Genomic DNA, 49,363 nt, shown 5'->3' with positions numbered 1-49,363 from the left:
GGCGGGGGGGGGGGGGGGGGGGGGGGGGGGCGGGGGGGGGGGGTCCCCGGGGGGGCCCCGGGGGGGGGCGGCCGCGGGGGCCACCCCCGGGGGGGGGGGGGGGGGCCCCCCCCCCCCCCCCCCCCCGCCCCCCTTCCCACCGGACTCGAAGGGACGTAGAGCCATGTCCGTATCCGGCTCCCCGCCGGCCGCCGGCCCGCTGGCCGTCGGCGCCTGGGGTGACGCGGCGGTCAAGTTCGGCAACAGCATCGGCGCGATCGCGGGCTTCCTCGGCATCCTGCTGGTGGTCTTCCTGGCGGCCGGCCGGGCCCGGGGCCGCCTGGCCCGACCGCTGGCCGTGCTGGTCTTCCTCGGCCCGGCCGTGCTGCTGCTGGTGGTCGGCCTGGTGGCGCCGCTGATCCGCACCGTCTACCTGAGCCTGCACAACGCGGACGGCAGCAAGTTCGTCGGCGGCGAGAACTTCGGCTGGGCCTTCACCACCGACTCGGTGCAGAAGGTGCTGGTCAACACCCTGCTGTGGCTGGTGGTCGCGCCGTTGGCGGCGACCGGCCTCGGCCTGGTGCTGGCGCTGCTGGTGGACCGGATGCGCGGCCAGGCCGTGTACAAGTCGCTGATCTTCATGCCGATGGCGATCTCGCTGGTCGGCGCCTCGATCATCTTCAAGTTCGTCTACGAGGCGCGCGGGAAGGACCAGCCGCAGATCGGCCTGCTCAGCCAACTCGCCCACGCGGTGGGCTGGTCGGACCCGCCGAACTGGCTGCTCAGCCAGCCGCTGAACACCTTCCTGCTGATGGCGGTGATGGTCTGGGTGCAGACCGGGTTCGCGATGGTGGTGCTGTCGGCGGCGATCAAGGCGATCCCGGACGAGGTGGTGGAGGCGGCCCGGCTGGACGGCGCGACCGGGGTGCGGCTGTTCTGGCACGTCACCGTGCCGATGATCCGCACCACGGTGATGGTCGTGCTGACCACCGTCATGATCATCACGCTGAAGGCCTTCGACATCGTCCGAACCATGACCGGCGGCAACTTCGGCACCCAGGTGCTGGCCAACGAGATGTACTCGCAGTCCTTCGTGCAGTTCGACGACGGGCGGGGCGGCGCCCTCGCGGTGCTGCTGTTCCTCGCGGTGCTGCCGCTGGTGGCCTACAACATCGTCCAGCTGCGGAGGGAGCGTGAGGTGCGGTGAGCGATCGAAGCGCGGTGGGCGGTCGTAGCGCGGTGGGCGGTCGTAGCGCGGCGGGCGGTCGAAGCGCGGTGAGTGACCGGAGCGCGGTGAGAGGCGGGGGGACCGGCCGTCACCGCAACCCGGTGCGGAAGTCCTTCAGCAGCCCGCTGGCCTCGGCGTTCGTGATCGCGATGACGGTGCTCTGGACGATCCCGACCCTCGGTCTGCTGGTGACCTCGCTGCGCCCCAAGCAGGACGTGACCACGGACGGCTGGTGGAACGCCCTGATCCACCCGGACTTCGGCCTCGGCAACTACCACTCGGTGCTGTTCGAGGGCGGCTCCGGCGGCTCCACCGGGCTGATGCCCTTCCTGGTGAACTCGCTGGCGATCAGCATCCCGGCCACCCTCTTCCCGCTGGTGCTCGCGGCGATGGCGGCGTACGCGCTGGCCTGGGTGCGGTTCCGGGGGAGCGACGCGGTGTTCTTCACGGTGTTCGCGCTCCAGGTGGTGCCGCTCCAGATGGCGCTGATCCCGCTGCTGCGGCTGTTCTCCAGCGGCGCGCACCTGGGCTCGCTGACGCTGATCCCGGCGGTGGACCTGAAGGGGAGCTACGCGCCGGTCTGGCTGGCGCACACCATGTTCGCGATGCCGCTGGCGGTGTTCCTGCTGCACAACTTCATCGCCCAGCTGCCGCGCGACCTGATGGAGGCGGCGGTGGTGGACGGCGCCTCGCACTTCAAGATCTTCCGCTCGATCGTGCTGCCGCTGTGCGCGCCGGCGCTGGCCTCCTTCGCGATCTTCCAGTTCCTGTGGGTCTGGAACGACCTGCTGGTCGCCCTCACCTTCGCCGGCGGCACGCCGGAGGTGGCGCCGATGACGGTCCGGCTGGCGCAGCTGTCCGGCTCGCTCGGCGGGCGCTGGGAGCTGCTCACGGCCGGGGCATTCCTGTCGATCATCGTGCCGCTGATCGTCTTCTTCAGCCTGCAGCGGTACTTCGTCCGGGGGCTGTTGGCCGGGTCGGTGAAGGGGTAGTACGGGCGGCTGCGGAGGGGGAGCACCCGCGGTCAGGTGATTCTGAACATGTTCAGAAGTAACTTTTGAACTTGTTCAGAATGGTCTACAGTCGGCAGCGGCGGAGGCGTTGACACGCCCGCCCGCGGACCGCCCGGAGGGCGGCCTCCGCATGCCCGTCGACCACCGAGGGGGACTCATGACAGGCCCGTCCACGCCTGCCCCGACCGATCCGCAGCCCGCGTCCGAGCCGCAGGCGTCGGGGGACCCGTACGCGCCGTACGCGTCTGCGGACCCGTACGCGCCGTACGCGTCTGCGGACCCGTACGCGCCGTACGCGTCGGCGGCCCCGCACGGGCCGTCCGCGTCGTCCGGCCGAGGCTCGTCGTCTGGCCGGGGTCCGTCGTCTGGCCGGGGTCCGTCGTCCGGTCCGTACCGGCCCGGCGGGCCGGACGGCTCGCCCGAAGCGTCCGGGCCGACGATCGGGGACCGGCTGCACGCCACCGACCCCGAGCGGCGGGCGGCGGCCACGCCCCGGATCCTGCTGTTCGCGCTGCTCACCGGCCTGCTGACGGCCTGGTTGCTGTACGACGGGGTGGGTGCCAACCTGCTGATCTGCGGCGTCGCCGCGGCCGTCGTCGCCGGTGTCGTCGCCCGCGCGGCCGGTCGCCGGATCAGGCCCTGGACGGTCGTCTGGAGCCTGCTGGCCCTCGCTCTGGCCGCCGTCCCGGCCTTCTGGGACGCGGGCTGGCCCGCGCTGCTGGCCTCCGGCTGCGCGCTGGGCCTGGCCTCGCTCGCCCTGCACGGCGGCCGCCGCTGGTCGGGGGTGCTGCTCGCGCTGCCCGCCGTGCTCTGGCAGCCGGTGCCGGGCGTGGGCTGGGTCTGGGGCGCCATGGAGGGGCGGCCGCTGCCCGGCCGCGGCCGGATCGTCCCGGTGCTCAAGGCGCTCGCCGTCGCCGCCGTCCTGCTGACCGTCTTCGGCCTGCTGTTCGCCAGCGCCGACGTCGCCATGGCGGACCTGCTGGCCGGCCTGAGCCCCAGCATCGACGTCCACCAGCTGCCCCTGCGCGGGCTGCTGTTCGCGCTCGGGACGCTCACCGCGCTGGGCTTCGCGCACATCGCGGCCGGCCCGCGCCGCTGGGACCGGCTGGTGGTCCGCCCGGGGCGGGAGCGTCGGCGGCTGGAGTGGGCACTGCCCCTGGTCGCGCTCAACCTGATGTTCGGCGCGTTCGCGGTGATCCAGGCGATGGTGGTGCTCGGCGGTGCCGACGCCGTACTGAGCAACACCGGCATGAGCCGCTCCGCGTACGCCCGTCAGGGCTTCTGGCAGCTGAGCGTGATCACCGTGCTGACCCTGGTCGTGGTGGCCGTCGCCAAGCGCTGGGCCCCGCGCACCACCCCGGCCGACCGTCGGCTGACGCGGATCCTGCTCGGGCTGCTCTGCCTGCTCGCGCTGGCGGTGGTCGCCTCGGCGCTCGGTCGGATGTGGTTCTACGTGGACGCCTCCGGGCTCACCCGGCTGCGGCTGTGGGTGCTGGTGGTCGAGATCTGGCTGGGCGTCGTCTTCCTGCTGCTGATCACCGCCGGGTTCACCCGCGGCGCCCGCTGGCTGCCGCGCGCCGTCGTCCTCAGCGGCATGCTCACCGTCGCGGTGTACGGGCTGATGGGGCCGGACGCGATCATCGCGGAGCAGAACGTGGCCCGGTACGAGCGCTCGCAGCAGATCGACCTGCGCAACGTCCGCGAACTGTCGGCGGACGCGGTGCCCGCCCTGGGCCGGCTGCCGAACCCCCAACGGATCTGTGCGCTCGAACTGATCCGAGCCGACCTGGCGAACGACCCCGGGCCCTGGTACGCGACCAGCCGCTCCGCCGCCCGGGCCCGCGAGATCCTGGCCGCACGGCCGTTGGTCGAAGGCGGGCGCGCGACCGCGAGTGCCTGCGAGCGGGCGGGACTGCACGTCGACCCGTATTTCTGACCGCTGGGCATGCGACGGGCCCGCCGGGAGCGTACGGCTCCCGGCGGGCCCGGGGTGGTGGTACCGGTGGCGGTTCCGGTGGTGGCTCAGTGCATCGCGACGCCGGCGTTGTCGCCGCTCGGCAGGTCACTGGCCTTCGCCTTGATCACGAAGACCGCGATCAGCAATGCGACCCCGGCGAGCGCCGCGCCGACGATGAAGCCGTGCGAAATCCCCTGGGCGAGCACCGAGTTGGCGGCGTCGGAACCCGACGGGAAGTCCTTCTTCTCGTGCAGGTAGGCAAGCTGGTCCGGTGAGGCCGTCTGCAGGAACTTGGGCAACTGCGCCTGGAACTCGGGCGCGGCGTAGTGCGCGAAAACCGTGGTCAGGATCGACAGCCCGAGCGAACCCCCGATCTGCTGCATGGAGTTGAGCAGACCGGAGGCGGCACCGGTCTCCTCGCCCGGCACGCCCGCGACCGAGAGCAGCATCACCGGGACGAAGATCAGGCCCATGCCGAAGCCGAAGATCACCGTGGGGGCGAGCACGCCGTCGACGTAGCCGCTGTCCTTGTGGATCTGGGTCAGCCAGGTGAGGCCGACGGTGACCAGCAGTGCGCCGCCCGCCATGAACGGCTTCGGGCCGTACTTGGCCTGGAGGCTGGACGCGACCTGTGCGGCGATGATGATCGACACGCTGATCGGCAGGAACGATACGCCTGCCTTGAGCGGGCTGTATCCGAGCGGTCCCTGTACGAACAGGACGACGTAGAAGAAGATGCCGAACATGGCCGCGGCCAGGCAGAGCATCATCACCAGGCCGCCGGTGCGGTTGCGGTTGGAGAACAGGTGCAGCGGGGTGATCGGCTGGTCGGTGCGCCGCTCGATCACGAAGAACGCGGCCAGCAGGATCGCGCCGCCGGCGAAGGAGCCGAGCGTCAGGCCGTCCGACCAGCCGTCCGAGGCGGCCCGGATGAAGCCGTAGACCAGGCCGACCAGGCCGAGCGTCGAGGCGAAGGCGCCCGGCAGGTCGAAGCGACCCGGGTGGCGCTCGGACTCGGCGATGTAGCGCGGCGCGGCGATCGCGATCAGGATGGCGATCGGCACGTTGACGAAGAACACCCAGCGCCAGTTCAGGTACTCGGTGAGCACGCCGCCGGCCAGCAGGCCGATCGCGGCACCCGAACCGGCCACCGCCGAGAAGACGCCGAACGCCTTGTTGCGTTCCGGTCCCTCCTCGAAGTTGGTGGCGATCAGGGCGAAGGCGGTCGGTGAACAGATCGCGCCACCGATGCCCTGGAGCGCGCGGGCGGCCAGCAGTAGCGTGCTGTCCTGGGCGAAGCCGCCCAGCAGCGAGGCCAGGCCGAACAACAGGGTGCCGAAGATGAACACCCGGCGGCGGCCGAGGATGTCGCCCGCCCGACCGCCGAGCAGCAGCAGTCCGCCGAAGGTCAGCGTGTAGGCGTTGATGACCCACGACAGGTCGGTGGTGGAGAAGTTCAGCGCGTCCTTGATGTGCGGCAGCGCGATGTTCACGATGGTCGCGTCGAGCACCACCATGAGCTGGGTGGCCGCGATGACGGCCAGGGTGATGCCCTTCCCCCGGTTCTGGCCGCCCTTCGGCGGTGAGTTCTTGCTGAGCGTGTCGGAGATAGCCACGAATGTGCCCCCTGATGGCTACGTGCTTGGGTGCTTGGCGCTCGGGTGCCTTGGGCGCTTTGGGTGCTTGGGTGCTTGGGTCTGACGCGGATCCGCTGGCCCGAACGTGCTGCTGCGCGATGGCGCAGCCTAGGAAGGAACGATGCCGTTCACTAATCTGGACGATATCCTGGTCTTGATAGTGAACGCAAGCGTTCCTTAAGGAGTGGCGATGGATCGGTTGATGCGGCGCCTGTCGGTGGACCGGGCGTCGGTGGTGCCTGGGGCGCCTGGGGCGTCGGTGGCGCCGGTGGTGTCCGACGTGCCTGCGGACTCGGCCGTGGCGGCGGACCCTGAGCCCTGCTGTCCGGTGCGGGCCGCCCGGGAGGCGCTGGCGCGACCGGTGCGGCGTCGGGGGAAGGAGTTGGAGAACGCGATCTTCGAGGCCGCGCTCGACCAGCTCACCTCCGGCGGTTACGCGCGACTGACGATGGAAGGCGTCGCCGTTGCGGCGCGGACCGGGAAGGCCGCGCTCTACCGGCGCTGGGCGTCCAAGGTCGAACTCGTCATCGACGCCCTGGACTCCACTCTCCCACGCCCTCACGGGGTCCCCGATCTCGGGTCCGCCCGGGCCGAGTTGCTGCAGCTCATCGAGCTGTTCACGGACGCGATCTGCTCCCGCGCGGGCGCCGCCCTGCACGCGCTGATGGCCGAGCTCTCCCAGCAACAGGCGGAGGTGTTCAAGGACTTCATCGTGCAGCGGGTGATCGGGCCGATCAAGGACGCCATCCTGGACATCCTCCGCCGCGGCGTCGACCGCGGCGATGTCCGGCCCGGCGCGGTCTCTCCGCTGGTCGCCGACGTCGTCCCGGCGATGCTGATGTTCCAGGTGAAGGTCTTCGACGGGGGACTGGCCCCCGGCTTCGCGGTCCGGCTGGTCGACGACGTTCTCGTCCCGATGATCCGGTAGCCGTAGCCGTAGCCGTAGCCGTAGCCGTAGCCGTAGCCGTAGCCGTAGCCGTGGGTGTTTGCGTGGGCGTGGTCGATGCCGCACCGGGCCCGGGGTGGTCGTGCCGGGCGGCGTCCGGCGGTGTCCGTGAGCGGGCTTAGGCTGGAGACTGCCCCACTGGAGCGGGCTGCCTTGCCCGAACCGGGCTGTCCTGCCCGACGGGGCTGCTTTGCCGAACGGAGTCCGTGATGCCCATCGTCCCGCCGACGCACTCCGTCGAACGCTCGCTGCGCCGGGCGGGCGCCAGGATCGTGGTCGGGCTGGACGAGGTGGGCCGCGGCGCCTGGGCCGGACCGGTCACCGTCGGCGCGGCCGTCACCGGCCTGCGCAGGGCGCCGGAGGGACTCACCGACTCCAAGCTGCTCACCGAGTTGCGCCGCGAGGCCCTCGCGCCCGTGCTCGCCGACTGGGTCACCGCGTACGCGCTCGGTCACGCCTCGCCGCAGGAGTGCGACGAACTCGGCATGACGGCAGCCCTGCGGCTGGCCGCCGTTCGCGCGCTGGAGGCGCTGCCGGTCGAGCCCGACGCGGTGATCCTGGACGGCAAGCACGACTACCTCGGCGGCCCCTGGCGGGTGCGCACGGTGATCAAGGGCGACCAGTCCTGCATCTGCGTCTCCGCCGCCTCGGTGCTCGCCAAGGTCCACCGCGACGGACTGATGGCCGAATTGGGCGAGCCCTGCCCGGAGTACGGCTTCGCGGACAACGCCGGATATCCCTCCCCGGTGCACCGCGCCGCGCTGGACGAGTTCGGCCCCACCGAGCACCACCGGCTCTCCTGGGCGTACTTGGACGCACTGCCGAAGTGGCGCCATCTGAAGCGCGGTCGGGACGTCGTGGGCGCGGGTGAGGGATCCGCCGACGAACAGTTGACGCTCGGTTTCTGACAGTCCGTCTGGAATTGCCCCGGGTGGGGCCGGGGATGCCCGGTGCCCAATGGGTGGGGTGCCCGTGCGCGTTCGACCGGCATTTGATAGATATCCGGGTATGCCTGTCTTCCCCGAGGAGCCGGAGATTCACGAGAGCCTCCCGGGCCCCGGCGTTCCCTTCCCCCGCGAGTCGGACGCACAAGCCCTCCACGCGCCTGCCACCGGCGGCGCACCCGCCACCGCATCCACCACCGCCGCCGCACCGCTCCCGGTGCCCGGCCCGCGTCCGGCGCCCGCGCGTCCGGCACCGCCGCGTGCCGAGCGCCCGGGCCCGCCGCGCCTGATCCCCAAGCCCGGTCCGGCACCGCGCCGCCCGGCCCCCGCCACGCCGCAGGTCGAGGTCCAGCGCATCGCCGCCGCCCCGGCCCAGGCGCTGGAGCACGCCGACGACGCGGTCGACCGCCTGTTGGACTCCGGCCGCAACCCGGGCGACATCCTGGTGCTGACCGTCGGTGAGGCGCACCCCTGGCAGCAGCACGAGCTCTCCTTCGGTGAGGAGCGCTACTGGGCGCAGCTCGCCGAGGGCGGGGACGTGTTCTACGCCGACGCCGCGCTGACCCGGCCGATCCGCCGCGAGGTGGTCGTCCTGGTGGTCAACGGCGGTTCGGCCGCCCGGGCCGCCGAGGCGTACACCCATGCGCTCGGCCGCGCGACCGCGCTGCTGGTGGTCTGCGGGGAGGCCGGCCCGGCTGCCGCGGCGGCGGTCGGAGCCGCACCGGGGCGTCCGGTCAAGGCCTGACCGGAGGTCCGGCTGTCGTCTTCACCCCGGGCCCGGCGCCGTACGGTGCCGGGCCCGGGGTCCGTCCGCAGTGCGCTGACCCGCTGCCCGTTCCCGTGCCGTGGCTGTGCCCGTGCCGGAATCCGATGCCCGTATCGGTCGTCCGGGGCCCATGCCGCTCGTCCGGGGTCGCTCAGCGCGTGCCGGTGCGGCGTCCCTGTTCCGCGGCCGTGACCCGCGCGGGGATCCACGGGGGCTCGGTCTGCTGGGAGCTCGACGGAGCGTCGACCCGCTTGGCCTGTTCGGCCGCCTGCTGCCGGGCACGCTGGCTGCGCGGGGCGTCGTCGAGCGCCGACCGCGGCGGCAGTTCCGTCACGGTGTGCACCGGGCCGTCCGCCCACGAACCCGCGTGCGGATTGCGCCCGTCCCGTCCGTCGCCGAGGATCTGCCAGCCCGCCGGGGTGAGCCCGATGTACGAGCCGCAGCGCAGCCCGTGCAGCCCGGCCGCGTCCCGCAGCGCCCACATCCAGGCGCCGTCCTGCTCCGTCCAGCCCGGCGCGCCGTCGCGGCAGCGCAGCAGCACGGCCGTCCGGGTCGGCGCGGGCCGCCGCAGGTCGTGCGGGGTGACCCGGCGCAGGTGCGCCAGCAGGGCGTTCCGGTGCTGCCAGCCGTCGGTATCGTGTGGCCAGGGCGTGAACGAGGCCGAGGCGGCGAGGTGGTGGAGCGCGTCCAGGACCGCCACCACGACCGTGCCCGGCTGGGGCAGGTGACGCTGGTGCAGTTCCAGGACGAACTCGCGCGGATCGCGCAGCAACGGGATCCCCGAGGCGGTCCAGGTCTCCAGGTCCAGCAGCCGTCTGGGCGCCGAACTCCCGGAGAGGGGATGTTGACCTCGGCCGATACCGTTGATCACGATCCTCCTTCCTGGCCCGTGGGCAGGCGGGTGCCTGGGTACGCCGAAGGGCGGATCCAGCGGACCGGGTTTCGGGTACCTCCCAATTCTCGGGGTAACGGGGCCAGAGCGGCAATGATGGAATGATGAACGCCACCCGATAGCCCATGTTCTGCCGGATATGTTCCCCGGCGACCCGAGTGCGCTTCAGGAGCGACCCGGCCTTGATCCACGCTGGGTGACGGGTATGGCGAACCGTCGTCGGCATGGTGGGCACTCCTTTCTCGGGTCGGGTCTCGGCTGTGATCGAAATCGCCCTGTCGGCTCCTTTCTGTTAGGCCATTCGAGTGAAGGCGGTCGTGTGCGCGGCAGCCGGTCGCCGCCCGCTCACCCCTGTACGGCCAGTACCAGCGGCAGCACCGCCCCGGCCCCCGCCCGGCGCAGCAGCCGGGCGGCCACGGTGACCGTCCACCCCGAGTCCACGAGATCGTCCACCAGCAGCACCGGCCCGCCGGCGGTCGCCACCGCCTGTTCCAGCTCGGGCGGCAGTACCAGGGCCCCGGCCAGCGAGTGGAGTCGCTGGGCGCTGTTGCTGCGGGCCCCGTGCGGGGGCCGCCCGCCGGCGTACTCGATCCGGCCGAGCAGCGGCAGCCGCCCGATCTCGGCGATCCGCGCGCCTAGGCTGCCGACCAGCTGGGGGCGGGTCGAGGAGGCCATGGTCACCACGCCGACCGGCCGGTCCAGCCGGGCGCCCTCCGTCGTCGCGGGACCGGCCCAGCCGCCCGGGCCGCGCGCCCAGTCGGCGAGCACCGCCACCAGCGCGTCCACCGCCTCGCCGGGCACCGGCACGTCCGGCGCCTGCTCGGCGAGCAGGGTGCGCAGCCGGTTGCCCCAGCCGATGTCGGACAGCCGGCCGAGCGCCCGGCCGGTCTCCGCCTGCTCGCCCGCCGGGATCCGGCCCTTCAACGGCACCCCGAGCGCGTCCATCCCGGTGGGCCAGAGCCGGCGCGGTTCGAAGCTCACGCCCGGGCGCCCGAGCGCGGCCCGGGCCGCGGCCAGCGTTCCGTCGGAGACCTCCGGGGTGTGCAGCGGCCCCGCGCAGTTGTCGCACCGCCCGCACGGCGCGGCCTGCTCGTCGTCCAGCTGGCGGCGCAGGAACTCCATCCGGCAGCCGGTGGCCGCGGCGTAGTCGCGCATCGCCCGCTGCTCGGCCTCCCGGGAGGCGGCGACCTTGGCGTAGCGGGCGGTGTCGTACTCCCAGCTCTGCCCGGTGGCCGTCCAGCCGCCCTTGACCCGGCGGACGGCGCCGTCCACGTCCAGCACCTTGAGCATGGTCTCCAGCCGGGCGCGGCGCAGGTCCACCCTGGGCTCCAGAGCGGCGGTGGAGAGCGGGCGGCCGGCCTCGGCGAGCGCTTCGATGGTGCGGCGCACCTGCTCCTCCGGCGGGAAGGCGAGCGAGGCGAAGTAGCGCCAGATCGCCTCGTCCTCGCGCCCGGGCAGCAGCAGCACCTCGGCCCGGTCCACACCGCGCCCGGCCCGGCCGACCTGCTGGTAGTAGGCGATCGGCGAACTGGGCGAGCCCAGGTGGACCACGAAGCCGAGGTCGGGCTTGTCGAAGCCCATGCCGAGTGCGGAGGTGGCGACCAGCGCCTTGACCCGGTTGGCCAGCAGGTCGGCCTCCGCGGTGCGGCGCTCGGCGTCCTCGGTGCGGCCGGAGTAGGAGGCCACCGGGAAGCCGCGCTCGCGCAGGAAGGCCGTCACCTCCTCGGCGGCGGCCACCGTCAGGGTGTAGACGATGCCCGAGCCGGGGAGCCGGTCGAGGTGGTCGGCCAGCCAGGCGAGCCGGTGCGCCGGATCGGGCAGGGCGAGCACGCCCAGGGTGAGGCTCTCCCGGTCGAGCGGACCGCGCAGCACCAGGGCGTGCTCGTCGGTGGTGCCGGTGCCGAGCTGCTCGGCGACGTCCGCGGTGACCCGGGCGTTGGCAGTGGCGGTGGTGGCGAGCACCGGGACGCCGGGCGGCAGGTCGGCGAGCATGGTGCGCAGCCGGCGGTAGTCGGGGCGGAAGTCGTGGCCCCAGTCGGAGATGCAGTGGGCCTCGTCGACCACCAGCAGGCCGGTGGAGGCGGCGAGCTTCGGCAGCACCTGGTCGCGGAAGTCCGGGTTGTTCAGCCGCTCGGGGCTGACCAGCAGGATGTCGACCTTGCCGGCGGCGACCTCGGACTGGATCTCGTCCCACTCCTCGGTGTTGGCCGAGTTGATGGTGCGGGCGTGGATGCCGGCCCGGGCCGCCGACTCGACCTGGTTGCGCATCAGGGCGAGCAGCGGGGAGACGATCACCGTCGGCCCGGCGCCGCGGGCGCGGAGCAGGGCGGTGGCGATGAAGTAGACCGCGGACTTCCCCCAGCCGGTGCGCTGGACGACCAGGGCGCGGCGGTGGTCGACCACGAGGGCCTCGATGGCCGTCCACTGGTCATCGCGCAGGCTGGCGGCGGGGCCGGCCAGCTCGCGCAGGACGGCCTCGGCCTGCGCCCGGACCTCGGTGCGGTCGGCGGTGGCGGTGGTGTGGATGTCGGGCTGCTTCATGGCGTCGATGTAACCCCATGCCGCCGACAAGGGGCGAATGCGGGCGGGGCGGTGCAGGGGAAGATGGAGTGTATTTCATCCGGAGATCAGCTGAACGGCTGCCGAAATCCACTCTCCAGAGCGAGTGTCGTGTGCTCCGAATGGGCGACGGAAAATTCGGAGGCCGAGTTATCCACAGGGAAAAAGAAAGTTCCGGGGTCGCTGTCGGATAGCGCGCACTCTTGCGGCCATGAACGCGATGAACAACGAACACGTCATCCTGTCCCTCGGCCCGGCTTCCGAGCAGCGGCCGGTCGTCATGCGCGGTCCGGCCGACATGGCCGAGCTGTTGCCCTACTTCCTGGGGTTCTATCCCGACGACAGCATCGTCGCGGTCGGCCTCCAGGGCCCCGACCTGCACCAGGGCGGGGTCATCCGGGCGGACCTCCCGGTCTCGCCCGCGGAGTGGCCCGCCGCGGCGGAGGAGACGGCCGCGCTGCTGGTCGCCCTCTCCGAGCGGCACGGCGGCCGGCCGCTCCAGGTGCTCATCTACCTCTGCCAGGATCCGGTCACGGCGCACGCACCGCCGCCGGTGGAGCGCCTGCGCCCGCTGGCCGACGGCCTGCGCGCGGCCTTCGGGCGCAGGGGAGTGGCGGTCAAGGAGTCGCTGTGCGTCTCGGACGACCGCTGGTGGTCCTTCCTCTGCCGCCGCGAGGGGTGCTGCGATCCGGCGGGCAATCCGGTGCGGCGCGGGCCCGACCCGGGGCCGGCGGCCGCCGCCGCGACGGTGGCCGGCCTGGTGCCGCGCGGCAGCCGGAAGGCGATCGTCGGTTCCCTGGCCCCGGCCGGCCCGCCGGAGGACGCACCGCAGCGCGAGGCGCTCGTGCGGGCCGAACCCCTCGCCGGGGCCGTCTCCCGGGAGCAGGGCCTCGAACTGCTGGAGCAGGCCTTCGCGGAGTTCGCGGCTGGCGCCAGGGAGCTCGACGAGGAGCGGACGGCCCGGCTGCTGTTCGCCCTGCGGGACCGCCTCACCCGGGACCGCGGCGTCGAGTACGTCCGGCCCGCCGAGCTCGCTCCCGCCGAGCGCCTCTGGCGCTTCCTCGCCCGGCGTGCCGTGCCGCCGTACGAGGGCTGCGCGGTGGCCCCGCTCACCCTGCTGGCCTGGGCGTCCTGGGTCGCCGGGGACACGGCCACCGCCCGGGTGGTGCTCGGCCACGTCCTGCGGCTCTCCCCGAACTACCTGCTGGCCGAGCTGCTGTACGAGTCGATGAACGACGGCATGACGCCCGGGCCGCTGCTGGCCGCCGTCGAGGCCCAGCGGCGACGGCGCGAGGAGCGCGCAGTCACTGCGCAGTCCGGGGCCGATCCGCAGGCCGGGCCCGAGCCGGAGTCCGGGCCCGTGACGGGCGGCGAGACGGGGCCGCCGGGGCCCGCCCAGGCCCCGGGCGGCGGGCGCCGACGGCGGCGGGGCGGTCGGCGTAAGGGCGGGTCCACGGCCGAGGTCGCGGCCGATCGCGGATCCGGCAGTCCCGGCAGTCCCGGCAGTCCCGGCGGTCCCTCCGGCCCCGGCGAGTCGGGGCCGGAGGGAAGCGGCCCCGGGGCGGTCGCCCTGCTCTCGGCGCCCGGGTGCGGTCCGGTGACCGGGGCAGGGCGCGCCCGGGGCGTGCGGCTGGGCCGGGCGGCGGCCTGCGCCTCGGCCGCCGTCCGCTCCGGCACCGGGCTCCACCGGTGCCGGGGCACCCGGCAGGCGGCGAGAGGAGCCCGCCGTGCCCACTGAGCCGCTCGCCGCCCCACCGGTCGGAAGGCTGCTACGCCTCGCCGTGCGCCATCTTGATCAGTCGGTCCAGCACCTTGCCGCCGCTCACCCGCAGGCCGTCGTGCTCCCACTCGTTGGTGATCCAGGTCCGCAGGCCGCGCACCGCGCGGGCGGTCTCCAGCGAGTCGGCGGTGTCCACGCACATGTCGTCGTGGTACACCGCCGCCACGACGGGCACGGTGTTGGCGGCCAGGCGCGCCGGGTCGTAGAGGTCGGGCCAGTCGGTGCGGGCGGCGAGCAGGTCCGCGGTCTCCTTCAGCGGGCGCAGCGCCCGGTCAGTGTCGAACATCCAGGGGTAGATCATCTCCCCGGTGAACAGCACCGGAGCGTCGGTCTCCAGCGCAGCGCGGGCGTCGAACTCCGGGAACTCCTTGCGGACCCGCTCGGCCGACCAGGCGGTGCCGCCCTGGTCCACCGAACGCTGGCCGTAGATCGACTCGTGCAGCACGGCGTACAGCGGGCCCTCGGCGAAGGAGAGCCGGGCCTGGACACCGGCCAGGAAGGTATCGGAGAGCTCGGCCCCGGCCGGGCCCTCCACCCAGGCCTCCTCCAGCAGGTAGTGCAGGGCGCCGGAGCCGCTGCCTCCGACGAACATCATCCCGAGCACCTGAAAGGCCTCGACGGTGAGCAGTCCGCCGTCCGGCAGGGAGGCGGGGGAGTCGGCGAGGTGGGCGACGATCCGCCGCACCGCCTCGACGTCCTGCGGGAAGCGGCGGTAGTGGTCCTCGTTCTTGCGGACGACGCGCGGGTAGGCGGCGCGGTAGACGTCGTCGGCCGAACTGCGGAGGCCGGCGAGGCCGCCGGTGATGAAGGCCTCGGTCAGGCCCTCGGGAGCGAACGAGAGGTAGGTGAGGGTGCAGAAGCCGCCGAAGCTCTGGCCGAGCACGCTCCAGCGCTTGTCGGCGCCGAGCAGCTGGTGGCGGATCAGCTCGGCGTCCCGGACGATCGAGTCGGCGCGGAAGTGGGCCAGGTAGTCCGCCTGCTCCTGCGGGCCGCCGCGACGGGCGAGGGTCTGCCGGGTCGCCGGCGTGGACCGCCCGGTGCCGCGCTGGTCGAGCAGCAGGACTCGGTAGTCGTCCAGGGCGCGGTCCAGCCAGGTGTCCCGGCCGAGCGGGCGGGCGGCCTTGCCGCCGGGCCCGCCCTGGAGGAAGAGCAGCCAGGGCAGGTCGTCCCGCTCGCGGCCGGAGGCCACCACCTCGCGGGCGTACACCTCGATCTGCTCGCCCTCAGGGGCGGCGTGGTCGAGCGGGACCTGGAAGACGTGGTCGGTCGTGACAATCCCGGGCAGTCGGCTGACGGTGGACATGCAACTCCTCGGTCTCTGCTGGTCACAGCGGTTGCGTCGCGGTTCGCGGGGTCACCGGGTACGGGCGCCGCGACCCCCGCACCGTATCCTGGCGCGGTCGAGCACCGGTTCGACCGCCCCGCCCGCCCGGCGCCGGAGCCAGGCCCAGGACGCGGCCGGTGCCAGGGGGCGTGACAGAGCCTTCCGCGACGGTCCGACGGAGGCGGCACGACCGCCCGGCGGGCCGGGCGTGACCAGCGGCGGCCGCGGCGGGCGTGACCTGGCGGCGGTGCGCGGCGTTCACCCTGGGGGCCCTGTGCCCGGACGGTGTCCGACCGCAGCCCGGTTCCGGGCGGCCGTCCGGCGGTGCGGACCCGGCCGAGCACGACCGCCGGCCTTCGGGTGCGGGCCGCGGGGCAGGGCGTCACGGGCGGGGCGTCACCGGCGGGCCGGGGCGCCGGACCTGACGAGGTGCCGGGCACGATGATGTGCCCGACGCGAAGGCGCGGCGCGCGGTACCGGCCCGGTACCGCACACCGCATGGCACGGCCCACCGCCGGGTACGGCCAGACACGGCACACCCGCCGACGGGGCGAGCCCCGCCGGCCAGGCACCATCAGCACGCGATCGAGCATGCTCGCGGCCCACCGGCCTGAACGGCCACCGGACCGCCGAGGGGAGGAGAGTCCGGTGACCGCCATGAGGCCACTACAGGCCCTGCCGGCCGAGAGCGTGGTCGGCGCGCCCAGACCGGTCGGCCGTCCCGACCAGGGACCGGCGACCGGGCCCGCAGGCGCACCCGTCGGCCCCGGACGGCCCATGATCCCGCCGCGCCCCCAGCCCCCCGCCGTCCACCACGCGCTGCTCTGCGTCAACGCCCCCGCGATGGCCGCCTCCGGCCCGGACGGCCAATTGCGCGGCCACGGCCTGCACGGCTTCTACCGCAACGGCGTCCGGGTGCTGGCCCGGATGGAACTGCGGCTGGGCGGCATGGAGCCGCTGCCGCTCCAGGGCACCCTGACCAGCGCCGCTCAGGCCCGCTTCCTCGGCGCCGTCCGCGTCCCCGGCGACCTCGACCCGGACCCGGCGCTCACCGTCGAGCGGCTGCGCCACGCGGACGGCGTGGAGACGGTCACCGTGCGCAACACCGGCGCCCGGCCCGCCCGGCTGCCGCTGGAGATCGCCCTCGGCACCGACCTCGGCCCGGTCGGCGAGATCGCCGCCGGACACCGCCCGCCCGACCTGCCCGGCCAGGTGCAGTCCGCCGGGCTGCGCTGGTCCGGCCCGGTGCACAGCGCAGTGGTCAGCGCCAAGCCCTCCCCGCACGCCGTCCTGGCCGGGGCCGGGGTGCTCCGCTGGGACTTGGAGGTCCAGCCCGGCGCCCGCTGGTCGGTCGAGCTGCGCGCCGAGCTCCAGAGTGCCCCCGGCGGCCCGCGCCCGCCCGCCGGGCGCGGCACCGGCGTCCCGCTGCCCTGGGCCGAACCGGAGATGCGCAGCGACGACCCGCGCGCCACCCTGCTGGTCGACCGCTCCCTGGACGCCCTCGGCGGGTTGCTGTTCGCCGACCCGGACCGCCCGACCGACCTCTACCCGGCCTCCGGTGCGCCCTGGCGCTTCGGTCTCGCCCCGGCCGACGCGCTCTGGGCCGCCCGGCTGACCCTCCCGCTGGGCACCCGGCTCGCGGCCGGCACCCTGCGCGCGCTGGCCCGCCGCCAGCAGCTCACCCCCGCCCCGGGGCGCACCGAGGGCCTGCTACCCGGCGCACTGCGGCACGGCGGTCCTGAACTGCCGCCCACCTGCACGGCCACCGAGGCCACCCTGCTGTTCGTCACCGTGCTGGCCGAGGCCTGGCGTTGGGGCCTGCCCAGGGCGGAGGTCGCCGAACTGCTCCCGGCCGCAGAGCGGGCGCTGGCCGCTCTGCGCGAGGGCCTGGCCGACGGCTTCGTCACCGATCTGAGCCGTCCGGCGCAGGACCGTGCCGCCCACCCGGTGGCCGCCCGCGCCGAGGTCCAGGCGCAGGCCCACCGCGCCGCGCTGCACGGCGCCGAACTCCTGGAGGCCTTCGCCAGGCCGGGCGCCGAGGAGTGGCGGAGCTGGGCCGCGGAGCTGCGCGGGCGCTTCCGCGAGCGGTTCTGGATCGACGACCTCTCCGGCGGCCGCCCCGCCGCCGGACTGGCTCCGGGCGGCCAGCCGCTCCCGGCCGTCGCCTCCTCCCTGGTGCACCTGCTCGACACCGGGCTCGCCGTCGACGGCGGCCGGCACGAGGGCCTGCTGGACCGCGAACAGACCCGGCTGTTCGCCCAGCGCCTGGTCGCGCCTGAACTGGACAGCGGCTGGGGCCTGCGGACGCTCAGCGCCAAGTCCCCCCGCTTCAACCCGCTGGGCCACCGCGGCGGCGCGGTGCGGATCCACGAGACGGCGCTGGCGATCGCCGGACTCGCCGAGGCCGGCCACGAGAACGAGGCCGGCACCCTGCTGGAGGGCCTGCTCGCGGCGTCCGCCCACTTCGAGGGACGGCTGCCGGAGATGTACGCCGGGGAGCAGCGCACCCCCGGCTGCCCACCCGTGCCGCACCCGGCCGCCTGCCGCCCGGCGGCGGTCTCCGCGGCCGGAGCCGTTCACGCGGTGTTCGCGCTCGCCGGAGTCCGGCCCGACGTCCCGGGCGGCCGCGTCCTGATCCGCCCGGCCAGCACCGCCCCGCTCGGCGAACTCGAACTGACCGGCCTGCGGGTGGCGGGCGAGCCCTTCTCGGTCCGGGTGAGCCGGATCGGGGTCGCGATGGTCGAGGAGGCGTCCGCGGAGCTGCAGCTGGTCGCCCGCTGACACCAGGCCCGGCTGCAGGCGCCCACGCTGCGCGCCGCCCGGCCCGCGGCCGCCCGTGCGCGAACCGTGCCGGGCGGCCACGGTCACCGGTGCTGAGCGCTCCGTGCACATGCCTGTGCTTATCGTCAGAGAGACGACTATGATCGTCGCCATGTCGCGCTACGATCCGTCGGCCTTCCCCCCGTTCGCTGTCACGGTTGACCTGGTGGTTCTGACGGTGCGCGACCACTCGCTCTGCGCCCTGCTGGTCAGACGGGGCGAGCCGCCCTACCAGGGGTACTGGGCACTGCCCGGCGGCTTCGTCCGCCCGGACGAGGGCCTGGCCGAGGCGGCCTCCCGCGAGCTGGCCGAGGAGACCGGCCTGCGCGCCCACTCCGCGCCCGGCCACGAGGCGGTCGGCCCAGGCGCGGCCGGTGCCCACCTGGAGCAGCTCGCCACCTACGGCCACCCGCAGCGCGACCCCCGAATGCGCGTGGTCAGCGTCGCCTACCTGGTGCTCGCCCCCGACCTGCCGACCCCCCGGGCCGGCGGCGACGCCAGCAGCGCCCGCTGGGCCCCGGTCAGCGAACTCCTCGGGGAGAGCCCGGCTGACGGAGTCCCGCTCGCCTTCGACCACGGTCTGATCCTCGCCGACGGCGTGGAACGCGCCCGCTCCAAGATCGAGTACTCCTCCCTCGCCACCGCCTTCTGCCCGACCGAGTTCACGGTGGGCGAGCTGCGCCGCGTCTACGAGGCCGTCTGGGGCGTCGCCCTCGATCCGCGCAACTTCCACCGCAAGGTCACCGGCACCCCCGGGTTCCTCCTCCCCTCCGGCGGCACGACCACCCGTCAGGGCGGTCGCCCGGCCCAGCTCTTCACCGCCGGCGGCGCGACCGTCCTCAATCCGCCCATGCTCCGCCCCGACTCCTGAGCGACTGGAGGCCCCGGGCCCTCCGTCGCGCCCGCACCCGGCTCCGCCCGGGGCGGCCGAACGGCCCCGGCCCGGGAGCCGACGCGCTGGCACCGGCGCACAGTGGCGTTGGACGCTTCGGTCACCGGACCGGAGGCCTTCGGACCCTGGGAGCCCCGTGGTGGCCACCAATGACAACTGCGCCAGGCAGCGGAACCTCATCGAGAGCCAGGTGGCGGACTTCAAGAGCCTCAGCACGACTGTCACCAGCACCGAGAGGCAGCTGGCCGCCCTGAAGGCCGAGCATGCAGAGCCGGCGACGATCGCCTCCGTGCAGGAGACGCTGAGCGCCGAGGAGGAACAACTGGCCGAGATCGCCGCCGCGGGCAAGGCCGCCGTCGAGGAGTTCCAGGGGGAGTGCGTCGGTCAGACCCTCCCGCCCGGTGCCTCGGAGTTCCTGCTGACCGGTCCGCCGACCCCGGACCGGAGCACCGACGGCCCGCGGAACACGCCCGCCCCGTGAATCGCAGGATCGGATTGTCCCCTGATCGGGTGAGGTGGACGGGCGGTGGGCCCGTGGCGGTTCGGTAATGCCCGGAATCGGCGGCGCTGACCCCTAATGTGCTGGCGTCGAGCAGGTCGGCCGAGGGCATGGGAGCAGCCAGCGATGATCCAGATCACCGGACTGACCAAGGTCCGCAGCAAGGGCGAACCGCCCGCCGTGCTCGATCTGACCTTCGATGCCCGGCCCGGCATGGTGACCGTGCTGCTCGGCGACGAGGGGGCCGGCAAGTCCACCGCGGTGCGGCTGATGCTCGAACTCGAACGCGGCCAGGGCATCACACTCTTCGACGGCCGACCCTACCGGCGGATCCGCCGCCCCGAGCGTGAGATCGGCGTGCTGCTGCCCGGGCTGGGGGAGGGCGCCGCGGCGGTGGCCGGAAACCCGGGACGCAAGGCGCGCGGCCACCTGCGGATGCTGGCCGCGGCCGTCGGCGTCCCCACACGGCGGGCCGACGAACTGCTGGAGCAGACCCGGCTGGCCACCGTCGCCGAGCAGCGGCTGCGCACCTTCTCGCCGGGCATGCACCGTCGGCTCTCGCTGGCCGCCGCGCTACTCGGCGATCCCGGCACACTCCTGCTGGACGCGCCCACCGAAGGCCTGTCCCCGCGCAACGTCGAGTGGTTCCACTCCTTCCTGCGCTCCTTCGCCGTCGCGGGCGGAACGGTGCTGGTGACCACCCGGACCCCGCAGGAGGCCGCGCAGCTCGCGGACCGGGTGGTCACCCTGGATCGCGGCCGCCTGGTGGCCGACCAGCCGGTCGCGGAGTTCTGCCGGACCAGGCTCAGCCTCGAAGTGGCCGTCCGGGGACCGCAGATGGCACGGCTGGCCGATCTGCTGGTCAGCCAGGGCGCCGAGGTGCGCCCGGACGGCGGCGCGGGTCTGGCGGTGGCGGGCATCGACCGGACCGAGATCGGCGAACTCGCCTACCGCAACGGGATCCTGCTGCACGAACTGGCCGACCGGGTGGTCGAGCAGCCGGTGCCCCGCGCCGCCCTGCCGGTCGCCTCCGGACGCTCCGGTCGCCTCCGCCTCCAGTCGGAATCGGGGAGGGCACACGAGGAGGCCCACGCGGCGACCTCCGGGGCCACGCCGCCCGCCCCGGAATCGAGTGCCACACCGGGCCACCAGCCCGCGCGCCCCGTACCCACCGTCCCCGTACCCACCGTCCCCGTACCCACCGTCCCCGAGCCCACCGTCCCGGAGCCCACCGTCCCCGAGCCCGTCTCGGAGGGCCGCCCCCGGGACGACGCGGCGGTCCGGTTCACCCGCGCGCTGCCCGTCGCCGCCGTGGCGGCCGCCCTGCCCGCCCTCGCCCGCCCCGCCCAGGCCGTCGAGCCGGTCCGCACTGAGCCGGTCCGCCCGGAGGCCGAGCCCCCGCGCCGCCGCGAGAGCGCCGCCGACCTGCTCACCGACGACACCGTCCGCCTCGGCCGGGTCACCACCGGCAAGGCCCCCGCCACCCCCGACGACCACCGGAGCGAGTGAACCGTGCGTTTCCTGGCCTACGAGCTGCGCCGCCTGCGCGGCCTGCGTTCCACCTGGCTACTGCTCGCCGCCGTCCTGCTCTGCGACGCCGTGGTGGCCGCCGTCCTGGCGAGCCAGGCCCCGGCGGGCCCACTGACCACCCCGGCCGGGGTGCGGCTGCTGACCGCAGCCGTCCCGCTGATCCCGCTGCCCTTCGCGGCGCTCGGAGCCGGAGTGCTGGGCGCGCTCTCGTACGGGCACGAGGTGCGCCACCCGGGGCTGGCGGCCTCGCAGGTGGCGTACTCGCGCCGGGTGCGGCTGCTGCTGGCCAAGCTGCTGGTGGTCGGCCCGGTGGCGGCGCTGCTGGCGCTGGCAACCCTGCTGCTCGACACGGTGGCCGTGCACCTCGCGCTGCCGGGCGGGGTGACGGTGGCGGCCTGGACGGATCCCGGCGCGTTGTCCGACCGGGTGTCCGAGGCGCTGGGCGCCGTCGGGCTGAGCGGGCCGGCCGACCTGCCGGGCGTGTTCGCCCCGCTGGCGCCGGTGGTGGGGCACGGGGCGCCGGCCGCACTGCTGGCCTTCGTCCTGCTGACCGTGGTGGCGGCCTGGACCGGCGTGCTGACCGCCTCGCTGACCCGCAGCGCCGCCGCCGGGGTGCTGCTGCTGTGCGCGCTGCCGCCGCTGCTAGAGTCCGGCGTCGCCCTGCTGCTGCGAGGGACCGGCCGGCCGTGGCCGGCCAGGGCCGCGGAGCTGCTGCCCTTCCAGTCCGGCATCGAGTGGGCCTACGGCTGGGTGTACGGCGGAGCGCGCGAGGCGGCGTCCGGGAGCGCGGCGCTGACGGACCCGGCGCTGCTGGGGGTGGTCGCGGCCCCTGCGGCGGCCCTGCTGCTCGCCGCCCTGCTCATCCAGGCCCGCCGCCGCTCGCTCTAGAGCCGCCTGGACCCGCCTGAACCCGCCCGGAGTCGCCGCAACTCGCGTCAGGGCCCGCCGCGTCTCGCGTCGGGCCCCTGTCATGCGGTCCAGCACCGCGCGCCGCCCCTAAGCACCAAGATCGACCAGCAGTGACCGTAATGAGCGGTTCTTCCTGATAAGAAGTCAATTATCCAGTCACGGTCGATCACCCTTTCGTGTGCTTTTCACGAGAATTCTCAAGCTGCGCCTGCCGATCGCCGACAAAGGAGGCGTGAGTACCCTTGCGCACCCCACCGTGACCCCCGCCCGTTCCACCGAAGGGCCCATCCACGGCCCCGGCGATCTGGACCGCTTCTCGTACGCCGACCGGCCGACCCCGCCGGCGCCCCGCTGGGAGGGCGCCGAGTCCGACATCGGCCGGGTCGGCCGCAAGACCACCAGCAGCCGAGGGCGCGGCCTGCACGGCCAGCTGGTCCAGCAGCTCGGCCAGATGATCGTCTCCGGCGACCTCGGCGCCGACCGTCCGCTGGTGCCCGAGGAGATCGGCCAGCGGTTCGAGGTCTCCCGGACCGTCGTCCGTGAGTCGCTGCGCGTGCTGGAGGCCAAGGGCCTGGTCAGCGCCCGCCCGAACGTCGGCACCCGGGTCCGCCCGGTCGGCGACTGGAACCTGCTGGACCCGGACATCATCGAGTGGCGTGCCTTCGGCCCCCAGCGGGACGAGCAGCGCCGGGAGCTGTTCGAGCTCCGCTGGGCGATCGAGCCGCTGGCCGCCCGCCTCGCCGCCGGTCACGGCCGGGAGGACGTCCAGCAGCGACTGGTCGAGCTGGTCGAGATCATGGGCCACGCCGCCGCCCAGGCTGACCTCTCCACCTACACCCGCGCCGACGCCGAGCTGCACGTTCTGGTCCTGCAGATGGCCGGCAACCGGATGCTGGAGCACCTGTCCGGGATCGTCTCCTGTGCGCTGCAGGTCTCGGGCGGTCCGGCGATCTCCTGCGAGCGGCCCTCCGAGTCCTCGGTCAGCCTGCACGCCCGGCTGGTGGACGCGCTGGGCGCCGGCGACGGCACCGCGGGTGAGGTCGCGATGCGGGCGCTGCTCACCGTCCACCCCGAGATCGAGCCCTCCGTCCCCGCGCCCCGGGAGCACTGAGCGGGCTGTTCTCGGCGAGCGGACGCGCCGGGCGCGGTCCGCTCCTCCAGGGCCCTCCGGCCGCACCGCGCGGCGCAGCCGGAGGGCTTCTGCGCAACAGCGACCGCCCGGTCGGCCGACGGGCGGCAGTGAGGCGGAGCGGCGAAGGCGGAGCACGCCACTTCGATAGGGTGTCCAGTCCATGACAATCAACTCGGCCGAGAGTGCGCGATGATGGATCCTGGCCCCGGGGCCGCGGGCGCCGAGCGGTGTGACCCGCGACACCAAGGCCATGCGTAACACTTGACGAGTAGCAGCGATGTGTCCTGAGCGGAAGCAGCTCCGGAATACTCCAACATGTCAGAATGCTGTGTTGGTCCGCGGCGCTGCTGCCGTCCTGCAAACCCAGTCCTCAAGCCCGAGTCGGTCGGAATCGACACCGCGCGTCAGGCGCGCGATCTCCTTCCCCGCCCGCTCGGGCGGCCGGTACGGGTTCGAGTCCACTCATCGTCCGAGAGGTTGTTCGTGTCGGCCAGCACATCCCGTTCGCTTCCCCCCGAGATCGCCGAGTCCGCGGCTCTGCTGGCGCTCATCGAGCGGGGCAAGGCCCAGGGGCAGATCGCCGGTGACGACGTGCGCCAGGCGTTCGAGGCGGACCAGATCCCGGTCACCAAGTGGAAGAACGTCATGCGCAGCCTCAACCAGGTGCTGATTGAGGAGGGGGTGGACCTCATGGTCAGCGCGGCCGAGCCGGCCGGCGCCAAGCGCAAGAGCGTTGCTGCCAAGAGCCCCACCAAGCGCACCGCCACCAAGGCTGTCACCACCCGGACCCCGGCCGCTCCGTCGGCCCCGACCAAGCCGCCCGTGCGGATCGCCCCCGGCGCCCCCGTCGCGGCTCCGGCCGTCGCGGCCGCCGCGGCGCCCGCCCCCACCGTGTCCGCCGAGATCACCGTCGAGGAGACGACCGGCGTCGTCACCGAGGTGAAGTCGGTCGCGGCGAAGAAGGCCGCCCCGGCCAAGAAGGCCGCGGCCAAGAAGACCGCCGCGCCCGCCAAGAAGACCGCCGCCAAGAAGACCACCGCCGCCAAGGCCGGCAAGGGTGGCGACGAGGAGCTGCTCGGCGAGGAGGAGCTGCTCGAGGACGTCGCCCTGCCCGGTGACAAGGCCGAGGCCGAGACCGGCCCGGAGGAGGAGTCGGAGGGCTTCGTCCTCTCCGACGACGACGAGGACGACGCGCCGGCCCAGCAGGTCGCCGTCGCCGGTGCCACCGCCGACCCGGTCAAGGACTACCTGAAGCAGATCGGCAAGGTCCCGCTGCTCAACGCCGAGCAGGAGGTCGAGCTCGCCAAGCGCATCGAGGCCGGTCTGTTCGCCGAGGACAAGCTCTCGGCCGCCGACAAGCTCGCCCCCAAGCTCAAGCGCGAGCTGGAGATCATCGCCGAGGACGGCCGCCGGGCCAAGAACCACCTGCTGGAGGCCAACCTCCGCCTGGTGGTCTCGCTGGCCAAGCGCTACACCGGCCGCGGCATGCTCTTCCTGGACCTGATCCAGGAGGGCAACCTCGGTCTGATCCGTGCGGTCGAGAAGTTCGACTACACCAAGGGCTACAAGTTCTCGACCTACGCGACCTGGTGGATCCGTCAGGCGATCACCCGCGCCATGGCCGACCAGGCCCGCACCATCCGCATCCCGGTGCACATGGTCGAGGTCATCAACAAGCTGGCCCGCGTCCAGCGCCAGATGCTCCAGGACCTGGGCCGCGAGCCCACCCCGGAGGAGCTGGCCAAGGAACTCGACATGACCCCCGAGAAGGTCATCGAGGTCCAGAAGTACGGCCGCGAGCCGATCTCGCTGCACACCCCGCTGGGCGAGGACGGCGACAGCGAGTTCGGTGACCTGATCGAGGACTCCGAGGCGGTCGTCCCGGCCGACGCGGTCTCCTTCACCCTGCTCCAGGAGCAGCTGCACTCCGTGCTGGACACCCTGTCCGAGCGTGAGGCCGGCGTGGTCTCGATGCGCTTCGGCCTGACGGACGGTCAGCCGAAGACGCTCGACGAGATCGGCAAGGTGTACGGGGTCACCCGTGAGCGCATCCGCCAGATCGAGTCGAAGACCATGTCGAAGCTGCGCCACCCGTCGCGCTCCCAGGTGCTGCGCGACTACCTGGACTGATCGACGGCAGTACCCGCGACGAAGGCCCGGAACCGTACGGTTCCGGGCCTTCGGGCCGTTCGGGGGCGGTGCGTCAGCGTCCGGGTGGCGCTTGTCGCTCGTCCGGGTGGCGGCGCACGGGGATCCGGTCGCGCCCTGTAGTTGGTCACCTACGCTGTGCCGGTTGCCTGCTGCCGAGCCTTGTGGAGTCACGGTGCTGACCGAACCGGACCGAGCCGACCTGCCGACCCCCGCCCCGTGCCGGGCCGCCGTTCCGCCCGCGGCCCCGGCCGCCGCCCGGACCGGCCGCCGCCGGCGGCGGGGCGCCTTGCTGGCGCTGCTCGCCGCCGTTCCCGTGCCGCTGGTCGCCCTCGGCACGGCTGCCCCGGCCGAGGCGCAGCGCCGGGTGGTCGGGGGTGACGCCGTGAGCACCGCCGACCACCCGTGGATCGTGGCGCTGGCCAGCCGCCAGCAGTTCGGCAGCGGACGCTCCGGCCAGTTCTGCGGCGGCGCGCTGGTCACCCCGACCAAGGTGGTGACGGCCGCGCACTGCTTCTACGACGAGGCCAAGGGCCGGGTGGACCGGCCGGGCCTCAAGGTGATCGTCGGACGGGACGACATGCGCGGCTCGGCCGGCCACGAGGTGGCCGTCCAGCAGATCTGGATCCACCCCGACTACAACTTCGCCGCGAACATGAACGACGTGGCGGTGCTCACCCTCGCCGAGTCCCAGGGCGCCCGGCCGGTGATCGAGCTGGTCGGCCAGGGCGAGAGCGGACCGTACGCGGCCGGGACCAGGGCGCGGGTCTACGGCTGGGGCGACACCAGCGGTCGGGGCGACTACTCGCCGGTGCTGCGCGGGGTGGACGTGTCGATCGTCCCGGACCAGACCTGCGCGCACGCCTACCCGGGCGGGCCGGACGGCAAGTTCGACGCCCGGGGCATGGTCTGCGCGGGCGAGGAGAAGGGCGGCAAGGACGCCTGCCAGGGCGACAGCGGCGGCCCGCTGATCGTGGCCGACCGACTGGCCGGACTGGTGTCCTGGGGGACGGGCTGCGCCGAGGCGGCCCACCCGGGGGTCTACACCCGGGTGTCCTCCGTCACGGACGCCGTGCGCTCGGCGCTCTGAATGTCGCTGAAGGTGATGGCGCGGTGACGTTCTGACGTCGTTTTGGTTTTCCGGTGGCTGCCGGCGCGGCCCGGGCGGGCGAGCGCGGAGAACCGTCCGGGGAACAGCGGAGCCGGGTGGTCGACCCCCGAAGGGATCGACCACCCGGCTCCCCGGTCGCGCGTCGTGCGCGGCCGGACACAGCTCGACGCCGGCTGGTTGGGGACGCTGTGATCAGCGCTCGTCGTCGGTGGCCGTCGCGGTGGTGCTGGTGGTGAGACGGCCGCTCTCGTCCTGTATCTCCACGGCGATCTTCTTGAGCTCGGGCTCGAACTTCCGGCCGTGGTGGGCACAGAAGAGCAGCTCTCCGCCGCTGGCGAGCACGACGCGCAGGTAGGCCTGGGCGCCGCAGCGGTCGCAGCGGTCAGCCGCGGTGAGCGGGCTCGCAGGTGTCAGAACAGTAGTCACGTCGCCTCTTCTCTAGCTCGACGAGCTGTCGTACCAGGGTCAACATCCAACCAGGCCGAAAACGTTCCCGCTCGTGGCTTTTCTTCTCTGAGGATTCTGCTGTGTTGATGAGGACGTGCCCCGGGGGCCGGTGGTTCATGCGTGCCGAATCCCGGGATCCGCCCATCGCTCGAACGTCCGATCGGGACCGGGTTCGAGGTCCGCGTAGCATAATCCTCTGCCGGGTTGGAGCATAAGCCCCGCCCCGGGCCCCGGTAGCCTGCATAACGGCAGTTCCGGAGCCTGTGCCGGACCCCACGATCCGCCAGGACCGGTGGTACCGGGAGGAGATGGCGCCCCCGGGGCCCACGCCCGGGTGCGGTCCTTGTTCGCGCAGCGCGTACAAGCTGCGCCGGGCCGGCCCGCCGTGCTGTGCACCCGTCGCAGGGGTGCGAGCACAGGGAGCGACGACTGTCGGTGCGGCGTGCTGCACTGGCGGATGGTCCGGATGCGTCCGGATGTGACCGATGAGACAGAACTTCACCGAGGAGAGTGCCGCGTGAGTGCCGAAACGACCGTGCCGTCCGCGCTGCTGGCCGGCGACGACGGTTCCAACTACACCGCGCGGCACCTGCTCGTCCTGGAGGGCCTGGAGGCCGTCCGCAAGCGCCCTGGCATGTACATCGGGTCCACCGACAGCCGCGGTCTGATGCACTGCCTGTGGGAGATCATCGACAACTCGGTCGACGAGGCGCTGGGCGGCTACTGCGACCGCATCGAGGTCCTGCTGCACCCGGACTCCTCGGTCGAGGTCCGCGACAACGGCCGCGGCATCCCGGTCGACGTCGAGCCCAAGACCGGGCTGTCCGGCGTCGAGGTGGTGATGACCAAGCTGCACGCGGGCGGCAAGTTCGGCGGCGGCTCGTACGCGGCCTCCGGCGGTCTGCACGGCGTCGGCGCCTCGGTCGTCAACGCGCTCTCCGCCCGACTGGACGTCGAGGTCGACCGCAGCGGCCACACCCACGCGATCAGCTTCCGCCGCGGGACCCCCGGCATCTTCACCGAGACCAGCCCGGACGCGCCCTTCGAACCCGCCAGCGGCATGACCAAGACCCGCAAGGTGCCCAAGACCCGCACCGGCACCCGGATCCGTTACTGGGCCGACCGGCAGATCTTCCTCAAGGACGCCAAGCTCTCCCTGGAGAACCTGCACAACCGTGCCCGGCAGACCGCCTTCCTCGTCCCCGGCCTGACCATCGTCGTGCGTGACGAGCGGCTCACCGAGAGCGAGCAGGTCGAGGAGTCGGTCTTCCACTACGACGGCGGCATCGCCGAGTTCTGCGAGTTCCTGGCCCCTGACAAGCCGGTCAGCGACGTGCTGCGGCTGCGCGGCGAGGGCACCTTCAAGGAGACCGTGCCGGTCCTGGACGACCTCGGCCACATGACCCCGACCGAAGTCACCCGCCACCTCGGCGTGGACATCGCGCTGCGCTGGGGCACCGGCTACGACACCACCCTGCGCTCCTTCGTCAACATCATCGCCACCCCCAAGGGCGGCACCCACGTCACCGGCTTCGAGCGCTCGCTGGCCAAGACCGTCAACGAGGTGCTGCGCTCCAGCAAGCTGCTGCGCGTCGCCGAGGACGACATCACCAAGGACGACGCCACCGAGGGCCTCACCGCCGTGGTCACCGTCCGGCTCGCCGAGCCGCAGTTCGAGGGCCAGACCAAGGAGGTGCTCGGCACCTCGGCGGCCAACCGGATCGTCGCGGCCGTCGTCGCCAAGGAGCTCAAGGCCTTCCTCACCTCGGCCAAGAAGGACCAGAAGCAGCAGGCCCGGGCCGTGCTGGACAAGGTCGTCGCCGCCGCCCGCACCCGGGTCGCCGCCCGGCAGCACAAGGAGGCCCAGCGCCGCAAGACCGCGCTGGAGACCAGCTCGCTGCCCGCCAAGCTGGCCGACTGCCGCAGCGACGACGTCGACCGCAGCGAACTGTTCATCGTCGAGGGGGACTCCGCGCTCGGCACCGCCAAGCTCGCCCGCAACTCCGAGTTCCAGGCGCTGCTGCCGATCCGCGGCAAGATCCTCAACGTCCAGAAGGCCTCGGTGAGCGACATGCTCAAGAACGCCGAGTGCGCCGCGATCATCCAGGTGATAGGGGCCGGCTCGGGCCGCACCTTCGACATCGACCAGGCCCGCTACGGCCGGGTGATCTTCATGGCCGACGCCGACGTCGACGGCTCGCACATCCGCACCCTGCTGCTGACCCTCTTCCACCGCTACATGCGGCCGATGGTCGAGCAGGGCCGGGTGTTCGCCGCCGTCCCGCCGCTGCACCGGATCGAGCTGACCAGCCCCAAGCGCGGCCAGGAGAAGTACCACTACACCTACTCCGACGCCGAACTGCGCTCCACCCTGCTGGAGTTCCAGCGCAAGGGGCAGCGCTGGAAGGAGCCGGTGCAGCGGTACAAGGGTCTGGGCGAGATGGACGCCGACCAGCTGGCCGAGACCACCATGGACCCGCGCCACCGCACCCTGCGCCGGATCAACCTGGGCGACCTGGAGCAGGCCGAGAAGATCTTCGACCTGCTGATGGGCAACGACGTCGCCCCGCGCAAGGAGTTCATCGTGGACTCGGCGGCCACCCTGGACCGCTCCCGCATCGACGCCTGACGCCGCCCGGCCGACCAGGGCCCTCCACCCGTGGGTGGAGGGCCCTCGCGCTGCCGGTTCCACCCGGGGTCCACCCCGGCGCCGATCAGCGGGGAGCACCGGATCCGTAGCGTCGGAGAGGTCAGCAAAAGCCTCTCCCCGGGACGGAGAACCTCCCATGACTGCCGTAGTCAACCTCCTCGTGATCGCCGCGGTGGTGGTCCTGGTGGTCCAGCGCCAGATGCGCGTCCAGCGCCTGGACACCGAGCGTCGCTTCTGGCTGCTGCCGCTGATCCTGGGCGTGCTCGCGCTGCGCGATCCGCAGATCATCGACCACCAGCACGCCGCGCTGTCGGCCACCCTGCTCGCCGTCGGGTTGGTCGCCGTGCTCGCGATGGGAACGATCTGGGGCTGGACCGTCCGGATCTGGCGGGCCGACGACGGCAAGGTCCTGGTCAAGGGCACCAAGGCCACCATGGCCGCCTGGGGCGGGATGCTCGCCATCCGGATCGGCCTGTACGCGATCGGCTCGGCCCTGGGCGTCCACCAGGCAGGCAGCTCGCTGATGCTCGGCATGGCGGTCCTGCTGCTGGTCCGCTCGCTCGTGGTCAACTGGAGGGCCCGGACGCTGGAGCCCGCGCAGGCGACCGCCGTACTGCACTGATCCACCGCCGTGAGCACCGAGGAGGCACCCTTGGCCGGGTGGTACTGGACCCGCTGGCCGTCCCGGGAGGGGATGGAGCGCGACGCCGAGAGCAGGCCGCGGCGGGTCCTCACCGTGCTGGGCCGCATCGTCCTGCTGGCCGTCGTCGGCTGGGGGACGTTCGCCGACGGCAGGTACACCGGCTGGGCAGTGGCGGCCGCGGCGGCCGGACTGGCGGCGACCGCCGCCCTCTGTGTGGCTTTCCTGCAGGCCAGCCGGCAACAGCGCCCGCCCGCCTCGTACCTGCTGGCCGCCGCCCTGGTCGGGGCGGCCTGGCTGGCGAACTGGGGGCGGGCCTACACGCTCGCAGACCTGGTCTGGGTGGGACTGGCCGTGATCGCGCTGGTCCGGCTGCCGCCCGCGCCCGCGCTGCTCGTCGGCACGGCCGCGCTGGGCTCGTACACCGCGGCCAGCTGGGCGAGTTGGCTCAGCATCCTCGCCACCATCGGCGGGGTCGCCCTGCTCGGCTTCCTGATGCGGCTGGACATCGAGGCGCGCGGCACTGCCCGTCGGCTGCTGGTCCAGGAACGCGCCGCCCGGGCCGCCGAGGCGGAGAGCGCGGCGCTCGCCGAACGGGCCAGGATCGCCCGGGAGATCCACGACGTGCTCGCCCACAGCCTCTCCGCGCAGCTGGTCCACCTGGAGGCGGCCCGGCTGATGCTGGACGCCGGGACGGACCGCGAGCAGATCCGCGAACGGGTCGTCGCCGCACGGCGGATGGCGCAGGACGGGCTCGCCGAGACCCGGCAGGCGCTGTCCGCGCTGCGCGGGGAGTTCACGCCGGTCGGGGTGTTCCTGGTGGAGCTGACCGAGCGGGAGCGGGCCCCGTTCACCGTCACCGGTACGCCCCGGCCGCTGGCCGCCGAGGCCGGCCTGGCGGTACGGCGTACGGCGCAGGAGGCGGTGACCAACGTGCGCAAGCACGCGCCGGGCGCCCGGTGTTCGGTCGAACTGCGGTACCTGGACGACGCGGTGGAGCTGGAGGTGCGCAACGGCCGGGCGTCGCGCGGCCAGTCCGCGGGCGAGACCGGTGGGCCGTCCTCCGGTGAGTCGTCCTCCCGCGAGCTGGCCGACAGCGGCAGCGGGTACGGTCTGCTGGGGATGCGCGAACGCGCGGAACTGCTCGGCGGCACCCTGCTGGCGGGCCCGGAGGACGGAGGGTGGCGGGTGTTGCTGCGGGTGCCGGCATGAGTGAGCGCAGCGAGGTGGGCGCATGAGCGCCGCGGTCACCAGGGTGCTGGTGGCGGACGACCAGACGGTGGTGCGCGAGGGCATCGTGATGCTGCTGGGGCTGCTGCCCGGCATCGAGGTGGTAGGCGCGGCGGCGGACGGCGAGGAGGCCGTCGCCCTGGTGGAGCGCCATCACCCGGACGTGGTGCTGATGGACCTGCGGATGCCGCGGGTGGACGGCGTCGAGGCGACCCGGCGGATCCGGGCCGCGCACCCGGAGACCGAGGTCGTGGTGCTCACCACCTACGCCGACGACGAATCGCTGTTCCCGGCGCTGCAGGCCGGGGCGCGCGGCTACCTCACCAAGGACGCCGGCGGCGAGGAGATCGCCAAGGCCATCGCGGACGTCCGCTCGGGCGCGGCCGGACTCTCCCCGCAGGTCCAACTCCGGCTGCTGGAAAGGCTTTCGGAGGCTTCCGCGAAGTCCGCACCGAATCCGGGCGCGCCCAGTGCGCCGACCGCGCCGGGCGCCGCCCGGGCCGGGGAGCTGCCGGACGGGCTGACCGTGCGGGAGGCCGAGGTGCTCGCGCTGATCGCCGAGGGGCTCTCCAACGCCGAGATCGCCCAGCGGCTGTTCGTCAGCCAGGCCACCGTGAAGACGCACATCAACAACCTGTTCGCCAAGACCGCGGTGCGGGATCGCGCGCAGGCGGTCGCGTACGCCTTCCGACACGGAATCACCGGTACGCAGCAGTAGTCGGATAAGCGTCCGTCAGATGATCGATCACCTCATTGAGTGAAGGTATCTGCGATGGTCAGGGACGGTGTCCGGCGGCCTCCATGATGGTTCGGGTCAGAACGCCCGGCCCGGCCCAGGAGCAGCAGTGCCACAGCAGCAGACCAGCAGTCCCGGACAGGGGCAGCGATTCGACTGGTGGGCCGCTCCGGCCGCCGACACCGCTTCCGAGCCGGCTGCCGCGCTCCGCCGAACGGCGGTACCGGCCCAGCCTGGACCCGCCCGGACGGCCGCCGCCCCCGAGCCGGTGGCCGCCCCGCTCGCCCCGCCCGTGGCGCGGCCGCTCGCCCCGCCCGTCGTACCGCCAGTACCGCCAGTGCCGCCGGTCGCCCCGGCCGTCGTGGCGCAGGAGCCGGCGGCGCCGGTGAGCACCACCGACCGCACCGAGGTCTACCGGAGTGTCCAGGCCAGCGCGGCATTCCGGGACATCCGGCGCAGCTACCGGAGGTTCGTCTTCCCGACCTGCGGCGCCTTCCTCGGCTGGTACCTGGTGTACGTCGCCGCCGAGGCCGTCGTGCCCGGCGTGATGCGCAGCCCGGTGGCCGGCCCGCTCAACGTGGCGTGGCTGCTCGGCCTGCTGCAGTTCGCCTCCACGTTCCTGCTCACCTGGCTCTACGCCCGCAACGCCCGGACCAAGCGCGACCGCGCCGCCCTGGGCCTGCGCTGGGACACCCAGGACCAGCTGCGATGACGGCCACCACCGGCGTGATGACCACCGCCACTCCGTCCCCCGTCGCCCCCACCGGCCAGCACCACGGCCTGGCGATCGTGCTGTTCGCCGTCATCGTCCTGGTCACCGTCGGCATCACCCTCTGGGTCGGCCGCCAGGGCAACGCCGCCGAGGACTTCTACGCCGGCGGGCGCGACTTCACCCCGCTGCAGAACGGCTTCGCCCTCTCCGGCGACTACCTCTCCGCCGCCTCCTTCCTCGGCGTCGCAGGGCTGATCGCCCTGTACGGCTACGACGGCGTGCTCTACAGCGTCGGCTTCCTGGTCGCCTGGCTGGTCGTGCTGATGCTGGTCGCCGAACTCGTCCGCAACGCCGGCCGGTACACCCTCGCCGACGTGCTCGCGCTGCGGTTGCGCCGCCGCCGGGTGCGGGCGGCGGCCGGCGGTGCCAGCGTCGTGGTCACCCTGCTCTACCTGGTCGCCCAGATGGTCGGCGCCGGTTCGCTGGTCGCCCTGCTGCTCGGCACCAACAGTTCCCAGGCCCGGACCTGGACCATCATCGCGGTCGGCGCACTGATGATCGTCTACGTCACGATCGGCGGGATGCGGGCCACCACCTGGATCCAGATCGTCAAGGCCTTCCTGCTGACCGCGGGTTCGGTGCTGCTCACCGTGCTGCTGGTGGTGCGATTCCACGGCGACCTCTTCGAGCTGATGCGCCAGGCCGCCCGGCACAGCGGCGCCGGGCACCGCTACCTCGAACCCGGGCTCAAGTACGGCGCCACCTTCACCAGTCGGCTGGACTTCTTCAGCCTGGGCCTGGCCCTGGTGCTCGGCACCGCCGGCTTGCCGCACATCCTTTCCCGCTTCTACACCGTGCCCACCGCCCGGGCCGCCCGCCGCTCCACGATGTGGGCGATCGGCCTGGTCGGCGGCTTCTACCTGATGGCCATCGCGCTCGGCCTGGGCGCCACCGCGCTGATCGGCTCGGCCGAGGTGCGGCACGCCAACTCGGCCGGGAACACCGCCGTTCCGCTGCTCGCCCTGGTGCTCGGCGGCGGCAACGGCAGCACCGGCGGGGTGGTGCTGTTCGCGCTGATCTCGGCGATCGCCTTCGCCACCATCCTCGCCGTGGTCGCCGGGCTGACCCTGGCCTCCTCGGCCGCCTTCGCCCACGACATCTGGGCCGGCGCCTGGCGCGGTGCCCCGCGCCGCCGCCGCGGGGGAGAGATCGCCGAGAAGCCCAGCGAGCAGCAGGAGGTGGTGGTCGCCCGCTTCGCCGCCGTCGGAATCGGCGCGGCGGCGATCGTGATCAGCCTCTACGCCCAGCAGTTGAACGTCGCCTTCCTGGTTGGCCTGGCCTTCGCGGTGGCCGCCTCCTCGAACCTGCCGGTGCTGCTCTACAGCCTGTTCTGGTCGCGGTTCACCGTCCGGGGCGCGGTCTGGTCGGTGTACGGCGGGCTGGTCCCGGCGATCGCGCTGGTGGTCTTCTCGCCGGTGGTCTCCGGCTCCAGGACGGCGCTGTTCCCCGGCGTCGACTTCCACTGGTTCCCGCTGGAGAACCCCGGCATCGTCTCCATCCCGCTCGGCTTCCTGGCCGGCTGGATCGGGACGCTCACCTCGCCCGAGCCCGCCGACGCGGACCGCTTCGCCGAGCTGGAGGTGCGCGCCCTCACCGGTGCGGGCGCGGCTTAGCAGTCGCGCCCTGGGAACCCCGGCGGGCTTGGGGCCGCCGGGGTTCCCCCATGTCTAGGCGTTCCTCGCGGCCAGCCCGTAGCGGTGCTCGGGGCGGCCGGTGTCGCCGTAGCGCAGGGTCAGTCGCAGCCGGCTGTCCCGTTCCAGCTGCTTGAGGTAGCGCTGGGCCGTCGAGCGGCTCAGCCCGGTGGCGTCGGCGACCTCCTGGGCGGACAGCGGGCGGCCCGCCCGCCGCAGCACGCCCAGCACCAGGTCGGTGGTGGGCGCCGAGTGACCCTTCGGCAGTGCCCCGGTGGGCGCGCAGGCGTTGCGCAGGGTCGCGAACAGCCGGTCCACCTCGTCCTGGCCGGCCTCCCGGGCGGGTGCGCCCAGCGCGTGCCGCAGCTGGGCGCACGAGACCAGCTTGTCCCGCGGCCCGGCGAAGGTGAAGGGCTTGACCAGGTACTGCAGCGCGCCGTGCTGCATCGCGGCGTGCACCGTGGAGACGTCCCGGGCGGCGGTCACCATCATCACGTCGCAGACCACCTGCCGTTCCCGCAGCCGGCGCACCAGGGCCAGGCCGGTCTCGTCCGGCAGGTGGTGGTCGAGCAGCAGGTCCACCGGGCGGCGCTCCAGCGCGGCGAGGGCCTCGCCGGCCGACGGGCCCAAGACCGTGCTCTCGGTGCTCGCCGCCTTCCACCCGGACGTCCAGGGCAAGGAGGCGACGACCGACCTGTCCCGGACGTACACCACGGAGTTCGTCGGCAAGGCCGCCGGCTGACCCCGGCCCTCAGCGCGGCCCCGCGCCCACCCCCACGGGCGCGGGGCCGTTACACGCCCCGGACCGACAGCACGTCCATCCGCGACGGCGTCCCCGCCGCCTTGCCGCAGCTCTCCGGACGCGGCGGCTGGCTCACCGTCTCGATCACGTCCACCTCCCAGGCCCGGCCGTCCCGGTGCACCACCGCCACCAGCCAGCGGCCCTCGCCGTCCGGCCGCTGTGCCACGGTCAGCGCGTCCACCCGGGTCTCGCCGATCGCCAGCCGCACCGCGTGCTCGGCCGCCTGCCCCGGGCGGTCCCAGCCCGAGCAGCCCCGCGACCACTCCGGCACCATGCGCCCGGCCGCCGTCGCCGCCAGCACCTCCTTGGCGCTCTCCGGCGTCAGCCGCCCGTACGCGTAGCCGTACGGGAGCACCAGCATCGTGGGCGCGAAGCGGTGCCCGCCCAGGTGGGTCACCTCCCACACCTCGCTGTGCCCGGCCGCCGCCAGCTCCGCCGCGAGCGGACGGCCCAGCAGCGCGCAGCAGCGGTCCCGGCGGCCGTTGGTGCACACCAGCGCCAGCGGGCCGCCGATGTGCTCCACCCCGAAACCCGTGTGATCGCCGACGCCCAGCGCCGCGAAGTCCAGCCCCAGCAGTTCCGCCGGGTCCGCCACCTGCGCCCGGCGCACCCAGCCGCGGCCCGGCACCGTGTGCGCGACGACCACCTCGTGCCGCGCCGTCGGCAGGCAGTCCGCGTGCCGGCCCGGCCGCCGGATCAGCGCCACCCGTACGCCCGTACCGGCCGTGGCGGCCTCCAGCGCGCGCCCGGTCGCCCGGTCGAGGTGGCTCTCGCCCACTGCCTTCGCGCCCCACGGGCCGTTCTGCTCCACCAGCAGCCAGGTGGTCGCCACCGCCGCAGTCGCGGTCAGCGGCTCCGAAAGTTCACGCGAAAGGGTCGTACAGGTGCTCATCTGGGCAAGGCTACCCTCAGTGGTTCGGCCCGGCCCGGGGGCCGGTGGAGGGCCCGGACACACCGGAGCGGGAGCCTCCGGACACGCCGGAGGGCGGGCGCCCACGAGCACCCCGCCCTCCGAATCCTCCGCTACGCCGGGCCGGCGACCACCGCGATCGGAGTCGTCACCGGGGTGCCCGAGCCGTCCCGGCGCGGGTCGCGCTCCGGCAGGTCGACCGGCGCGCCCTTGTCGGTGGCGGCCCGGGCCGGGGCGGCACCCACCCAGGCGAACGCCAGGCCGTCCTCGCCGCGCAGGAAGCGCTGGCAGCGCACGCCGCCGGTCGCCCGGCCCTTGCGCGGGTACTGCTCGAACGGGGTGACCTTCCAGGACACCTGCTCGTCACCCGACAGCGTGCCCGAGGCCGCCGCCACCGAGACCACCACCGCGTCCACGGCCGGATCCACCGCCGTGAACGACAGCACCCGAGCGCCCTCCGCCAGCTTGATGCCCGCCATGCCGCCCGCCGGGCGGCCCTGCGGACGGACCTGGCCCGCCGGGTAGCGCAGCAGCTGGGCGTCCGAGGTGACGAAGACCAAGTCCTCCTCGCCGGTGCGCAGTTCGACCGCGCCCACCAGCTCGTCGCCGTCCTTGAGGGCGATCACCTCGAATTCGTCCTTGTTCGCGGGCCACTCCGGCACCACCCGCTTCACCACACCCTGCACCGTGCCCAGCGCCAGCCCCGGCGAGGACTCGTCCAGCGTGGTCAGCGCCAGCACCCGCTCCCCGGCCTCCAGACGCAGGAACTCTCCCACCGCGGCGCCGCCCGCCAGCGTCGGCGAAGGCGTCGGCGGCAGCGCCGGCAGGTCGATCACCGGCAGCCGCAGCACGCGGCCCGCCGACGTCACCACACCCACGTCCGCCCGGGCCGTCGCCGGCACCGCCGACACGATCACATCGTGCTTCGCCCGCTTCTCCGACAGCTCGAACGGCTCGCCGTCCGCCGTCCGCGCCAGCAGCCCCGTCGAGGACAGCAGCACCCGGCACGGGTCGTCCGCCACCTCCAGCGGCACCGACAGCGCCGCCGACGGAGCCGCCCCCGCCTCCAGCAGCACCGTCCGCCGCTCCGTCCCGAACTGCTTGGACACCGCGCCCAGTTCGGACGACACCACACTGCGCAGCTTGCCGTCCGACTCCAGGATCTCGGTCAGCTCCGCGATCTCCGAGGTCAGCTTCGCCTTCTCCTGCTCCAGCTCCACCCGGTCGAACCTGGTCAGCCGGCGCAGCGGGGTGTCCAGGATGTACCCGGTCTGCGTCTCCGACAGCGAGAAGCGCTCCATCAGGCGCTCCTTCGCCTGCTGGGCGTTGTCACTCGACCGGATGATCGCGATGACCTCGTCGATGTCGACCAGGGCCACCAGCAGACCCTCGACCAGGTGCAGCCGCTCCTCGCGCTTGCGGCGGCGGAAGTCGCTGCGCCGGCGCACCACGGTGAACCGGTGGTCGACGTAGACCTCCAGCAGCTCCTTCAGACCCAGCGTCAGCGGCTGCCCGTCCACCAGCGCCACGTTGTTGATGCCGAAGGTCTCCTCCATCGGCGTCAGCTTGTAGAGCTGCTCCAGCAGCGCCTCCGGCACGAAGCCGTTCTTCACCTCGATCACCAGCCGCAGCCCGTGCTCGCGGTCGGTCAGGTCCTTGACGTCCGCGATGCCCTGCAGCTTCTTCGCGTTGACCAGGTCCTTGATCTTCGAGATGACCTTCTCCGGGCCGACGTTGTACGGCAGCTCGGTGACTACGATGCCCTTGCGGCGCGCCGTCACCGACTCCACCGTCGCCGTCGCCCGGATCTTGAATGTGCCGCGGCCCGACTCGTACGCGTCCCGGATCCCCGACAGGCCCACGATCCGCCCGCCCGTCGGCAGGTCCGGACCGGGCACGAACCGCATCAGCGTGTCCAGGTCAGCGGCCGGGTGCTTGATCAGGTGCCGGGCCGCCGCCACCACCTCGGACAGGTTGTGCGGCGGCATGTTCGTCGCCATGCCCACCGCGATGCCCGTCGCGCCGTTCACCAGCAGGTTCGGGAACGCGGCCGGCAGCGCCAGCGGCTCCTGCTCACTGCCGTCATAGTTCGGCCCGAAGTCGACGGTGTCCTCGTGGATCGACTCCACCATCGCCATCGAGGCCGCCGTCAGCCGCGACTCGGTGTAGCGCATCGCCGCCGGCGGGTCGTCGTTGCCCAGCGAACCGAAGTTGCCGTGCCCGTCGATCAGCGGCAGCCGCATCGAGAACGGCTGCGCCATGCGCACCACGGAGTCGTAGATCGACGCGTCACCGTGCGGGTGCAGCCGACCCATCACCTCGCCCACCACACGGGCGCACTTCACGTGCGCGCGGTCCGGACGCAGGCCCATCTCGTTGGCCTGGTACAGGATCCGGCGGTGCACCGGCTTCAGACCGTCCCGCGCGTCCGGCAGCGCACGCGAGTAGATCACCGAGTAGGCGTACTCCAGGAAGGAGCCCTGCATCTCGTCCACGACGTCGACGTCGAGGATCCGCTCCTCGAAGTCTCCGGGCGGCGGGGTCTGCGAACTGCGGCGGGCCATCGCGGCGGGGCTCCCTTACGTGTCGCTGGCTGTGTCGTCGGCCGGTCGTCGGCCGTCGGTCAAATCGTCGGACGGACGTCGCCGTCCTGCTTCGCCGTCCTGTCGCCGCGACCCGTCAACCGGGCGCGGTCAACAGGGCACGGCGCCCCCATTGTGGACCCTCGCGCCGACACTCCCGGTCAGCGGCCCTCTTCCGCCCCTGGCGAACGCTGCTTCCGCGCGGACACAAACACGTCTCCCGCGCGTTGCACCACAATGGGGGACGCCACACGAACCCCGACATCGACGACGGGAAGGACCCGAGCGCATGGCCAACCCGGCCCCCGCCTCCAGCCGAGGCATCGCCATCACCGAGCACCGCCTGGCCAACGGCCTGCGCGTCGTCCTCTCCGAGGACCGCCTCACCCCGGTCGCCGCAGTCTGCCTCTGGTACGACGTGGGCTCCCGCCACGAGGTCAAGGGCCGCACCGGCCTGGCCCACCTCTTCGAGCACCTGATGTTCCAGGGCTCCGCCAACGTCTCCAACAACGGGCACTTCGAACTCGTCCAGGGCGCCGGCGGCTCGCTCAACGGCACCACCAGCTTCGAGCGCACCAACTACTACGAGACCATGCCCGCCCACCAGCTGGAGCTCGCCCTCTGGCTGGAGGCCGACCGGATGGGCTCCCTGCTCGCCGCCCTCGACGAGACGTCCATGGAGAACCAGCGCGCCGTCGTCAAGAACGAACGCCGCCAGCGCTACGACAACGTCCCGTACGGCACCGCCTTCGAGAAGCTCACCGCGCTCTCCTTCCCCGACGGCCACCCGTACCACCACACCCCCATCGGCTCCATGGCCGACCTCGACGCCGCCACCCTCGAGGACGCCCGCGCGTTCTTCCGCACGTACTACGCGCCCAACAACGCCGTGCTGGCCATCGTCGGCGACATCGACCCCGAGCAGACCATCGCCTGGGTCGAGAAGTACTTCGGCTCCATCCCCGCCCACGACGGCAAGCAGCCCCCGCGCTCCGGCGAACTCCCCGACACCATCGGCCGCGAGCTCCGGCAGAAGCTCACCGAGGACGTCCCCTCCCGCGCGCTGATGGCCGCCTACCGCCTGCCGCAGGACGGCACCCGCGAGGCCGACGCCGCCGACCTCGCCCTCACCATCCTCGGCAGCGGCGAGTCCAGCCGCCTCTACAACCGGCTCGTCCGCCGCGACCGCACCGCCGTCGCCGCCGGCTTCGGCCTGCTGCGCCTCGCCGGCGCCCCCAGCCTCGGCTGGCTCGACGTCAAGACCTCCGGCGACGCCACCATCGCGCAGATCGACGCCGCCGTCGACGAGGAGCTCGCCCGCTTCGCCGCCGAGGGCCCCACCGCCGAGGAACTCGAACGCGCCCAGGCCCAGATCGAGCGCGAGTGGCTCGACCGGCTCACCACCGTCGCCGGCCGCGCCGACGAACTCTGCCGCTACGCCGTCCTGTTCGGTGACCCCAAGCTGCTGAACGACGCCCTCCCCAAGGTCCTCGACGTCACCGCCGAAGAGGTCCAGGCCGTCGCCAAGGCCCGGCTCCACCCCGACAACCGGGCCGTCCTCGTCTACGAGCCGACCGCGACCGCCGCCGACGACGCTTCCGACGCCGCTTCCGAAGAGAAGGGTGCCGCCGTATGAGCACCGACTACGTCCCCGCGATGACCTTCCACCCCCAGCCCCAGCCCGGCACCCCCGGCCCGTGGGCGTTCCCCGCCCCCGAGCGCGCCGCCCTCGGCAACGGCATCACCGTCCTGCACTGCCACCGGCCCGGCCAGCAGCTGGTCGCCGTCGAGGTCCTCCTCGACGCCCCGCTCGCCGCCGAGCCCGAGGGCCTCGACGGCATCGCCGCCATCCTCGCCCGCGCCCTCAACGAGGGCACCGACACCCTCACCGCCGAGGAGTTCGCGGGCGAGCTCGAGCGCGCCGGCGCCACCCTCGACGCGCACGCCGACCACCCCTGCATCCGGGTCGCCCTGGAGGTCCCCGCCTCCCGGCTCCAGCGCGGTCTCACCCTGCTCGCCGACGCCCTGCGCGCCCCCGCCCTCCCCGCCGAGGAGATCGAGCGCCTCGTCGCCAACCGCCTCGACGAGATCGTCCACGAGCAGGCCAACCCCGCCCGGCGCGCCGCCAAGGCCCTCTACGCCGAGCTCTTCGACGCCGCGGACCGCCTCTCCCGGCCCCGCAGCGGCACCGCCGACACCGTCAAGTCGATCGACCGCGCCGCCGTCAAGGCCTTCTACGACGCCCACGTGCGGCCCGCCACCACCACCGTCGTGGTGGTCGGCGACCTCACCGGTGTCGACCTGCCCGCCCTGCTGGAGAGCACCCTCGGCACCTGGACCGGCTCCGCCGCCGAGCCCTCCGTCCACGCCCCCGTCACCGGCGACGACCGCGGCCGCGTCGTCATCGTCGACCGCCCCGGCTCCGTCCAGACCCAGCTGCTGATCGGCCGGATCGGCCCCGACCGCCACGACCCGGTCTGGGCCGCCCAGATCCTCGGCACCTACTGCCTCGGCGGCACCCTCACCTCCCGCCTCGACCGCGTCCTGCGCGAGGAGAAGGGCTACACCTACGGCGTCCGCGCCTTCGCCCAGCCGCTGCGCTCCGCCGCCGACGGCAGCGGGCGCTCGCTGCTCGCCATCAGCGGCTCGGTGGACACCGCCTCCACCGCCCCGGCGCTCGCCGACACCTGGACCATCCTGCGCGACCTCGCCGCCGGGGGCCTCACCGACGCCGAGCGCGACGAGGCCGTGCAGTTCCTGGTCGGCGTCGCGCCGCTGAAGTACGAGACCGCGGGCTCGGTCGCCGGCACCCTGGCCGACCAGGTCGAGCAGTACCTGCCCGACGACTACCAGGCCGAGGTCTACCGGCAGCTGGCCGAACTGCCCACCGCCGCGGCCACCGAGGCCGTGGTCGCGGCCTTCCCGCCGGACCGCCTGGTCACCGTCCTGGTCGGCGACGCCGCCGCGATCGAGGCGGACGTGCGGGCGCTCGGCATCGGCGAGGTCACCGTCATCAGCTGACGTCCGCTGTCGGTGCCGTCCGGCCCGGTGGAGCGCATTCGCTCCGCCGGGCCGGACGCGTTTTTAAATCCCTTGCGGGTCCTGACGGTTCCGTGGATAGATGTTCCCCGACGCACAACACGTGCGAACTGCGACGAACGAAGGGAGGCGGTCACCATGCGGGTCGAGCGAGAGATACGACGACGCTCCCCAAGGCCGTACCTCCCCTGTTCCGCTCCGGCTGCCTGAGCGCACCCGTTTCCTGAACTTCCCCGAGCCACGCCGGGATTCGTCATCGCGTGGCTGTTCCTTTCCTGAACCATCCGACCCATGGAGGTCGTTCAACCATGACGTACACCGAGGTCCCGGGCATCCGGGTGCCGATCCGGATGTGGACCGACCCGGCGACGGTCGAGGGCGCGGCCCTCCAGCAGCTGCGCAACATCAGCTCCCTGCCGTGGCTGCACGGCCTCGCCGTGATGCCCGACGTCCACCTGGGCAAGGGCGCGACCGTCGGCTCCGTCATCGCCATGAAGGGCGCGGTCTGCCCGGCGGCCGTCGGCGTCGACATCGGCTGCGGGATGAGCGCGGTGAAGACCTCCCTCACCGCCAAGGACCTCCCGGACGACCTCTCCGGCCTGCGCTCCAAGATCGAGCAGGCCATCCCGGTCGGTCGCGGCCTGCACACCGACCCGGTCGACCCGACCAAGCTGCCCGGCTTCCGCGCGACGGGCTGGGACGACTTCTGGCAGCGCTTCGACGGGGTGGCGGAGGAGGTCAAGTGGCGCCGTGAGCGGGCGATGCAGCAGATGGCGACGCTCGGCGGAGGAAATCACTTTGTCGAACTGTGTGTCGATACGACGGACACAGTCTGGCTGATGCTGCACTCCGGCTCCCGCAACATCGGCAAGGAACTGGCGGAGCACCACATGGGTGTCGCCCGTTCTCTGTCGCACAACCAGGGTCTGGTCGATAGGGACCTGGCGGTCTTCCTCGCGAAGACCCCGGAGATGGCCGACTACCGTCAGGACCTCTTCTGGGCGCAGGAGTACGCGAAGCACAACCGCGCCCTGATGATGGCGCTCTTCCAGGACGTCGTCCGGCGCGAGTTCACCAAGGCGAATGTCACCTTCGACGAGGAGATCAGCTGCCACCACAACTACGTTGCGGAGGAGCGCTATGACGGCGTCGACCTGCTGGTGACCCGCAAGGGCGCGATCCGGGCCGGCTCCGGCGACTACGGGATCATCCCGGGTTCGATGGGGACGGGCTCCTACATCGTCCGCGGCCTGGGCAACGAGGCCTCGTTCAACTCCGCCTCACACGGCGCCGGCCGCAAGATGAGCCGCAACGCCGCCAAGAAGCGCTTCACCACGCGCGACCTGGCCGAGCAGACTAAGGGCGTGGAGTGCCGCAAGGACAGCGGCGTCGTCGACGAGATCCCGGGTGCCTACAAGTCCATCGAGAAGGTCATCGAGCAGCAGAAGGACCTGGTCGAGGTGGTCGCACACCTCAAGCAGGTGGTCTGCGTCAAGGGCTGAGCCGCGGCCGCCCGAAGGGGCGGATCAGGGTGAAGCGTTGACCACAGCGGATCGGGGTGCCGCCACGATGTGGCGGCACCCCGATCGGGCAGCTGCGAGGGCTCAGGCGGCGGCCGGGAGCTCGTCGAGGCCTTCGGAGACCAGCTTGGCGAGGCGGTCGAGGGCGTCGTCGGCGTCGGGGGCGTCGGAGGCCAGGATGACCTCTTCGCCGCCCTGGGCGCCCAGGCCGAGGAGGCCGAGCATGGAGGCGGCGTTGACCGGGTTGCCGCCCGGCTTGGCGATGGTGATCGGCACGCCGGTGGCCGTGACGGCCCGGACGAAGATCGAGGCGGGACGGGCGTGCAGGCCCTCGGCCCAACCGATGGTGACGCGGCGCTCAGCCATGAGACGTGCCTTTCCGGTGAAGCTGGTCACGGCCGTGCTCGGGGGAGCGGGGGAAACGACCGTGTTGTCTAGACCAGTGTTGCACGCAGACAACCCCTTCGAGGCGTCGCGTTCGGGACTTGTGATTGTTTCTTTTCGGGGCATAAGGCCCGGCCAGCGGCCTTGCCCACCCTGCCGTGAGCACGCGCCCGGCGCCATTCGGCTCGCCGCCGGATAACCTGACGAATGTGGAAGACCCCGCGGTGGCGAACCCCGCGCAACCCGACTATCCGCAGCACTGGGAAGCCGACGTCCTGCTGCGTGACGGCGGCACGGCCCGGATCCGGCCGATCACTCCCGACGACGCCGGGCGGCTGGTCGAGTTCTACGAGCAGGTCTCGGACCAGTCCAAGTACTTCCGCTTCTTCGCCCCCTATCCGCGGCTGTCCGACAAGGACGTCCGCCGCTTCACCCACCACGACTTCGTGAACCGGGTCGGCCTCGCCGTGGTGGTCCGGGACCACTTCATCGCGACCGTCCGCTACGACCGGATCGACGCCGAGGGCCGCCCTTCCGAGCACGGCACGGACGCCGAGGTCGCCTTCCTCGTCCAGGACGCCCACCAGGGCCGCGGTGTGGCCTCCGCCCTGCTGGAGCACATCGCGGCGGTGGCCCAGGAGCGCGGCATCCGCCGCTTCCAGGCCGAGGTGCTGCCGGAGAACCGCAAGATGGTGAAGGTCTTCACCGACGCCGGCTACACCCAGCGCCGCAGCTTCGCCGACGGCGTGGTGCACCTGGAGTTCGACCTCGAACAGACCGATCGCTCGCTCGCCGTGATGCGTGCCCGCGAGCACCGCGCCGAGGCCCGCTCGGTGCAGCGGCTGCTGACCCCGCGCTCGGTGGCCGTGATCGGCGTCTCCCGCAACCCGCAGACCGTCGGCCGGGCCCTCCTGCGCGACCTGCTCGGCAGCTTCGACACCGAGTTCGAGAGCCGGTACGAGCCCGAGCACGCCCCGCGCCCCGTCTACGCGGTGAACCGCAGCGCCCCGCCCGGCACCGAGCTGGACGGCATCCCGGTGCACCGTTCGATTCTGGACATTCCCGGGCCGGTCGACCTCGCGGTGATCGCCGTCCCCGAGAGCGCCGTCCCGGCGGCCGTCGCCGAATGCGGCGCGCACGGTGTGCAGGGCCTGGTGGTGGTCACCGCCGGCTACGCGGAGACCGGTCCGGAGGGTCGTGACCGCCAGCGCGCCCTGGTCCGCCAGGCCCGTGCGGCGGGGATGCGGGTGATCGGCCCGAATGCCTTCGGCCTGATCAACACCGACCCCGACCGCCCGCTGAACGCCTCGCTCGCCCCCCACCTGCCCGACCGCGGAGGCTTCGGGATCTTCTGCCAGTCCGGGGCGATCGGCGTGGCCCTGCTGGAGTCCGCCCACCGGCGCGGCCTCGGCGTCTCCTCCTTCGCCTCGGTCGGCAACCGCTCGGACGTCTCCGGAAACGACTTCCTGCAGTACTGGGCCGAGGACGACGCCACCGAGGTGGTGCTGCTCTACCTGGAGTCCTTCGGCAACCCCCGCAAGTTCACCCGGATCGCCCGCCGCCTGGCCGCCGCCAAGCCGGTGGTCGTGGTCAAGGGCGCCCGCCACACCGGCAGCCTGCCGCCCGGCCACGCCGTCCCGGCCACTGCCACCGCCCTGCGCGACGCCACCGTGGACGCGCTGTTCGAGCAGGCCGGGGTGACCAGGGTGGCGACCATCACCGAGCTGTTCGACACCGGCGAGTTGCTCGGTCAGCAGCCGCTGCCGCCCGGCGACCGGGTCGCCGTGGTCGGCAACTCCGACTCGCTCGGCCTGCTCACCTACGACGCCTGCCTGAGCGCCGGGCTGCGCCCGTGCACGCCCGTCGACCTCACCACCGCCGCCACCGGCGAGAACTTCCGGATCGCGCTGGACGTCGCGCTCAGCAACCCCGCCGTGGACGCGGTGATCGCCGTCGCCATCCCGCCGATCGGCACCTCCGCGCACGCCTTCATGGGCGGCCGGCTGACCGGCCCGGAGGACCCGGAGATGGGCTCGGACGACCCGGAGATCGCCACCGCCCTGCTCGAAGCGGGGGAGCGCGCACGGGAGTTGGGCAAGCCACTGGTGCTGGCCCACCTGGCCCTGACCGACCTGCCGACCCGGCTGCGCCCCGGCGGCATCCCGGCCTACGCGGCGCCCGAGCGCGCCGTGCGCGCCCTCGCGCACGCCGTGCACTACGCGGAGTGGCGCCGCCGCACCGCCGAGGCGGAGGAGACGGCGCGCGTCCCCGAGCTGGACCGGATCGACGAGCCCGGCGCCCGCGCCCTGGTGGAGGCGGCCCTGAGCACCCGGGCCGCGATCTCCCGCCCGTCGCCCACCACCACCCTTGTTCGAGGCGCTACGCGCCGCTCCTTCTCGCTCACCCAGCCGCGCGGCGCCCGGATCACCCTGCCGGACGCCGAGGCCCGGGCGCTGCTGGCCCGCTACGGCATCGACGTCTCGCCCACGCTGCCCGCCCCGGACGAGGAGGCCGCCGTCCGGGCCGCAGATCAGCTCGGCTACCCGGTGGCCCTGAAGGCGACCGCCCCGCACCTGCGCCACCGCCCCGACCTGGGCAGCGTCCGGCTGGACCTGACCGGCGAGCCGGGCCTTCGCCGTGCCCACCGGGAGCTGGACGCCCTGCTCGGCGGCGCGGCCGAGGCCCAGCTGGTGGTCCAGCGGCTGGCCCCGCGCGGCGTGGACACCGTGATCGGCGCCACGGTCGATCCGGCCGTCGGCGCGATCCTCTCCTTCGGCCTGGCCGGTGCCCCCGCCGAACTGCTGGGCGACGTGGCCCACCGCCTCGTCCCGGCGACCGACCAGGACGTCGCCGGGCTGATCCGCGAGGTGCGGGCGGCGCCGCTGCTGTTCGGCTGGCGCGGTGCCGAGGCGGTGGACACCGACGCCCTGGAGGAGCTGCTGCTGCGGGTGTCGCAGCTGGTGGACGACGTCCCGGAGATCGCCTCGGTCGACCTCGAACCGGTGGTCGTGGCCCCGCACGGACTGGCGATCCTGGGGGCGCGGGTGCGGGTCGCACCGCTGCCCGTCCGCAGCGATCTGGGCCCGCGCGCGATGAGCACGCTGTAACCTTCCTTGGTTGCGCCTGCCCGTTGGCGCTGATGTCCGAAGCTCGGCGCCGTGCCGCCCGCTTCGTCGGCGGACCATGCCAGGATGGAGTTATGGCGAAGACCGGTACCACCACCACTCAGGACCTGCGCTCGGCGATCGAGCGCAGCGGCTACTACCCGGCCCTGGTGTCCGAGGCGGTCGAGTCCGCGGTGGGCCCGGAGCCGATCAGCTCCTACCTGGTGCACCAGGAGACGACCTTCGACTCCAACGAGGTGCGCCGGCACGTGACAGTGCTGGTGCTGACCCCGACCCGCTTCGTGGTGAGCCACACCGACGAGCAGTCCGGTGACGCGGGCAGCCCCGCGGTGCCGTTCGCGACGACCTCGACGGAGAGCGTCCGGCTGGACCGGATCGGCTCGGTCGTGCTGAGCCGGATGGTGGCGAACCCGGAGACGTACACGCCCGGCACGCTGCCGCGCGAGGTGGTGCTGACGATCGGCTGGGGCGCGGTGCAGCGCCTGGACCTTGAGCCGGCCGGCTGCTCGGACCCGAACTGCGAGGCGGACCACGGCTACACCGGTTCGGCGACGGCCGACGACCTGTCGCTGCGGGTGAGCGAGGCCGGTGACGGCCCGGAGACGGTGGCCCAGGCGCTGGTGTTCGCCCGGGCGCTGTCCGACGCGACGATCGACAACGGCCCGCGGGTCTGAGCCCAGGCCGTACCCGGCCGCTTCCGTCCGCGTGCCAGCCCGCATGCCCGTCCGCGTGCCCGTTCGCGCTCCCGCCCGCGTTTCCGACCGCTACGAATCCGGTTCCATGTCCTTCGCACCCTCCGACGGCTACGACGCCTTCGAGATCCTCGACCCGGCCGCCGCTCCCGCACCCCCGTACGGCAGCGGCTCGCTCTGCGACCTGCTGCCCTCGGTGGCGGCGGGCCTGGGCGTCCCGGGGTTCACCGCGACGCTGCCGATCGCCCCGGCCGACCGGGCGGTGGTGTTCCTGGTGGACGGCCTGGGCTGGGAGCTGCTGCTGCGCCACCCCGAGTACGCGCCGTTCCTGTCCTCGCTGGCCGGGAGTTCGATGGGCGGCACCGGCCGTCCGTTGACCGCGGGCTTCCCGTCCACCACCGCGACCTCGCTGGCCTCGGTCGGCACCGGCACGCCGCCGGGCCTGCACGGCCTGGCCGGGTACACGGTGGCGGTGCCGGGCGCCGACTACCTGATGAACCAGCTGCGCTGGCAGCCGCACACCGACCCGCAGGTCTGGCAGCCGTACCCGACGGTCTTCGAGCAGACCCACCGGGCCGGGGTGGCGACCGCCCAGGTGTCCTCCCCGCTGTTCGCCCAGACCCCGCTGACCAAGGTGGCGCTGTCCGGCGGCAGCTTCCTGGGCCGCACCACCGGCGAGGAGCGGATGGACCTGGCCGCCTCCTGGCTGGCCGAGCACGACCGGGCGCTGGTGTACACCTACGTCAGTGAGCTGGACGGCGCGGGCCACCGCTTCGGGGTGGACTCCGACGAGTGGCGGATGACGCTGGACGCGGTGGACCGGCTGGCCCGCCGGCTGGCCGAGCAGCTGCCGCCGCGCTCGGCGATGTACGTGACCGCGGACCACGGCATGATCGACATCGCACCCGAGGACCGGATCGACTTCGACGAGGACTGGGAGCTCGGCGCCGGCGTCGCCCTGCTCGGCGGCGAGGGCCGGGCCCGGCACGTGTACGCCGTGCCGGGGGCCGCGGCCGACGTGCACACGGTCTGGAGCGAGGTGCTGGGCGACCGGATGTGGGTGGCCACCCGGGACGAGGCGATCGCGGCGGGCTGGTTCGGCCCGGCCGTCGACGAGCGGGTATATCACCGGATCGGCGACGTGGTCGCCGCGGCGCGCGACGACATCGCGATCACCGCCTCCCGCAACGAGCCCGGCGAGTCCGCGATGATCGGGCTGCACGGCTCGATGACCCCGGTCGAGCAGTTCGTGCCGCTGCTCGAAGTCCGGGGCTGAGCCGGACCCTTGACTTCTCTGTGCCCGAACCCCCTTGACGTGAAAGGCCTTTGCTCCACCCATGGCTGAACTGGTGTTCTTCTCGGGCACGATGGACTGCGGCAAGTCGACGCTGGCGCTGCAGATGGACCACAACCACACCGCGCGCGGCCGGCAGGGCGTCATCCTGACCCGCAACGACCGGGCCGGCGCGGCCACCATCTCCAGCCGGCTGGGTCTGCGCGCCGACGCGGTCGAGGTGGCGGACGACTTCGACTTCCACGCGCACGTGGTGCAGCGGCTCTCGGCCGGCGGCCGGGTGGACTACCTGATCTGCGACGAGGCCCAGTTCTTCGCCGCCGAGCAGGTCGACCAGCTGGCCCGGGTGGTGGACGAGCTGGACATCGACGTCTACACCTTCGGCATCACCACCGACTTCCGCACCCGGCTGTTCCCGGGTTCGCAGCGGCTGATCGAACTGGCCGACCGGGTGGAGGTGCTGCAGGTCGAGGCGCTCTGCTGGTGCGGCGCACGGGCGACCCACAACGCCCGTACGGTCGGCGGGGTGATGGTGGTCGAGGGTGCCCAGGTGGTGATCGGCGACATCTCGGTGAGCGAGGAGGAGATCGGCTACGAGGTGCTGTGCCGCCGCCACCACCGCCGTCGGCTGACCGCCGCGACCGCCCGCGCCTCGGTGCTCTCGCCGGACGTGCTGCCCTTCGAGGAGCAGCAGGCTTAGGGCCCGCCTTCGTACCGAAGACGGGCCCTCTCGAACCTGTGGCCGCTAAGAGCGTCCGCCAGTAGGTCATCGGATACGGGGGCTGCGGGGCCGGGTGTTCCAGCGATAGAGGGGCCAGGCTCGTGTGATCAGGCGCCGGACGG

37 protein-coding genes are annotated in these 49,363 nt (G+C 73.2%); 28 read left to right on the top strand and 9 right to left on the bottom strand.

All coding sequences use genetic code 11. The annotated features are described in order from the left end of the window. Positions 1 to 163: 163 nt before the first annotated feature. From ACIG5E_RS24470 to ACIG5E_RS24460, 3 genes are all read left to right on the top strand, one after another. Complete coding sequence (locus tag ACIG5E_RS24470) at positions 164 to 1,186, top strand: carbohydrate ABC transporter permease (RefSeq protein ID WP_396536614.1); 1,023 nt, start codon at positions 164 to 166, stop codon at positions 1,184 to 1,186. A 122-nt stretch (positions 1,187 to 1,308) separates the two neighbouring features. Further along, entirely contained in the window at positions 1,309 to 2,199 is an 891-nt protein-coding gene (locus tag ACIG5E_RS24465) for a carbohydrate ABC transporter permease (protein ID WP_396536612.1), read from the top strand. Between the two features lie 178 nt (positions 2,200 to 2,377). Then, positions 2,378 to 4,156: a DUF4153 domain-containing protein gene (locus tag ACIG5E_RS24460; RefSeq protein WP_396536610.1), complete on the top strand. Its 1,779-nt coding sequence runs from the start codon at positions 2,378 to 2,380 to the stop codon at positions 4,154 to 4,156. 86 nt (positions 4,157 to 4,242) lie between these two features. Here ACIG5E_RS24460 and ACIG5E_RS24455 read toward each other — a convergent pair whose 3' ends face one another. Beyond that, positions 4,243 to 5,793, bottom strand: a complete 1,551-nt coding sequence (locus ACIG5E_RS24455; protein WP_396536608.1) for an MFS transporter — start codon at positions 5,791 to 5,793, stop codon at positions 4,243 to 4,245. A 211-nt stretch (positions 5,794 to 6,004) separates the two neighbouring features. On the opposite strand from ACIG5E_RS24455, the gene ACIG5E_RS24450 reads away from it, so the two are divergent. The 3 genes from ACIG5E_RS24450 to ACIG5E_RS24440 all read left to right on the top strand — a co-directional run bounded on the left by ACIG5E_RS24450 (position 6,005) and on the right by ACIG5E_RS24440 (position 8,449). Next, positions 6,005 to 6,742: a TetR/AcrR family transcriptional regulator gene (locus ACIG5E_RS24450; protein ID WP_396536606.1), complete on the top strand. Its 738-nt coding sequence runs from the start codon at positions 6,005 to 6,007 to the stop codon at positions 6,740 to 6,742. Positions 6,743 to 6,969: 227 nt separating this feature from the next. Then, the gene (locus ACIG5E_RS24445; RefSeq protein WP_396536604.1) at positions 6,970 to 7,668 is read left to right on the top strand and encodes a ribonuclease HII; all 699 of its coding nucleotides are present in this window, start codon (positions 6,970 to 6,972) and stop codon (positions 7,666 to 7,668) included. A 100-nt stretch (positions 7,669 to 7,768) separates the two neighbouring features. Beyond that, positions 7,769 to 8,449 carry a hypothetical protein gene (locus ACIG5E_RS24440; RefSeq protein WP_396536602.1) on the top strand — a complete coding sequence of 227 codons (681 nt, stop codon included), beginning with the start codon at positions 7,769 to 7,771 and terminating at the stop codon, positions 8,447 to 8,449. Between the two features lie 172 nt (positions 8,450 to 8,621). Here ACIG5E_RS24440 and ACIG5E_RS24435 read toward each other — a convergent pair whose 3' ends face one another. Beyond that, the gene (locus ACIG5E_RS24435; RefSeq protein WP_396536600.1) at positions 8,622 to 9,341 is read right to left on the bottom strand and encodes a hypothetical protein; all 720 of its coding nucleotides are present in this window, start codon (positions 9,339 to 9,341) and stop codon (positions 8,622 to 8,624) included. Between the two features lie 366 nt (positions 9,342 to 9,707). Beyond that, positions 9,708 to 11,903 (bottom strand): RecQ family ATP-dependent DNA helicase, encoded by a 2,196-nt coding sequence (locus tag ACIG5E_RS24430; protein WP_396536598.1) that lies wholly within the window; start codon positions 11,901 to 11,903, stop codon positions 9,708 to 9,710. A gap of 229 nt (positions 11,904 to 12,132) precedes the next feature. Between ACIG5E_RS24430 and ACIG5E_RS24425 the strand changes: the two genes are divergently transcribed. Next, complete coding sequence (locus ACIG5E_RS24425) at positions 12,133 to 13,659, top strand: DUF4192 domain-containing protein (protein ID WP_396536596.1); 1,527 nt, start codon at positions 12,133 to 12,135, stop codon at positions 13,657 to 13,659. Between the two features lie 31 nt (positions 13,660 to 13,690). Here ACIG5E_RS24425 and ACIG5E_RS24420 read toward each other — a convergent pair whose 3' ends face one another. Beyond that, positions 13,691 to 15,004 (bottom strand): alpha/beta fold hydrolase, encoded by a 1,314-nt coding sequence (locus tag ACIG5E_RS24420; RefSeq protein ID WP_396536594.1) that lies wholly within the window; start codon positions 15,002 to 15,004, stop codon positions 13,691 to 13,693. Positions 15,005 to 15,682: 678 nt separating this feature from the next. On the opposite strand from ACIG5E_RS24420, the gene ACIG5E_RS24415 reads away from it, so the two are divergent. The 8 genes from ACIG5E_RS24415 (at position 15,683) to ACIG5E_RS24380 (ending at position 26,045) form a co-directional block, all read left to right on the top strand. Next, positions 15,683 to 17,806 (top strand): glycogen debranching N-terminal domain-containing protein, encoded by a 2,124-nt coding sequence (locus ACIG5E_RS24415; protein ID WP_396536718.1) that lies wholly within the window; start codon positions 15,683 to 15,685, stop codon positions 17,804 to 17,806. Between the two features lie 151 nt (positions 17,807 to 17,957). Next, positions 17,958 to 18,716, top strand: coding sequence for an NUDIX domain-containing protein (locus tag ACIG5E_RS24410; protein ID WP_396239053.1), 759 nt, complete (start codon positions 17,958 to 17,960; stop codon positions 18,714 to 18,716). Between the two features lie 160 nt (positions 18,717 to 18,876). Then, complete coding sequence (locus ACIG5E_RS24405) at positions 18,877 to 19,218, top strand: hypothetical protein (RefSeq protein ID WP_396536591.1); 342 nt, start codon at positions 18,877 to 18,879, stop codon at positions 19,216 to 19,218. Positions 19,219 to 19,362: 144 nt separating this feature from the next. Next, on the top strand, positions 19,363 to 20,745 hold the full coding sequence (locus ACIG5E_RS24400; protein WP_396536589.1) for an ATP-binding cassette domain-containing protein: 1,383 nt from the start codon (positions 19,363 to 19,365) through the stop codon (positions 20,743 to 20,745). 3 nt (positions 20,746 to 20,748) lie between these two features. Beyond that, a complete protein-coding gene (locus ACIG5E_RS24395; RefSeq protein WP_396536587.1) occupies positions 20,749 to 21,654 on the top strand; it encodes a hypothetical protein in 906 nt (301 codons plus the stop codon). Positions 21,655 to 21,853: 199 nt separating this feature from the next. Then, a complete protein-coding gene (locus tag ACIG5E_RS24390; protein ID WP_396536585.1) occupies positions 21,854 to 22,786 on the top strand; it encodes a FadR/GntR family transcriptional regulator in 933 nt (310 codons plus the stop codon). A gap of 498 nt (positions 22,787 to 23,284) precedes the next feature. Beyond that, positions 23,285 to 24,937, top strand: coding sequence for an RNA polymerase sigma factor (locus ACIG5E_RS24385; protein WP_396536583.1), 1,653 nt, complete (start codon positions 23,285 to 23,287; stop codon positions 24,935 to 24,937). Positions 24,938 to 25,130: 193 nt separating this feature from the next. After that, complete coding sequence (locus tag ACIG5E_RS24380) at positions 25,131 to 26,045, top strand: S1 family peptidase (RefSeq protein WP_396536581.1); 915 nt, start codon at positions 25,131 to 25,133, stop codon at positions 26,043 to 26,045. A 213-nt stretch (positions 26,046 to 26,258) separates the two neighbouring features. On the opposite strand, the gene ACIG5E_RS24375 is transcribed toward ACIG5E_RS24380, so the two are convergent. After that, positions 26,259 to 26,492 carry a hypothetical protein gene (locus ACIG5E_RS24375; RefSeq protein WP_097236007.1) on the bottom strand — a complete coding sequence of 78 codons (234 nt, stop codon included), beginning with the start codon at positions 26,490 to 26,492 and terminating at the stop codon, positions 26,259 to 26,261. Positions 26,493 to 27,030: 538 nt separating this feature from the next. Here ACIG5E_RS24375 and ACIG5E_RS24370 point away from each other — a divergent pair. From ACIG5E_RS24370 to ACIG5E_RS24345, 6 genes are all read left to right on the top strand, one after another. Next, on the top strand, positions 27,031 to 29,142 hold the full coding sequence (locus ACIG5E_RS24370) for a type IIA DNA topoisomerase subunit B (protein WP_396536579.1): 2,112 nt from the start codon (positions 27,031 to 27,033) through the stop codon (positions 29,140 to 29,142). Positions 29,143 to 29,299: 157 nt separating this feature from the next. Next, positions 29,300 to 29,785 (top strand): DUF1453 domain-containing protein, encoded by a 486-nt coding sequence (locus ACIG5E_RS24365; RefSeq protein ID WP_396536577.1) that lies wholly within the window; start codon positions 29,300 to 29,302, stop codon positions 29,783 to 29,785. 72 nt (positions 29,786 to 29,857) lie between these two features. After that, on the top strand, positions 29,858 to 31,015 hold the full coding sequence (locus ACIG5E_RS24360; RefSeq protein ID WP_396536716.1) for a sensor histidine kinase: 1,158 nt from the start codon (positions 29,858 to 29,860) through the stop codon (positions 31,013 to 31,015). A 22-nt stretch (positions 31,016 to 31,037) separates the two neighbouring features. Further along, positions 31,038 to 31,751, top strand: coding sequence for a response regulator (locus ACIG5E_RS24355; RefSeq protein WP_396536575.1), 714 nt, complete (start codon positions 31,038 to 31,040; stop codon positions 31,749 to 31,751). A 127-nt stretch (positions 31,752 to 31,878) separates the two neighbouring features. Beyond that, positions 31,879 to 32,481, top strand: coding sequence for a DUF485 domain-containing protein (locus ACIG5E_RS24350; RefSeq protein ID WP_396536573.1), 603 nt, complete (start codon positions 31,879 to 31,881; stop codon positions 32,479 to 32,481). Further along, positions 32,478 to 34,154, top strand: a complete 1,677-nt coding sequence (locus ACIG5E_RS24345; protein WP_396536571.1) for a cation acetate symporter — start codon at positions 32,478 to 32,480, stop codon at positions 34,152 to 34,154. Before ACIG5E_RS24350 ends, ACIG5E_RS24345 begins: the two co-directional genes overlap by 4 nt. Positions 34,155 to 34,208: 54 nt before the next feature. Here the strand turns inward: ACIG5E_RS24345 and ACIG5E_RS24340 are convergent, their stop codons facing one another. The 3 genes from ACIG5E_RS24340 to ACIG5E_RS24330 all read right to left on the bottom strand — a co-directional run bounded on the left by ACIG5E_RS24340 (position 34,209) and on the right by ACIG5E_RS24330 (position 38,448). Then, on the bottom strand, positions 34,209 to 34,850 hold the full coding sequence (locus ACIG5E_RS24340) for a response regulator (RefSeq protein WP_396536714.1): 642 nt from the start codon (positions 34,848 to 34,850) through the stop codon (positions 34,209 to 34,211). A 113-nt stretch (positions 34,851 to 34,963) separates the two neighbouring features. Next, complete coding sequence (locus ACIG5E_RS24335) at positions 34,964 to 35,866, bottom strand: sucrase ferredoxin (RefSeq protein WP_396536569.1); 903 nt, start codon at positions 35,864 to 35,866, stop codon at positions 34,964 to 34,966. Positions 35,867 to 35,997: 131 nt separating this feature from the next. After that, a complete protein-coding gene (locus ACIG5E_RS24330) occupies positions 35,998 to 38,448 on the bottom strand; it encodes a DNA topoisomerase (ATP-hydrolyzing) subunit A (protein ID WP_396536567.1) in 2,451 nt (816 codons plus the stop codon). Positions 38,449 to 38,755: 307 nt separating this feature from the next. Here ACIG5E_RS24330 and ACIG5E_RS24325 point away from each other — a divergent pair, with 307 nt between their 5' ends. From ACIG5E_RS24325 to ACIG5E_RS24315, 3 genes are all read left to right on the top strand, one after another. Continuing rightward, positions 38,756 to 40,102, top strand: a complete 1,347-nt coding sequence (locus ACIG5E_RS24325; protein WP_396536565.1) for a M16 family metallopeptidase — start codon at positions 38,756 to 38,758, stop codon at positions 40,100 to 40,102. Further along, on the top strand, positions 40,099 to 41,487 hold the full coding sequence (locus ACIG5E_RS24320) for a M16 family metallopeptidase (protein ID WP_396536563.1): 1,389 nt from the start codon (positions 40,099 to 40,101) through the stop codon (positions 41,485 to 41,487). Before ACIG5E_RS24325 ends, ACIG5E_RS24320 begins: the two co-directional genes overlap by 4 nt. A 326-nt stretch (positions 41,488 to 41,813) precedes the next feature. Further along, positions 41,814 to 43,007: an RtcB family protein gene (locus ACIG5E_RS24315; protein ID WP_396536561.1), complete on the top strand. Its 1,194-nt coding sequence runs from the start codon at positions 41,814 to 41,816 to the stop codon at positions 43,005 to 43,007. 102 nt (positions 43,008 to 43,109) lie between these two features. On the opposite strand, the gene ACIG5E_RS24310 is transcribed toward ACIG5E_RS24315, so the two are convergent. Continuing rightward, positions 43,110 to 43,391 carry an HPr family phosphocarrier protein gene (locus ACIG5E_RS24310; protein WP_396536559.1) on the bottom strand — a complete coding sequence of 94 codons (282 nt, stop codon included), beginning with the start codon at positions 43,389 to 43,391 and terminating at the stop codon, positions 43,110 to 43,112. 227 nt (positions 43,392 to 43,618) lie between these two features. On the opposite strand from ACIG5E_RS24310, the gene ACIG5E_RS24305 reads away from it, so the two are divergent. The 4 genes from ACIG5E_RS24305 (at position 43,619) to ACIG5E_RS24290 (ending at position 49,220) form a co-directional block, all read left to right on the top strand. Continuing rightward, complete coding sequence (locus ACIG5E_RS24305) at positions 43,619 to 46,516, top strand: GNAT family N-acetyltransferase (RefSeq protein ID WP_396536557.1); 2,898 nt, start codon at positions 43,619 to 43,621, stop codon at positions 46,514 to 46,516. A 92-nt stretch (positions 46,517 to 46,608) separates the two neighbouring features. After that, entirely contained in the window at positions 46,609 to 47,208 is a 600-nt protein-coding gene (locus tag ACIG5E_RS24300) for a DUF5998 family protein (protein ID WP_380417931.1), read from the top strand. A 106-nt stretch (positions 47,209 to 47,314) separates the two neighbouring features. Further along, complete coding sequence (locus ACIG5E_RS24295) at positions 47,315 to 48,502, top strand: alkaline phosphatase family protein (RefSeq protein ID WP_396536555.1); 1,188 nt, start codon at positions 47,315 to 47,317, stop codon at positions 48,500 to 48,502. A gap of 61 nt (positions 48,503 to 48,563) precedes the next feature. Next, positions 48,564 to 49,220, top strand: coding sequence for a thymidine kinase (locus tag ACIG5E_RS24290; RefSeq protein ID WP_396536553.1), 657 nt, complete (start codon positions 48,564 to 48,566; stop codon positions 49,218 to 49,220). Positions 49,221 to 49,363: the final 143 nt, after the last annotated feature.

Origin of the sequence: Kitasatospora sp. NPDC053057 (genome assembly GCF_044546945.1) — a bacterium.
GTDB lineage: Bacteria > Actinomycetota > Actinomycetes > Streptomycetales > Streptomycetaceae > Kitasatospora.
Note: the sequence above shows the minus strand (reverse complement) of the source record. Positions and strands in the feature narration are given on the sequence as shown.

Excerpts from the sequence above, each read along its gene's own strand:
- ACIG5E_RS24360 (WP_396536716.1), top strand. The coding sequence starts at position 29,858 with ATGGAGCGCGACGCCGAGAGCAGGCCGCGGCGGGTCCTCACCGTGCTG.
- ACIG5E_RS24415 (WP_396536718.1), top strand. The coding sequence starts at position 15,683 with ATGAGGCCACTACAGGCCCTGCCGGCCGAGAGCGTGGTCGGCGCGCCC.
- ACIG5E_RS24365 (WP_396536577.1), top strand. The coding sequence starts at position 29,300 with ATGACTGCCGTAGTCAACCTCCTCGTGATCGCCGCGGTGGTGGTCCTG.
- ACIG5E_RS24460 (WP_396536610.1), top strand. The coding sequence starts at position 2,378 with ATGACAGGCCCGTCCACGCCTGCCCCGACCGATCCGCAGCCCGCGTCC.
- ACIG5E_RS24325 (WP_396536565.1), top strand. The coding sequence starts at position 38,756 with ATGGCCAACCCGGCCCCCGCCTCCAGCCGAGGCATCGCCATCACCGAG.
- ACIG5E_RS24470 (WP_396536614.1), top strand. The coding sequence starts at position 164 with ATGTCCGTATCCGGCTCCCCGCCGGCCGCCGGCCCGCTGGCCGTCGGC.
- ACIG5E_RS24295 (WP_396536555.1), top strand. The coding sequence starts at position 47,315 with ATGTCCTTCGCACCCTCCGACGGCTACGACGCCTTCGAGATCCTCGAC.
- ACIG5E_RS24290 (WP_396536553.1), top strand. The coding sequence starts at position 48,564 with ATGGCTGAACTGGTGTTCTTCTCGGGCACGATGGACTGCGGCAAGTCG.
- ACIG5E_RS24330 (WP_396536567.1), bottom strand. The coding sequence starts at position 38,448 with ATGGCCCGCCGCAGTTCGCAGACCCCGCCGCCCGGAGACTTCGAGGAG.
- ACIG5E_RS24335 (WP_396536569.1), bottom strand. The coding sequence starts at position 35,866 with ATGAGCACCTGTACGACCCTTTCGCGTGAACTTTCGGAGCCGCTGACC.
- ACIG5E_RS24425 (WP_396536596.1), top strand. The coding sequence starts at position 12,133 with ATGAACGCGATGAACAACGAACACGTCATCCTGTCCCTCGGCCCGGCT.
- ACIG5E_RS24430 (WP_396536598.1), bottom strand. The coding sequence starts at position 11,903 with ATGAAGCAGCCCGACATCCACACCACCGCCACCGCCGACCGCACCGAG.
- ACIG5E_RS24300 (WP_380417931.1), top strand. The coding sequence starts at position 46,609 with ATGGCGAAGACCGGTACCACCACCACTCAGGACCTGCGCTCGGCGATC.
- ACIG5E_RS24320 (WP_396536563.1), top strand. The coding sequence starts at position 40,099 with ATGAGCACCGACTACGTCCCCGCGATGACCTTCCACCCCCAGCCCCAG.
- ACIG5E_RS24355 (WP_396536575.1), top strand. The coding sequence starts at position 31,038 with ATGAGCGCCGCGGTCACCAGGGTGCTGGTGGCGGACGACCAGACGGTG.
- ACIG5E_RS24400 (WP_396536589.1), top strand. The coding sequence starts at position 19,363 with ATGATCCAGATCACCGGACTGACCAAGGTCCGCAGCAAGGGCGAACCG.
- ACIG5E_RS24315 (WP_396536561.1), top strand. The coding sequence starts at position 41,814 with ATGACGTACACCGAGGTCCCGGGCATCCGGGTGCCGATCCGGATGTGG.
- ACIG5E_RS24445 (WP_396536604.1), top strand. The coding sequence starts at position 6,970 with ATGCCCATCGTCCCGCCGACGCACTCCGTCGAACGCTCGCTGCGCCGG.
- ACIG5E_RS24410 (WP_396239053.1), top strand. The coding sequence starts at position 17,958 with ATGTCGCGCTACGATCCGTCGGCCTTCCCCCCGTTCGCTGTCACGGTT.
- ACIG5E_RS24345 (WP_396536571.1), top strand. The coding sequence starts at position 32,478 with ATGACGGCCACCACCGGCGTGATGACCACCGCCACTCCGTCCCCCGTC.
- ACIG5E_RS24450 (WP_396536606.1), top strand. The coding sequence starts at position 6,005 with ATGGATCGGTTGATGCGGCGCCTGTCGGTGGACCGGGCGTCGGTGGTG.
- ACIG5E_RS24440 (WP_396536602.1), top strand. The coding sequence starts at position 7,769 with ATGCCTGTCTTCCCCGAGGAGCCGGAGATTCACGAGAGCCTCCCGGGC.
- ACIG5E_RS24420 (WP_396536594.1), bottom strand. The coding sequence starts at position 15,004 with ATGTCCACCGTCAGCCGACTGCCCGGGATTGTCACGACCGACCACGTC.
- ACIG5E_RS24310 (WP_396536559.1), bottom strand. The coding sequence starts at position 43,391 with ATGGCTGAGCGCCGCGTCACCATCGGTTGGGCCGAGGGCCTGCACGCC.